The sequence below is a fragment of the Paraburkholderia acidisoli genome (assembly GCF_009789675.1).
GTDB classification, from domain to species: domain Bacteria; phylum Pseudomonadota; class Gammaproteobacteria; order Burkholderiales; family Burkholderiaceae; genus Paraburkholderia; species Paraburkholderia acidisoli.
In genome coordinates this window covers 2,181,556-2,236,807 of sequence record NZ_CP046913.1, presented here as the reverse complement: position 1 = coordinate 2,236,807, position 55,252 = coordinate 2,181,556, and the positions used below count along the sequence as shown (strand labels likewise).

Here is a 55,252-nt window from a genome sequence, read left to right as displayed (position 1 = left end):
GTCCGAGGCCTACATTCCCATCGAGGAATTCCTGAACGACCAGGGCGAAGTGGAGGTTCAATCGGGCGATTTCGTTTCCGTCGCGATCGACGCGCTGGAAAACGGCTATGGCGACACGATCCTGTCGCGCGACAAGGCGAAGCGTCTCGCTTCGTGGCTGTCGCTGGAAAAGGCGCTCGACAACAACGAACTCGTGACCGGCACGATCACGGGCAAGGTCAAGGGCGGCATGACCGTGATGGTCAACGGCATCCGCGCGTTCCTGCCGGGTTCGCTCGTCGACACGCGTCCGGTCAAGGACACGACGCCGTACGAAGGCAAGACGCTCGAATTCCGCGTCATCAAGCTCGACCGCAAGCGTAACAACGTCGTGCTGTCGCGCCGCGCAGTGATCGAAGCCACGCAAGGCGAAGAGCGCGCAAAGCTGCTCGAAACGCTGAAGGAAGGCGCGATCGTCAACGGCGTGGTCAAGAACATCACCGACTACGGCGCGTTCGTGGACCTCGGCGGCATCGACGGCCTGCTGCACATCACCGACATCGCATGGCGTCGCGTGCGTCACCCGTCGGAAGTGCTGTCGGTCGGCCAGGAAGTCACGGCCAAGATCCTTAAGTTCGACCAGGAAAAGAACCGCGTTTCGCTCGGTATCAAGCAACTGGGCGACGATCCGTGGGAAGGCATCTCGCGCCGTTACCCGTCGGGCACGCGCCTGTTCGGTAAGGTCACGAATATCACCGACTACGGCGCGTTCGTCGAAGTCGAGTCGGGTATCGAAGGCCTCGTCCACGTTTCGGAAATGGACTGGACGAACAAGAACGTTGCACCGTCGAAGGTTGTGCAACTGGGCGACGAAGTCGAAGTCATGGTCCTCGAGATCGACGAAGACCGCCGCCGCATCTCGCTCGGCATGAAGCAGTGCAAGCCGAATCCGTGGGATGACTTCAGCCGCAACTACAAGAAGGGCGACAAGCTGCAAGGCGCGATCAAGTCGATCACCGACTTCGGCGTGTTCATCGGTCTGCCCGGCGGTATCGACGGTCTGGTTCACCTTTCGGACCTGTCGTGGTCGGAAACCGGCGAAGAAGCCGTCCGCAAGTACAAGAAGGGCGACGAAGTCGAAGCCGTGGTTCTGGGCATCGACGTCGAGAAGGAACGCATTTCGCTCGGCATCAAGCAGCTCGAAGGCGACCCGTTCAGCAACTTCGTGGCGATCAACGACAAGGGCGCAACGGTTGACGGCGTCGTGAAGTCGGTGGACGCGAAGGGTGCTGTCATCACGCTGACGGCCGACGTCGAAGGCTACCTGCGTGCTTCGGAAATCGCGCAAGACCGCGTGGAAGATGCTCGCAACGTGCTGAAGGAAGGCGACAAGGTCAACGCGATGATCATCAACATCGATCGCAAGTCGCGCGGCATCAACCTGTCGATCAAGGCCAAGGATTCGGCCGAGACGCAGGAAGCACTCCGCAGCATGTCGTCGGATAACGGTTCGGCTGCCACCGGCACGACCAACCTGGGCGCGCTGCTGAAGGCCAAGCTCGACGGCCAGAACCAGTAAGGCCTCAAACGGGGGCAAGCTGAAGTATGACCAAATCTGAATTGGTCGCGCAGCTGGCTACGCGATTTCCGCAACTTGTTCTCAAGGACGCGGATTTCGCGGTCAAAACGATGCTCGACGCGATGTCCGAGGCGCTTGCCAAGGGTCATCGCATCGAAATTCGTGGTTTTGGCAGCTTCGGCCTGAATCGCCGGCCGTCGCGCGTTGGGCGCAATCCCAAGTCGGGCGAAAAGGTGTTGGTGCCTGAGAAGTTCGTACCGCACTTCAAGCCTGGCAAGGAACTGCGCGAACGCGTGGACCGTCGATCGGGCGAGCCGCTCAAGGCCGAAGAGCCGGACGACGACCTGTAAGCGCTCGCTGTAATGGGCGATTGCGGTCGTCGGCGGTCAATGCCAGATGGCCAGAATGTATGGACCGGAAGAAAGCGCCGGGGTCTCGCGACCCCGGCGTTTTTCGTTCGCGGCTTTCGCGCCGCGGCGGGTGCGGCCGATGCGACGGCTGGCACGTGCCGGTGGGCGGGGCCTTCATTTACAATACGGGGCACTTCGCGGGACACATCGCAAAGCGCGCCGTACGCGCTGCGAAGGCGTGCAACGCCAGTCCCGCCCGTGCTTTTCGAAACTGCCAAGAGAATCCTTCATGAGATTGATCGCCTGGGTGATCCGTGTGCTGGTGTTCGTGCTGCTGCTCGTGCTCGCGCTCGCCAACACGCAAACCGCGACGCTTAACTTCCTGGCCGGATATTCGTGGCAGGCTCCGCTGATCCTGATCGGCCTCGCGTTCTTCGTGGTCGGCTTGCTGGCGGGGCTGCTGTCGGCGCTGCCGGCCGTGTTCCGGCTGCGCATGGAAAACGCGCGCCTGAAGCGCGAGCTGCGCGTGGCGCGTGAAACGCCCATCGCGCCGGTGGAGCCGCCGCTGCCGCCGCTCATCTGATTCCGCTTTGCCGCGCGCGCCTCGCGCGTGCGGTCCACAACTGCCCAACCCATCGCTCGCATGGATCTCGATTTTTGGTGGCTCCTCGTCATTCCGGTCGCGTTCGCGCTCGGCTGGATGGCGTCGCGCTACGACCTGAAGGCGCTGCTGTCCGAAAGCGCCAACCTGCCGCGCTCGTATTTCCGCGGTCTCAATTTCCTCTTGAACGAGCAGCCCGACAAGGCCATCGACGCGTTCATCGAGGTCGCCAAGCTCGACCCCGAAACGGTCGAGCTGCACTTCGCGCTCGGCAACCTGTTCCGCCGCCGCGGCGAAACCGACCGCGCGATCCGCGTGCATCAGAACCTGCTCTCGCGTTCCGACCTGCCCGTGAACGAGCGCGATCACGCGCTCTTCGAACTCGGCCAGGACTTCCTCAAGGCGGGCCTGCTCGACCGCGCGGAAGAAACCTTCGGCAAGCTCAAGTCGGGCGACTACGCGCTCGGCGCGCAGCGCGCGCTGCTCACGATCTACGAGATCGAGAAGGACTGGAACCGGTGTATCGATACGGCGCGCTCGCTCGAGACCATGGGCGCCGCGCCGCTCGGCCTCGAAATCGCGCAGTTCCATTGCGAGCTGGCGCAGGAAGCGCTGCAACAAAAGCAGGCCGATGAAGCGCGCCGCCAGTTGTCGCTCGCGCTCAAGGCGAACCCGCAGAACGTGCGCGCGACGATCCTCGCGGGCGACGTGGACGCGGCGAGCGGCGCGTCGGAGTCGGCGCTCGCGCATTGGCGCGAGGTCGAGGCGCAAAATCCCGCGTATCTGCCCCTTGTCGCCGAAAAGGTGATGAAGGCGTACGAAACGCTCGGCCGCGCCGACGAGGGCGCGCAGCTGCTCACGACCTGGGTGGATACGTATCCGTCCAACGATCTGCTCGATGTGGCCTATAAATATGTGGCGGCCCTGCGCGGCGCGGAGGCGGCGCACACGCTCGCCCGCACGCAGATGCAGAAGTCGCCGAATCTCGCGGGCATGTCGCGGCTGCTCGAAGCGCAGCACGCCACCGCCGAGGAGCCGCGCCGCAGCGAGCTGGAGCTCATGCGCAAGCTGTTGCAGCAGCGCACCAAGAATCTGCCGCGCTACACGTGCCAGAACTGCGGCTTCCGCGCGCGGCTTTTCTACTGGCAATGTCCGGGCTGCAGCGGCTGGGAAACCTATGCGCCGCGCCGCGTCGAACCGATTCCCGCTTCGAGCTGAGCCTGAACCCGCAGCACCACCAGGCCAGCGCGTTGCCCGAAGCAAGCCGGTAGTCCCGCGCGCGAAGCGCGGGCAACCGGGCGCCCCAACGTCTTTTCATCATCTGCTTCAGTCATCGGAGCGCCTATGAAGATCACCATTATCGGCACCGGCTATGTCGGCCTCGTCACGGGGGCGTGTCTGGCCGAAATCGGCCACGACGTGTTCTGCCTCGACGTCGATCCGCGCAAGATCGACATCCTCAACGGCGGCGGCGTGCCGATCCACGAACCGGGACTGCTCGAACTGATCGCGCGCAATCGCGCGGCCGGGCGCATCACGTTTTCCACCGATATCGCGGCAAGCGTCGCGCACGGCGAGGTGCAGTTCATCGCCGTCGGCACGCCGCCCGACGAAGACGGTTCGGCGGATCTCCAATACGTGCTCGAAGCCGCGCGCAGCATCGGCCGTTACATGGACGGCTTCAAGGTGATCGTCGACAAATCGACGGTGCCCGTGGGCACGGCGCAGCGCGTGCAGGCCGTGGTCGCCGAAGAACTCGCGAAGCGCGGTTTGGGCGCGAGCGCGCCGCATCGCTTCTCGGTGGTTTCGAACCCCGAGTTCCTCAAGGAAGGCGCGGCCGTCGACGACTTCATGCGGCCCGACCGCATCATCATCGGTATCGACGAAGACGAGAACGGCAAGCTCGCGCGCGAGAAGATGAAGCGCCTCTACGCGCCGTTCAACCGCAATCACGAACGCACGATCTACATGGACGTGCGTTCGGCCGAGTTCACGAAATACGCGGCCAACGCGATGCTGGCCACGCGCATCTCGTTCATGAACGAGATGGCGAATCTCGCCGATCGCGTGGGCGCCGACATCGAGGCGGTGCGCCGCGGCATCGGTTCCGATCCGCGCATCGGCTATCACTTTCTCTACGCGGGCTGCGGCTACGGCGGCTCGTGCTTCCCGAAGGACGTGCAGGCGCTGATCCGCACGGCCGCCGAGTCGGGCCAGAACCTGCGCATTCTCGAGGCGGTCGAGGACGTCAATCACGGGCAGAAGGAAGTGCTCGTGAAGAAGATCGTGAGCGCGTGCGGCGAGGATCTGACGGGCCAGCACTTCGCGGTCTGGGGTCTCGCGTTCAAGCCGAATACCGACGACATGCGCGAGGCGCCGAGCCGCCGCTTGATCGCCGATCTGCTCGCGCGCGGCGCGACCGTGGCGGCCTACGACCCCGTTGCGACCGAGGAAGCCAGGCGCGTGTTCGCGCTCGATCTCGCCGACGCGCCCGGGCAGCACGAACGTTTGACCTTCGCGACGAGCCAGGACGACGCGCTCGCGGGCGCCCACGCGCTGGTGATCGTCACCGAATGGACGGCGTTCAAGGCGCCCGACTTCGCGTATCTGAAGTCGGTGCTCAAGGCGCCGCGCATTTTCGACGGACGCAATCTCTACGAGCCGGACGCGATGGCCGAGCTCGGCATTGACTATTACTCGATTGGGCGACCCCATGCCAAACATGCAAACTCCACAGTCTGACACCGTGCCCAGCGTGAAGATCGTGCCACGCGAGACGCTGGCGAAATCGCGCGTGCTCGTGGTCGGCGACGTGATGCTCGACCGCTACTGGTTCGGCGACGTCAACCGCATCTCGCCGGAAGCGCCCGTGCCGGTCGTGCACGTGCAGCGTCAGGAAGACCGTCTGGGCGGCGCCGCGAACGTCGCGCGCAACGCGGTCGCGATCGGTGCGCAGGCGGGGCTGCTGTGCGTCGTGGGTCACGACGAGCCGGGCGAGCGTATCGTCGGGCTGCTCGGCGAGAGCAACGTGCAGGCGTATCTCGAGCGCGATCCCGCGCTGCCGACCACCATCAAGCTGCGCGTGCTGTCGCGCCAGCAGCAGTTGCTGCGTGTCGACTTCGAGAACACGCCCGCGCACGAAGTGCTGCTCGCGGGCCTCGCGCGCTTCGACGCGCTGCTGCCCAGCCACGATGTGATCCTCATGTCGGACTACGCGAAAGGCGGCCTCACGCACGTCACGCAGATGATCTCGAAGGCGCGCGCCGCCGGTAAAGCCGTGCTCGTCGATCCGAAGGGCGACGACTGGGAGCGTTATCGCGGCGCGAGCGTGATCACGCCGAATCGCGCGGAACTGCGCGAGGTGATCGGCACGTGGAAATCCGAGGAAGATCTGCTCGCGCGCGTGACGAAGCTGCGCCGCGACCTGCAGATCGACGCGCTGCTGCTCACGCGCTCGGAAGAGGGTATGACGCTCTTTTCCGACGAGGGCGTGAGGCACGCGGCCGCCGATGCACGCGAAGTGTATGATGTCTCGGGCGCCGGCGACACGGTCATCGCGACCGTGGCGGCCATGCTGGGCGCGGGCCTCCCGCTCGCCGAAGGCGTCGCGCTCGCGAACCGCGCGGCCGGCATTGTGGTCGGCAAGCTCGGTACGGCCACCGTCGACTACGACGAACTGTTTGCATGACGTTCCGCGCGCGGCGCGCGAGTTGCGCGCGGCCGTCAACGAAATCACGCCGGCCGGGACTTCTGGAGAGTGGTCCCGGCGGCGCATCAACCTCCTGTCAACCCGGCGTCAAGCGCGCTTCATCGCACAGCAATCATGACCCTCATCGTCACCGGCGCGGCCGGCTTCATCGGCAGCAATATCGTCAAGGCGCTCAACGAACGCGGCGAAGACCGCATCATCGCCGTCGACAATCTCACCCGCGCGGATAAATTCCGTAATCTCGTCGATTGCGAGATCGACGATTACATCGACAAGACCGAGTTCGTCGAACGCTTCGCGCGCGGCGACTTCGGCAAGGTCCGCGCGATCTTTCATGAAGGCGCCTGCTCGGACACGATGGAGACCGACGGCCGCTACATGATGGACAACAACTTCCGCTATAGCCGCGCCGTGCTCGACACGTGCCTCGCGCAAGGCGTGCAGTTTCTCTACGCGTCGTCGGCGGCGATCTATGGCGGCTCGAGCCGCTTTGTCGAAGACCGCGAAGTGGAAGCGCCGCTCAATGTGTACGGCTATTCGAAGTTCCTGTTCGACCAGGTGATCCGCCGCGTGCTGCCCACGGCGAAGAGCCAGATCGCGGGCTTTCGCTACTTCAACGTGTACGGCCAGCGCGAGACGCACAAGGCGCGCATGGCTTCGGTGGCGTTCCACAACTTCAACCAGTTCCGCGCCGAAGGCAAGGTCAAGCTGTTCGGCGAGTACAACGGCTATGCGCCGGGCGAGCAGACGCGCGACTTTGTTTCGGTCGAGGACGTGGTGAAGGTCAACCTGTTCTTCTTCGATCATCCGGAGAAGAGCGGCATCTTCAATCTGGGCAGCGGCCGCGCCCAGCCGTTCAACGACATTGCCACGAGCGTGGTCAACACGCTGCGCGCGATGGAAGGCAAGGGCGCGCTTTCGCTCGAGGAGCAGGTGAAGGAAGGCCTGATCGAGTACATCCCGTTCCCGGACGCGCTGCGCGGCAAGTACCAGTGCTTCACGCAGGCGGACCAGAGCAAGCTGCGCGCGGCGGGCTACGACGCGCCGTTCCTGACGGTTCAGGAAGGCGTGGATCGTTACGTACGTTGGCTGTCTGGCCAGGTGTAACGCGAAGCCGCGACTTCATAAACTGGACTCTCCTCGCCGGCGATGGTCGCCGGCGGGTGCTAACGGAGATCCAGCATGAAGATCAAGCAGTGGTTCGCAGCGGCGGCGTTGCTCGCCGCATTCGGCCAGGCGTTCGCGGCCGTGGACGTCAATAGCGCCAACGAAGACGCGCTGCGCGGCATCAAGGGCATCGGCCCCGCGCGCGCCAAAGCCATTCTCGACGAGCGGGGCGCGCACGGTCCGTTCAAGGACGCGTCCGATCTCGGCAAGCGCGTGAAGGGCCTGGGCGGCCACACCGTCGAGCGCTTGCAGGCCGAAGGGCTGGCGGTCGGGCCCGCGAACGCACAACCGGCGCAGGGGGCGCAGGCGGCTCAAAAGGTCGCGCAGGCGTCGCCTGCCAAACCGGGCGCGCAGACCACGCCCGCCGTGACGGTCAAGAAGTAGCCCGGCTCCAGTACTGAATCTTTTCGGGCGAGGCCGCCGGTGCGCAACGGCGGCATCGCCCAGGCAGTCTCCTTCAGGTGTCGCACAGGCGCAGCGCAAACGTAGCTGCGCCGCGACGTTGACCCGCAGCCCGCGCTGCGGGCTTTTTGCATCGGTGTTCGCGTTGCTGCCTTGAGTGGCTGTTCGGCTTGCCATACGAGCGCCACGTCCCCACGCGCAGCAGGGCTAAAGGTGCCCCTCAGCGGTGCATCCCCGCGTGGTTTAGAATCGATAGATCCAGTTAATCGCGCCTTACTGTCATCCCATGCCCTACAAGACCATCGAAGACACGATCGGCAACACGCCGCTCGTGCAACTCGTCCGCCTCGCCGACGAAGACATCCGCTCCCGCAACAACGTCATTCTCGCGAAGCTCGAGGGCAACAATCCGGCGGGTTCGGTGAAGGACCGTCCGGCGCTTTCGATGATCCGCAAGGCCGAAGAGCGTGGCCGCATCAAGCCGGGCGACACGCTGATCGAAGCGACCAGCGGCAACACGGGCATCGCGCTGGCCATGGCCGCGGCCATTCGCGGCTACAAGATGGTGCTGATCATGCCGGAAGACCTGTCGGTCGAGCGCCGTCAGAGCATGGCCGCCTATGGCGCGGAAATCCTGCTCACGCCCGTGAAGGGCGGCATGGAATACGCGCGCGATCTCGCCGACCAGATGCAGCGCGACGGCAAGGGCATCATCCTCGACCAGTTCGCGAACCCCGACAATCCGCTCGCGCACTACGAAACCACCGGCCCCGAGATCTGGCGCGAAACGGAAGGGCGCATCACGCACTTCGTTTCGTCGATGGGCACGACGGGCACGATCATGGGCACCTCGCAGTATCTGAAGGAAAAGAATCCCGCGATCGAGATCGTGGGGGCGCAGCCGGAAGACGGCTCGCGCATTCCCGGCATCCGCAAGTGGCCCGAAGCCTATTTGCCGAAGATCTTCGATCGCAGCCGCGTGGATCGCGTGGAAAACGTGAGCCAGGCCGCCGCCGAGAACATGGCGCGCCGTCTCGCCTCGGTCGAAGGCATCTTCGCCGGTATTTCCTCGGGCGGCGCGGGCGAAGTGGCGTTGCGCCTCGCGCGCCAGCTCGAAAACGCGACGATCGTGTTCATCGTCTGCGATCGCGGCGACCGTTATCTGTCGACGGGCGTGTTCCCGGCTTGATCGGCACGGCGGTAAACGCAAACGGCCTTCGGGGTTTCCGAAGGCCGTTTTGCTTTGAGGCGCGGCGTTGCCGGTTATGGCTGCGGCTGCGCGGGCAACTGGGCAGGCGGCATCGCGGCCGGATTCGTCGTGTTGCCGTTGTAGCGGGGATAGCCGCTGGCGGGCGAGGGCGCGGCGACGCCGGTGTTTGCGCCGTTGCTCAGGCCAGGGTTGAGACCGTTCGCCGCGCGGCTGGAAGGCATTGCCGGGGGAATGTTCGAAGCCGGCGCGCTCGAAGGCGCGCCTGAAGGCACATTCGAAGGCGCATTCGAAGGCATATTGGCGGGCGCATTCATGGGCGCCGTCGTCGTACTCTTCGTGGTGCTGATCCCCACGCCCGGCGCCGTTGCCAGCATCTGCGCCTTCACGCGCTGGCCGAGCTGATACACCGAAAGCGCGTAGAAGAAGCTGCGGTTATAGCGCGTGAGCACGTAGAAGTTCTTCAGGCCCAGCATGTATTCGGTGGCGCGGCCAGGCGTGGGCAGGTCGACGACCGTGACGGGCGTGCTCGCTTCCGCCGCGATGTCCACGTCGGGTTGATCGAGCGCGAGGCCCGAGCGCAGCAACTGGTCGAGCGGCCAGCGCGGTTCCGGCTTGCCGTCGGCGGCGGCCTGCGCGATGCCCAGGCTGCCCGCGTCGCTCGCGATGCGCCACACCACGGGGCGGCCCGTTTCCCAGCCGTTCTGCTTCAGATAGTTCGCGACGCTGCCGATCGCGTCGGCGGTGCTGTTGCGCAGATCGATATGGTGATCGCCTTGATAGTCGACGGCGTATTGCACGATGCTGCTCGGCAGGAACTGCGGAATGCCGATCGCGCCCGTGTACGAACCCAGCACCGACGACGGATCGATCTGCGCGTCGCGCGTCCACACCAGGTAGTCTTCGAGATTCTTGCGGAACGTTGCCATACGATCCGCGCGATTGGGCGTGTTCGGGTAATCGAACGCGAGCGTGGTGAGCGCGTCCAGCACGCGGAAGTTGCCCATGTAGCGGCCGTAGATCGTCTCCACGCCGATGATGCCGACGATCACTTCCGGCGGTACGCCGAACTCGTCCGACGCGCGTTGCAAGGTGGCCTGATTCGCGCGCCAGAACTTCACGCCCGCGTTGATGCGCACCGTGTCGAGAAAGCGCGCCTGATACGCGCGCCAGTTCTTGATGCCGGGCGTGGTCGAGGGCGTGACGAGCTTGACCGCCGTGGCCGAATAGCTCGCGCTCGCGAACAGCGCGTGCAGCGCGCCCGGGTCGAAGTCGTAACGCGCGACCATGTCGTTGATGAAACCGTCCACGTCGGGATTGTTCGCGTAGCGTTGCGGGACGATTTCCTCCTCGAACGTCTGGCCCTGCGACGCCGGCGCTTGCGGTTGAGCCTGCGCGGGCGTGACGGGTGCAGCGGGCGCAGCGGGTGCGACGGGGGCGCTGGGTACCGCGGGCGCGTTCGCCGGGGCACCCGTTTGCGCGCGCGCGGCCCCCGCGCTCAACGACGCCGCCACGCAGAGCGCGAGGGCGAGAGTCGTGCGATGCGTGCGGCCGGAGGCGGACGGGGCGGTCTTGAGCGTCATGTGCGGGGGGATCGAAGCGGTGGAGAATATCCGGGCCAGTATACCCGAGGGTCTGTTACGAACCGCCTCACTGTGCGCGGGCCCACACAGGGCGCGCGAAGTCGCTGTGGTAACGTGGTGGCTCGTTGCGGCGCGTTGTGAATGGATTGCGCGCGCCGCACGCAATCCATCAGCACATGGGGCGGGAGTCACTCCCGCCAACATTAAGGAGACCCGCGGCGTCGTGCAGGTGGCGAGCCGCGGCAAGCGCGACTCATGACGACCGGTTTCTTCACGCATCCCGACTTTTTGCGGCACGAGATGGGCGAGTGGCATCCCGAATGCCCCGCGCGTCTGCAGGCTATCGAAGATCAGCTGATCGCGGGCCGCATCGACACGTTGATCGAGCGCGACGAATCCGCGCCGCTCGCCAGCGAGGCCGATCTCCTGCGCGTGCACACGCAGGCGCACATCGACACGTTGCGCAAGATGGCGCCGCGGGAAGGCTACGCGGAACTCGACCCCGACACGCTGATGAACCCGCACACGTGGCAGGCCGCGCTGCGCGCCGCGGGCGCGGCGATCGCGGCCACCGACGCCGTGCTCGCGGGCCGTTACGAAAACGCGTTCTGCAGCGTGCGGCCGCCCGGCCATCACGCGGAACCGGCGCGCGCCATGGGCTTCTGCTTCTTCAACAACGTCGCGATCGCGGCGCGCCACGCGCTGGAGGTGCACGGGCTCGAGCGCGTGGCCATCGTCGACTTCGACGTGCATCACGGCAACGGCACCGAGGCCGCGTTCGCCAACGACTCGCGCGTGCTCATGTGCAGCTTCTTCCAGCATCCGTTCTATCCGTATTCGGGCGCCGAAGATCCCGCGCCGAACATGGTGAATCTGCCGATCGCCGCGCGCACCAAAGGCATGGACGTGCGCGAGGCCATCGACATCATGTGGCTGCCGCGCCTGCACGAATTCAAGCCGCAGATGCTGTTCGTCTCCGCGGGCTTCGACGCGCATCGCGAGGACGATCTCGGCAATCTCGGTCTCGTCGAGGACGACTTCGCGTGGATCACGGAGCAGGTGCGCGCGATCGCGAATCGCTACGCCAAAGGGCGCATCGTGAGCTGCCTCGAAGGCGGCTACAACCTTTCCGCGCTCGGGCGCAGCGTGGTCGCGCATTTGCGCGCGCTCGCCGATATCTGAGCGCTGCAACCGCACGCCGCCTGCGCGGCATCGATCGAAGGAGAAACGCGTCATGAATGCCGCTTCGCCGTCTTCCGCTGATTCCGCAGGACAAGTCGATACCGCGCCGCTCGTCGAAGTCACGCACGATGCGTACGGCGTACCCGGCGTCGCGCGCCTCACGCTCAACCGGCCCGACGCGTTCAACGCGCTCTCCGAAGCGCTCATCGACGCGCTGCAAGCCGAGCTACTGGCGCTCGCGAAGTCCGCGGCGCGCGTGGTCGTGATCGCGGCGGCGGGGCGCGCGTTCTGCGCGGGCCACGATCTCAAGGAAATGCGCGCGGCGCCCTCGCACGGCTATTACGCGAAGCTGTTCGAGCGCTGCTCGAAGATGATGCTGACGATCCAGAAGATGCCGCAGCCCGTGATCGCGCGCGTGCAGGGCGTGGCCACGGCCGCCGGTTGCCAGCTGGTGGCGATGTGCGATCTCGCGGTGGCCGCCGATAGCGCGCGCTTCGCCGTATCGGGTATCAATCTGGGCTTGTTCTGCTCGACGCCGGCCGTGCCGCTCACGCGCAACGTGTCGCGCAAGGCCGCGTTCGAGATGCTGATGACAGGCGACTTCATCGACGCGCCCACGGCATTGCGCGAAGGTCTCGTGAACCGCGTGGTGGCCGCCGGCGAACTCGATGCCGCCGTCACGGCCCTCGCCGCGAGTATCTGCGCGAAGCCGCGCGCGACGGTCGCGGCGGGCAAGGGCCTGTTCTACCGGCAGCTCGAAATGGGCGTGGAGGCCGCGTACCAGCTCGCCGGGCAGACCATGGCGTGCAACATGATGGACGACGCCGCGCTCGACGGCGTGCAGGCGTTCATCGACAAACGCGGCGTGAAATAACCGCGCCTGGCGCGACGGCGGACGTCACGCGAGATCGGTCGGCCAGGAGTGGCGGTCGATCCAGTCCATCATGGTGGCGATCACGCGCTCGCGATCGAGATCGTTGAGCGTCTCGTGATAACTCCCTTCGTAAAACGTGAGCGTGCGATCGGGCGAGCCCACGTGCTCGCCGAACGCGCGGCTGCCTTCGGGTTCCGTGAGCTTGTCCTCGGTGCCGTGCCACACCAGCACGGGCAGTCGTAACTGCGCGCGGCCCGCGGCGATGCGCTGCATCGCGCCGAGCAGTTCGGCGCCCGTGCGCGCGGGAATCGCGCCGTGATGCACGAGCGTGTCGGCGCGATTGGCGGCGACCACGGCGGGGTCGCGCGAGAGCAGCGCGGCGTCGATCTTCAGTGCGGGAAAGCGCGGCCACACGGCGCTCATCACGCGGCTCGCGGCGATCATCCACGCGGGCACGTCGCGGCCCGGCGCGAGCGCGGCGCTCGACAGCAGCAGTCCCGCGAGCGGCACGCGCGTGCGCGGCAGGCGTTCGACCGCATAGAGCGCCGCGATCGCGCCGCCCATGCTGTGGCCCATCAGAAAGAGCGGCGTGGCGCGCGGCGCGCATTCGGCGCTCGCATGGTCGATGAGCGCCGCGGCGTCGTCGAGATAATCGTCGAAGCGCGTGACCCAGGCGCGGCGGCCCGGCGCGTGGCCGTGCCCGCGCAAGTCGATGGCATAAACGTCGATGCCGGCGGCGCGTAACCGGGCGGCGAGGGCGGCGTAACGCGCCGCGTGCTCGGCGAGGCCGTGCAGCAGGGCGATGGCGGCACGCCGCGGCGGCTTCGCGCGCCAGACATAGAGCGGTAATTCGGTGCCGTCGCGCGTGCGCAGCGTCGAGCGTTGCGGCACTTCGGCAAAAGCGCCGGGCGTCGTGCGCGAAGTGGCGGCCAAAGGGGGCACGTCGGGCGCGCCCGCAGATGTCTCCGTCATTGTTGTTCCCGGTTAGAACGATTGTTGTCGGTGCCGGACTGTCGGAGGAGTGTAGCGGCCCGCGCCGGCCGACGAGTCGCGGCAATCCTCTAATGCTCTATCGTTATGAAAACATCAAAAACGATTATTAAAAGGAATGTGGGCGGCTGAGGTAAAATGCCGGGCTACATCCAGTCCACAACGGCGGCTGTCTGCCGGCGCGACGCGACTTCCCCGCGATGTTTTCATCGCCCGGAACCGCAAGCGGCGCGCGGCGCACCCGCCGTTTCGTTTTTTCCATGATCGAAATTCGAAACGTGTCCCAGCGCTTCGCCGGCCCACAAGGCTGGATCGAGGCGCTGCACAACGTCAATCTGACGGTTCCGCCGGGCGAAGTGTTCGGCATCATCGGGCGCAGCGGAGCGGGCAAGAGCACGCTCGTGCGCACCATCAATCTGCTCACGCGGCCCACCGAAGGCGATATCGTCGTCAACGGCCGCACGCTCACGTCGCTCTCCAGCGCGGACCTGCGCGAGGCGCGCCGCGAGATCGGCATGATCTTCCAGCATTTCAATCTGCTCTCGTCGCGTACGGTGTTCGACAACGTCGCGCTGCCGCTCGAACTCGCGGGCGTGAAGCGCGCCGAGATCGAGGCGACGGTGCTGCCGCTGCTCGAGCTCGTGGGCCTCACGGCGCAGAAGGACCGCTATCCCTCGCAGATCAGCGGCGGCCAGAAGCAGCGCGTGGGTATCGCGCGCGCGCTCGCGAGCAAGCCGAAGGTGCTGCTCTCGGACGAAGCGACTTCCGCGCTCGACCCCGAAACCACGCGCGCGATTCTCGATCTGCTGCGCAAGATCAATCGCGAGCTGAATCTGACGATCGTGATGATCACGCACCAGATGGAAGTGATCAAACAGGTCTGCGACCGCGTGGCCGTGCTCGACGCGGGCCGCGTGGTGGAAAGCGGTCCCGTGCTCGACGTGTTCCTGCAACCGCGCCACGAAGTCACGCGCGCGCTGCTCGGCGACGTGATCGCGCAGGAACTGCCGCCCGCGCTCAAGGCGCGCGTGGCCGAGCATCTCGCGAAGGGCAGCGGCCATTTGCTGCGCCTGGCGTTCAAGGGCACGGGCGTCGACCAGCCGGTGCTTTCGGAAACCATTCGCCGCTTCGAACTCGATTTCAACATCCTGCACGGCCAGATCGACGAGATCCAGGGTCAGGCGTTCGGTTCGCTCGCGGTGCTCGCGGGCGGCGATCCGGTCAAGGTGGCGCAGGCGATCGCCTGGCTGCGCGAACAAGGCGTGGTGGTGGAGGAACTGTCCCATGTGGAGTGAAATGTTCGACATGTTCGTCCAGTCGTTCTGGGAAACGCTCGTCATGGTGGGCATCTCGGGACTCGTGGGCGCGGCCATCGGCTTGCCGCTCGGCGTGCTGCTCTATCTCACCGACCGCAACGGCGTGCTGCAGAACATCGCCGCCAATCGCGTGATGGGTGTGATCGTCAATGCGGTGCGCTCGACGCCGTTCATCATCCTGCTCGTGGCCGTGATTCCGTTCACGCGCCTCGTGGTGGGGTCGTCGATCGGCACGGCCGCGGCCGTCGTGCCGCTCACCATCGCGGCGGCGCCGTTCATCGCGCGGCTCGTGGAAACGGCGTTGCGCGAGGTCGATCGCGGCCTGATCGAAGCGGCGCAGGCCATGGGCGCGAGCACGAGCCAGATCGTCTTCAAGGTGCTGTTGCCCGAGTCGCTGCCCGGCGTGGTGGCCGGTCTGACGATCACGTTCATCTCGCTCGTCGGCTATTCGGCGATGGCGGGCGCGATTGGCGGCGGCGGTCTCGGCGACCTCGGCATTCGCTACGGGTATCAGCGTTTCGAGCCCGAGGTCATGCTGATCGTGGTCGTGATCCTGATCGTGTTCGTGCAGCTCGTGCAGTCGTTCGGCGACTGGCTCGTGCGGCGCCTCAGTCACAAATGAGCCTTAAAACCAGCCGTAAATAATCACCATTACTCTTCGAGACAAAGGTTCGGTATGCAACGTCGCTTCATGATTCGTCTGGCCGCCGCGTTCGGCGCGGCTTCGCTCTTCGCCACGCTCGCACCGCTCGCGCACGCGGACGACACCATCAAGGTCGGCGTGACGGGCGGCCCGCACGAGCAGGTGATGGAAGTCGTGAAGCGCGTGGCCGCGAAGAATGGCCTCGCCATCAAGATCGTCGAATTTTCCGACTACGTGCAGCCGAACGCGGCGCTCGCGGGCGGCGATCTCGACGCGAACAGCTACCAGCACGGCCCGTATCTCGACGCGCAGGTGAAGGATCGCGGCTACAAGCTCATCAAGATCGCGGACACCATCACGTTCCCGATGGGCATCTACTCGAAGAAGATCAAGTCGCTCGCGGAACTGAAGCCGGGCGCGCGCATTGCGGTACCGAACGACCCGACCAATGGCGGGCGTGCGTTGCTGTTGCTGCAGAAGCAGGGCCTCATCAAGCTGCGCGCCGAAGCGGGCCTGAAGGCCACGCCGCTCGATATCGTCGATAACCCGCGCAAGCTGAAGATCGTCGAACTGGACGCCGCGCAGATTCCGCGTTCGCTCGACGACGTGGACGCCGCCGCCATCAACACGAATTTCGCGATGCAGGCGGGGCTGAAGCCGAGGCAGGACGCGATCGCGATCGAAGACCCGAAGGGCCCGTATGTGAACGTGCTGGTTATTCGCGAAGCCGACCGCAACAAGCCGTGGGTGGCGAAGCTGGTGGCCGCGTATCACTCGCCCGAGGTCAAGCAGTACGTGGAAGCGACGTTCGGCGGCGCGGTCATCACGTCCTGGTGAGCGCGTTTGCGCGTGATCGGGCATCGCTTGGCCGGGCCGATTAGAGATACCCGTCGGGTCCCGGGCTTGAGGCCCGGGTTTTTTCCGACTTAAAATCGCACGATCGTTCGCCCTTGCGTGCCCGCTTCAACGGCGCGTGGATCGGGCGGCTGGCGGCCCCGCCGCGAAGGCGCGGCGGCGGCAGTGCGGGAAAATGCTGGCGGCGCGGGCGCCCCGAAGGCCTCTCGCTATAATGTCCGCCAGGTTGACGTATTCGTAACTTTGGAGCGTGTGAATGAAAGTCCTTGTGCCAGTCAAACGCGTAGTGGATTACAACGTGAAGGTCCGTGTGAAGTCGGATGGCACGGGTGTGGATATCGCCAACGTGAAGATGTCGATGAATCCGTTCGACGAGATCGCCGTTGAAGAGGCGGTGCGTTTGAAGGAAGCGGGCGTGGCGACCGAAGTGATCGCCGTGTCGTGCGGCGTGACGCAAGCGCAGGAAACGCTGCGCACGGCGCTCGCGATTGGCGCGGACCGTGCGATTCTCGTGGAGTCGAGCGAGGATTTGCAGCCGCTGGCGGTGGCTAAATTGCTGAAGGCTTTGGTCGATAAAGAGCAACCTTCGTTGATTATTCTCGGCAAGCAAGCCATCGACGACGATTCGAACCAGACCGGCCAGATGCTCGCCGCGCTCGCGAATCTGCCGCAAGCGACGTTCGCCTCGAAAGTGACGGTTGCCGATGGCAAGGCCACGGTCGCGCGTGAAGTCGATGGCGGCGCGGAAACGCTTTCGCTCACGCTGCCCGCTGTCGTGACCACGGATCTTCGTTTGAACGAGCCGCGCTACGTCACGCTGCCGAACATCATGAAGGCAAAGAAGAAGCCTCTGGAGACGATCAAGCCCGAAGACCTTGGCGTGGATGTCACGCCGCGTCTGAAGACGCTCAAGGTCGCTGAACCGCCCAAGCGCAGCGCGGGCGTGAAGGTGCCGGACGTGAAGACGCTGGTCGAGAAGCTGAAGACCGAAGCCAAGGTGCTGTAAGGGGAGCCGAAAAATGACAACGCTGGTTATTGCTGAACACGACAACGCTACGATCAAGGCCGCGACGCTGAACACGGTTGCCGCTGCGCAGAAGATTGGTGGCGACGTGCACGTGCTGGTCGCGGGCCACAACGCACAGGCCGCCGCCGATGCCGCCGCGAAGATCGCAGGCGTGGCGAAGGTGCTGCTCGCCGATGCGCCACAACTCGAACAAGGCCTCGCGGAAAACGTCGAAGCGACGGTTTTGAACATCGCGAAGAACTACTCGCACATTCTCGCGCCCGCTACGGCCGCAGGTAAAAACGTCGCGCCGCGCATCGCCGCGAAGCTCGACGTTGCGCAGATCAGCGACATCACCGCAGTGGATTCCGCCGATACGTTCGAGCGTCCGATCTACGCGGGCAATGCCATCGCCACGGTGCAATCGGCGGATCCGATCAAGGTCATCACGGTTCGCGCAACGGGCTTCGACCCGGTCGCGGCGGAAGGCGGCAGCGCCTCGGTGGAAAAGATCGAAGCGGCCGCAGACAGCGGTCTCTCGCAGTTCGTGAGCCGCGAAGTCACCAAGCTCGATCGCCCGGAACTCACGAGCGCGAAGATCATCGTTTCGGGTGGCCGCGGTCTGGGCAGCGGCGAGAACTACACGAAGGTGCTGGAACCGCTCGCCGACAAACTCGGCGCGGCACTCGGCGCCTCGCGTGCCGCCGTGGACGCGGGCTACGTGCCGAACGACTTTCAGGTCGGCCAAACGGGCAAGATCGTCGCGCCGCAGCTTTATGTGGCCGTCGGTATCTCGGGCGCCATTCAGCATCTCGCGGGCATGAAGGACTCGAAGGTCATCGTCGCCATCAACAAGGACGAAGAAGCGCCGATCTTCAGCGTGGCCGATTACGGTCTCGTGGGCGACCTGTTCGCGGTCGTGCCGGAACTCGTGAAGGAACTCGGCTGATCGCCGAAGTCACACAGCAAAGCGCCGCCGTCATGACTCAGCACATTGACGCAGCGACGTAAGCGAAGCAACAAAGGGGCGCACAGGCGCCCCTTTGTCATTTGTGCATCAAGGTAAGCCCCGTCCACGCCAGCATCACCCAGCCACGGAGGAGACATGTACCAGGCGCCCACGAGCGACATGCTGTTCGTCATGAAGGAACTCGCCGGACTCGACGAGATCGCCGCGTTGCCGGGCTGCGAAGACGCCACGCCCGAAACCGTCGAAGCCGTGTTGCACGAAGCCGCGAAACTCTGCGGCGAAGTCATCGCGCCGTTGAACGAGGCGGGCGATCGCGATCCCAGCCGGTGGGTTGCCGAAAACGGCGGCACGGTCCACGCCACACCCGGTTTCGCCGAGGCCTTCCGGCAATACGTGGAAGGCGGCTGGCAGGGCGTGCAGCATCCTCAGGAATACGAAGGACAAGGCTTGCCGAAGCTGGTCGGCACGCCGTGCGTGGAGATGCTCAACGCGGCGAATCTCTCGTTCGCGCTGTGCCCCTTGCTCACCGACGGCGCCATCGAGGCCTTGCTCACCGCAGGCAGCGACGCGCAGAAGCAGCTATTCGTGCCGAAGCTGATTTCGGGCGAGTGGACCGGCACGATGAATCTCACGGAACCGCAGGCGGGCTCCGATCTCGCGGCTGTGCGCACGCGCGCCGAGCCGCAGGGCGACGGCACCTACAAGCTGTTCGGCACGAAAATCTTCATCACGTGGGGCGAGCACGACATGGCGGAGAACATCGTGCATCTCGTGCTCGCGCGTACGCCCGATGCGCCCGAAGGCGTCAAGGGCATTTCGCTCTTTATCGTGCCGAAGTTTCTCGTCGACGAAAACGGCGCGCTGGGCGCGCGCAACGACGTGCATTGCGTGTCGATCGAGCACAAGCTCGGCATCAAGGCGAGCCCGACGGCGGTGTTGCAGTACGGCGATCACGGCGGCGCGATCGGGCAGTTGATCGGCGAGGAAAACCGCGGGCTCGAATACATGTTCATCATGATGAACGCCGCGCGTTTCGCCGTGGGCATGCAAGGCGTGGCGATCGCCGACCGCGCGTACCAGAAGGCGCTCGCCTATGCGAAGGAACGCGTGCAGAGCCGCCCCGTGGACGGCTCCGCGAAAGCGGCGGCGACCATCATTCACCATCCCGACGTGCGCCGCATGCTCGGCACCATGCGCGCGCTCACCGAAGGCGCTCGCGCGCTCGCTTACGTGGCCGCGGGCGAGAGCGACCGCGCGCATCACGAGCCCGACGCCGAAGCGCGCGAACGTCACCGCGCGCGCTACGAATATCTCGTGCCGATCGTGAAGGGCTGGAGCACGGAACTCTCCGTCGACGTCACGAGCCTCGGTGTGCAGGTGCATGGCGGCATGGGTTTCATCGAGGAAACCGGCGCCGCGCAGTTCTATCGCGACGCGCGCATTCTGCCGATCTACGAAGGCACCACGGCGATCCAGGCGAACGACCTGATCGGGCGCAAGACGTTGCGCGACGGCGGGGCGGCCGCGAAGGCGCTGATCGACGACATGGGCGCAACGGTGCAGGCGCTCGGCGCACAAGACGGCGCCGCGTTCGAGTGGATGCAGCGGCATCTCGCGGCGGGGGCGAAGGCGTTCGCGTCGGCGGTGGACTTCGTGCTCGCGAATGCGAAGAACGATCCGAACGCGGTGTTCGCGGGCAGCGTGCCGTATCTGAAGCTCGCGGGCATCGTGTTGTGCGGCTGGCAAATGGCGCGCGCGATGCTCGCCTCGCAGCGCCTCATGAACGACGACCCGAAGTTCCACGGTGCGAAGATCGCGACGGCGCAGTGCTACGCGCAACAAGTGCTGCCGCAGGCCGTGGCGCTCGAGGCGGCCATCGTGAGCGCGAAGGGCGGCGAGGGCGTGCTCGCGCTGAGCGAAGATCAGTTCTGAGATCGGTGCGCATATCGGTGCAAATGCGCGGCGGGAAATGCAACACGGCGCCTCGCGAGGCGCCGTGTTGTTGTGTGCCGATAACGACCAACGACCGCGAAAGCGGCCCGCGCGTTACGCGTAAGCCGGACGATGCGCGCCGTGCGTGTCGCCGAGATAGCGATGCACCGAAAGATCGTCGGCCTTGATCGCGGGCTGCTTGCCCGAGATGAGGTCGGCCAGGAGCTGACCCGAGCCGCACGACATGGTCCAGCCGAGCGTGCCGTGGCCCGTGTTCAGGAACAGGTTCGAGAGCGGCGTGCGGCCGACCACGGGCGTGCCGTCCGGCGTCATCGGGCGCAGGCCGGTCCAGAAGGTGGCCTGGCTCGTGTCGCCGCCGCCGGGGAACAGATCGTTCACGCACATTTCCAGCGTTTCGCGGCGCGCCTGCTTGAGCGTCTTGTCGTAGCCGACGATCTCGGCCATGCCGCCCACGCGAATGCGATCGTCGAAACGCGTTATCGCGATCTTGTAGGTTTCGTCGAGCACGGTGGAAACCGGCGCGGCGCTCGCATTCACGATGGGCGCCGTGATCGAATACCCCTTGAGCGGATACACGGGAATCTTCACGAGGCCCGCGAGCATTTGCGTCGAGAACGAGCCGAGCGCGACCACGTAGGCGTCGGCGCGCACGACTTCCGCGCCGCACTGCACGCCGTTGATCTTGTCGCCGGAAACGATCAGGCCGTCGATGGGCGTGTTGTAGCGGAACTTCACGCCAAGCTCGGCCGCCATGGCCGCGAGGCGCGTGGTGAAGAGCTGGCAGTCGCCGGTTTCGTCGCCGGGCAGACGCAGGCCGCCCGTGAGCTTGCCCGCAACCGCGGCGAGCGCGGGTTCGGCGCGGCCCAGTTCGCTGGCGGTGAGCAGTTCGTAGGGCACGTTGGCGTCCTTGAGCACCGCGATGTCCTTCGCCGCGCCCTCGAATTGCTGCTGCGTGCGGAACACCTGGAGCGTGCCGCCGGTGCGGCCTTCGTACTGGATGCCGGTGTCGGCGCGCAGTGCTTGCAGGCAATCGCGGCTGTATTCGGCGAGACGCACCATGCGGCCCTTGTTGAGCGCATAGCGTTCGGCCGTGCAGTTCTGCAGCATCTGCCACATCCACTGCAGCTGAAACTTCGTGCCGTCGAGACGGATGGCGAGCGGCGCGTGCTTTTCGAACATCCACTTGATGGCCTTGAGCGGCACACCCGGAGCCGCCCACGGCGCCGCGTAGCCCGGCGAGATCTGGCCGGCGTTCGCAAAGCTGGTCTCGAGTGCGGGACCGGTTTCGCGGTCGATCACGGTCACTTCGTGGCCCGCGCGGGCAAGATACCAGGCGCTGGCCACCCCGACCACACCACTGCCCAACACGACGACTCGCATAGCTGCTCCTGAGGATTTGTTGACGCTACGCCGCGCTGCCTCGGGGCGCTCGGTGCTCGTTGTGGCACGCATAGCGGGGAAGGCACGAAAATTCGGGTGTAGCCAGTAATAACAGCTATGCTATTGTTCAACGTCCAGATTTTGTTATTGTATTTTTCTGATTTTCAGGAATAAATCATGAGAACGCAGCGTCAACCGGTTCGCGCGCTGGACCGTCTCGATCATCGCATCCTGAAACTGCTGCAACAGGACGGCCGCATGGCGATGAAAGACCTCGCGGAACAGGTCGGGCTGTCGGTCACGCCGTGCATCGAGCGTGTGAAGCGCATGGAGCGCGACGGCGTCATCACCGGCTATTACGCGCGTGTGAATCCCACGGTGCTGGGCGCGGCGCTGCTGGTGTTCGTGGAGATCACGCTCGACCACAAGAGCGGCAACATGTTCGACCAGTTTCGCCGCGAGGTGCAGAAGATTCCCGAGGTGCTCGAATGCCATCTGGTTTCGGGCGACTTCGACTATCTGATCAAGGCGCGTATTGGCGAAATGGCCGACTACCGCAAGCTGCTGGGCGACATCCTGCTGCAACTGCCGGGCGCGGTGCAGTCGAAGAGCTATGTGGTGATGGAAGAGATCAAGGAGACGCTGACGATCGCCGTGGGCGATTGAGCGCGACATGGGCGGAACGTAAGGGGAACGCGAGCGGAACGGCTGCATCGATCTTCCCATTCGCCGGGCAACAGTTCCCCGTTTTTACGGCTCGACAAAGCGGCTGAGTACTGTATATTCGTACAGTACCCAGCCGCTTTTGTTTTGTATTCCCGTGCCCGATTCCAAACCCCGTCCCGCTGTCGACCCCGACTCCGACTGGCAACCGCTGTTGCCGGCCAAACCGCTCGCGCCGCGCAAGGGGCGGGGCGCGGTCACGAATCTGCAGGGGCGCTACGAAATCGATCAGCGTGAAGCATTCGACGACGGCTGGCAGCACGTGAGCGAGCCGCAGGCAGGTGAAGAAGACGGCGAGCCCGCGTTGCGCACGCAGGTATTCGAGGAACGCGCGAAGAGCATCCTCACGCGCAACCAGTCGCCCGACATTCCGTTCAGCGTCTCGCTCAATCCGTATCGCGGTTGTGAGCACGGCTGCATCTACTGCTTCGCGCGGCCCACGCACAGTTATCTGGGCTTGTCGCCGGGGCTCGACTTCGAAAGCCGCATCTACGCCAAGATCAACGCGCGCGAGTTGCTGCTGCGCGAACTCGCGAAACCGTCTTACGAGCCGGAGCCCATCGCGCTGGGCGTGAACACCGACGCCTGGCAGCCGGTCGAGCGCGATCTGCGTCTCACGCGCGGCGTGGTCGAGGTGCTCGCCGAGCGTCAGCATCCGTTCGCGGCCATCACCAAGTCGTCGCTGATCGAGCGCGATCTCGACCTGCTCGTGCCCATGGCGCAGCGTCGGCAGTTCATGGCCGCCATCACCATCACCACGCTCGACGCCAATATCGCGCGCACGCTGGAGCCGCGCGCGGCCACGCCGTCGCGGCGGCTGCGCACCATCCGCACGCTGGCCGAGGCGGGCATTCCGGTGGGCGTGAGCATCGCGCCGGTGATCCCGTTCGTCACCGAGCCGGACATGGAGCGCGTGCTCGAAGCGTGCGCCGAGGCGGGCGCGACGAGCGCGAGCTATATCGTGCTGCGCTTGCCGTGGGAAGTCGCGCCGCTCTTTCACGACTGGCTCGCCGCGCATTTTCCGCAGCGCGCGGATCGCGTGATGAGCCGCGTGCGCGACATGCGCGGCGGCAAGGATTACAACTCGGATTTCGCGCAGCGCATGAAGGGCACGGGCTTGTGGGCCGACCTGCTCAAGCAGCGCTTTCACAATGCCGTGAAGCGCCTCGGTCTCAACGAGCGGCGCCACGGCATTCTCGACATGTCGGCGTTCATGCGCGACAAGACCGTGCGCGAGAAGCCGCAGCTCGATCTGTTTTGAGCGCCCAAAGCCGCGTCGTTCGAGCGTCGTTATTGCGAGATTGCCTTGGCCGCCTCGACCTGCGATTCGAAGTACGTCTGGAACGAGAGCGCGAGACCCGTCATCAGCAGAAACGCGCCAATCAATAACGAGAAGATGACGACGAAGATCACGGTCCAGCCCGAGCGGCTCGCGCGCCCGGCCTGCGCGAAGGCGGCGTTGAACTGCGCGTCCCATTTCGCGTCGGGGCGCAGACCGTAGACGATGGCCGCGAGAAACGCCGAGAGCACCGAAACCGCGCCGATCACGGCCAGCACCCAGCCGAAAATCGAAGCGCGTTCGGTCGCCGCGAGCAGCATCACGCCCGGAATACCGAGCAGTGTGCCGATCACGTGCGCCCAACCCCACACGTCGCGCGGGCCATATAAATAGAAGCGATGCGCGCCGAGGCTGCCGAACAGGAAGGCGAGCGCGGCGGTGAGCGTCTTGGAGCGAAAGCGTGCGGCGTTGTTCTCGTTGGGCATGGGCTCGGGCGGTCGTGGACGTCGGCTGGCATTGTATGTCGCGCGCGAGCGTCCCAACACCAGCGCGCGCTTATGCCAGCAACCAGAGCGCACAACGCGCGAACGCGAACCGAGGCCGAAGCGCGACGCTTACGGCTTGCTGTACGTCACGCGATAAATCGCGCCCGCATAGTCGTCGCTGATGAGCAGCGACCCGTCGGGCAGCGGCAGCACGTCGGCGGGGCGGCCCCACTGGCTTTCGTCGCCATCGAGCCAGCCTTGCGCGAACACGTCCTGGCGCGCGTTCGCGCCGTTCGCGTCCACGCTCACGCGCACCACGCGATAGCCCGCTTTCTTGCTGCGATTCCACGAGCCGTGTTCGGCGATGAAGATGCTGTTCGCGTACCCGGCCGGGAACATCGTGCCGGTGTAGAAGCGCATGCCGAGCGCCGCGACGTGCGCGCCGAGTTTCGCCACGGGCGGCGTGAAGCCGCTGCACGGGTGGCCCGCGCCGAACTCGGGGTCGGGCACGTTGCCGCCGTGGCAATACGGAAAGCCGAAGTCTTCGCCCACGTGCGCGAGACGGTTGAGCTTGTCGTCGGGGATGTCGTCGCCCAGCATGTCGCGGCCGTTGTCGGTGAACCAGAGTTCGTGCGTCTGCGGATGCCACGCGAAGCCCACGGTGTTGCGCACACCGCGCGCGATGGTTTCGTAGTGCGAGCCGTCCGGGTCCATGCGGCCGAGCATGGCGAAGTGCGTGCGCTGCGGATCGTTCGGCGGCAGGCAGACGTTGCAGGGCGCGCCTTGCGGCACGTAGAGCTTGCCGTCGGGGCCGAAGGCGATGAACTTCCAGCCGTGGTGGCGCTCCTTCGGCAGGGCATCGGTGACCATGACCGGCCTGGGCGGCGAGTCGAGATGCCGGTCGATATCGGGCAGGCGCACGATCGACGAAACGGCGGAAACATAGAGCGAGCCGTCGTGCCATGCCACGCCCACCGGCATGGTGAGCCCCGAGGCCACCACGTGGCGCTTCGCGAGCTTGCCGTCCTTGAGTTCGAGCGCGTAGACATCGCCGGTCATGCTGCCCACATACAGAATGCCGCTGTCGGACAGCGTCATTTCGCGCGCGCCCGGCACCTCGGCGGAAAGCACTTCTATATGGAAGCCGGGCGGCAGCTTGATCCGGTCGATGGGCAGCGCCGCGCGCGCGAACGGCGCCGCGAGCAGCAGGAGGAGGGCGAGCGCGAGCCATGCCGTGCGCAACCGCGCCGTCGCACCGGCTGACGCGCGCGCGAAAAACGGCACCGTATCGCGCGAGCAACGGGGCTGCGGGCGTTTTCCGGGGCTTGCCAGATTGGTCGTCACATTCCGCTCCAGGGCCCGCCCGCCGTGGATCATAGTGGGGCGCGAGCCGGTTGATTGAAGGTCGCGTAGCGCCGCTTTCGGCGCGGCCTGCGGGGCTGCTGGCGGCGGGCTTTGCCGGGATTCTTTGTCGCTTGACGCGCAAATTCCCGTTAAGTGTTTGTTATGCCTCTGGTTTCCAGCTATAATCGCGTGTTTCAGTAGTCCCGAACCCCCGGTTTTCAAGGATTTTAGTATGGTCATCATCCGTCTGGCACGCGGCGGCTCGAAGAAGCGCCCGTTCTACAACATCGTCGCAACCGATTCGCGCAACCGTCGCGACGGCCGTTTCATCGAGCGCGTGGGCTTCTACAACCCGGTCGCTACCAAGGGTGAAACGCTGCGTATCGCTCAAGATCGCGTGACGTACTGGAAGGAAAACGGCGCGCAAATGTCGCCGGCCGTCGAGCGTCTCGTGAAGGAATCGCAAAAGGCTGCTGCCGCTACGCCGGCTGCTTAAGTCTTTTCGACAGTTGTACGTGTTTCATCTTCGTGCGCACATGAGGGTTGGTATGGCGTGCGCGTACGAGTTCAAGCTGGCCGCGAGGGTTGCCGATGTCTGCGCATGACGACGCCAAATCTGCCGTAACGGCAAACACAGCGTCGAGCGACGAAGCAACCGGCGGCGCGAATCGCCGTAACGCTCCGTCGTTTGGCGCATTCGTCCGCAAGCCGGCGCGCGACAGCGCGGCGAAAGCCGCGCCTGCGGCAGAGCCGCTGCGCGCCGAATCCACGGCAAGCTGGCCGGCCGACGCGGTCGAAGTCGGCGCGGTGGTCGACGCCTACGGCCTCAAAGGCTGGGTCAAGGTGGCGCCGCACGCACAGGACGGCCGCGCGCTGCTGTCGGCCACGCGCTGGTGGCTCATCAAGGGCCGCGAAGGTCAGTCGCATCGCGAGTTCCATTCCGCAGGGCGCGTGAGCGCCAAGGTGCACGGCGACAGCGTCGTCGCGCAGCTGGCGGGCGTGGACGACCGCGAGGCGGCGCTGCGCCTGCGCGGTGCGCGCGTCTACGTGACGCGTGCCGAATTCCCCGCGCCCGAAGCCGACGAGTATTACTGGGTCGACCTGATCGGGCTCGACGTCGCCAACGAGGCGGGCGTGGAGCTGGGCAAGGTTGCCGACCTGATCGACAACGGCGCGCAGTCGGTATTGCGCATCACGTATCCGTCCACGGACAAGGAAGGCAAGCCGGTCACCGGCGAGCGCCTGATTCCGTTCGTCGGCGTATTCGTGAAGACGGTGGACCTGGCGGCGAAGCGTATCGTCGTCGACTGGGACGCCGATTATTGATCCTGGGTTCGACCCTTCGGGTTGAGCCTCTGGGTTTGTCCCTGATTCGCTGACGGAGAGAGCGATGCAGTTCGATGTCGTAACGCTCTTTCCCGAGATGTTCCGCGCGCTGACCGACTGGGGTATCACCAGCCGGGCGGTGAAGCAGGAGCGCTACGCGTTGCGTACGTGGAATCCGCGCGATTTCACGACCGACAACTACCGTACGATCGACGATCGCCCGTATGGCGGCGGCCCCGGCATGGTCATGCTGGCCAAGCCGCTCGAAGCGGCGATCGGTGCGGCGAAAGCGGCCCAGGCGCAAGCCGGTGTCGCGGCGCCGCGCGTGCTGCTGATGTCGCCCCAAGGCAAGCCGCTCACGCACGAACGCGTGATGGGCTTCGCGCAGGAGCCCGGTCTGGTGCTGCTGTGCGGCCGCTACGAGGCGATCGACCAGCGGCTCGTCGACCGTCACGTCGACGAAGAAGTCAGCCTCGGCGACTTCGTGCTGTCGGGCGGCGAACTGCCCGCGATGGCGTTGATGGACGCGGTGGTGCGGCATCTGCCGGGCGTGCTCAACGACGCGCTTTCGGCGGTGCAGGACAGCTTCGTCGACGGTTTGCTCGATTGCGCGCACTATACGCGTCCGGAAGAATACGACGGCGTGCGGGTGCCCGATGTGCTGCTCGGCGGCCATCACAAGGAAATCGAGCAGTGGCGTCGCCGCGAGGCGTTGCGCAACACGTGGAACAAACGGCCCGATCTGATCGAGCGGGCCAGAAAGAACAAGATGCTGAGCCGTGCCGACGAGGCATGGCTCGCAAGTCTCGCGAAGGAATCGAACGGAGCGTAAGGCTGCGGTCGAGGGCGCGCGGGGCGCCATAGGCGGTGCCGCTTCATGCGTGAACGGTGCCAGTTGTGAATCCATCCTCTATCGGGGCCGTCGTTGCTGAGCGTGCGAACGCCAGCGCAGGTACGAACGCCGACAAGATGGCTTTAGGAGTCAGTCATGAATCTGATTGCAAAACTCGAACAGGAAGAAATCCAGCGCGTGCTGGGCGAGAAGACCATCCCCGAATTCGCTCCCGGCGATACGGTGATCGTCAACGTGAACGTGGTTGAAGGTAACCGCAAGCGCGTTCAGGCATACGAAGGCGTCGTGATCGCGAAGCGTAACCGCGGCCTGAACTCGTCGTTCATCGTGCGCAAGATCTCGTCGGGTGAAGGCGTCGAGCGTACGTTCCAGACGTACTCGCCGCTGCTCGCCAGCATCGTGGTGAAGCGTCGTGGCGACGTGCGTCGCGCGAAGCTGTACTACCTGCGCAACCTCTCGGGCAAGAAGGCACGTATCAAGGAAAAGCTGGTGTCGAAAGACCGCGCAGCTGCTCCGGCCGCCGAGCAGGCGTAAAAGCTGTAAGAAAAAGCACCCTTCGGGGTGCTTTTTTCTTTTTGGCCTCAAACTATTCGTCGATGCGAATAATCCGAGATAGCCGTTGATCCGTCCTGTATTTGAACCCGAAAGCCTGCCGATCGAATCGACGGGCGCCGACCTGCCTCCCGTCGATCCCGCGCGGCTCACGCCCGAGGGCTTGCGCGCGCGCTTCGCGCAGCGCCTGCCGTGGGACCCGGAGCCGCAGGAAGCCCGCAAAGCCGATATTCGCGATCCGCGCGAAGCCGCCGTGCTCGTGCCGCTGGTGGTGCGCGCGGCGGGCCTGAGCGTGATGCTCACGCAGCGCGCCGACAATCTCAGCAATCACGCGGGCCAGGTGAGCTTTCCGGGCGGCAGCCGCGAACCCGCCGACGCCACGCCCGCGGCGGCCGCGTTGCGCGAGGCACAGGAGGAGGTCGATCTCGATCCCGCACGCGTCGAGGTGCTGGGCGCGCTGCCCGACTATCTCACCGGCACGGGCTTTCGCGTGACGCCCGTGATCGGCCTCGTGCACGAGCCCTTCACGGTGACCGCCGACTCGCTCGAAGTGGCGAGCATCTTCGAAGTGCCGCTCGCGTTTCTGATGAACCCGGCCAATCACGAAGTGCGCGTCTTCCGCTGGGAAGGCGGCGAGCGCCGTTTCTTCGCGATGCCGTATCCGCAGCAGGGCGCGGCCGTGGGCGCCGATCACTTCATCTGGGGCGCGACGGCGGGCATGTTGCGCAACTTCTACCGGTTCCTGCGCGCCTAGCACGCGGCGTGGCGCGGCGCGCGCACGCCGCGTGCGACGGCGCAGGACTGTTGCGTGTTTGCAGCCGGGTTCGCTGCCGCATGTCAGGCACATCTGGCCCTGTGATATCGTTGCAAAATTCCAAAAACCCCGAAATTGCACGGCGTTTCGCATGACCTTCTTCTCCGTATTGCTGGCCCTCGTCATCGAGCAGGTGCGGGCGCTGTCGCCCAATAATCCCGTCATGGCGCTCGTGCGCCTCAATGCGGAATGGGCCGCGCACGGCTTCGACGCCGGCAAGCAGAAGCACGGTGTGCTGGCGTGGCTCGTGGTGGTGCTGCCGTGGACGCTCGCCACCGCGCTCGTCTACTACGTGCTGTTCCACATCAGCTTCGTGCTGGCGTTCCTGTGGAACGTGGTGGTGGTGTATTTCACGCTGGGCTTCCGCCAGTTCAGCCACTATTTCACCGACATTCACCTCGCGCTCAACAACGACGACGTGCCGCGCGCCCGCGAAATCCTCAGCGAATGGACCGGCATCGACGCCGTGGACATGCCCGTGAGCGAGATCGTGCGCCACACGCTCATCCACGCCGTGGTGGCCTCCCACCGCCACGTGTTCGGCGTGTTCTTCTGGTTTCTCGTGCCGATCGGGCCGGCCGGCGCGGTGCTGTACCGTATCGCCGAATATCTGGCGCGCGAATGGTCGCGTCCCGCCGACGACCGCACCGAGGCGTTTTCGAATTTCGCGCAGCAGGTGTTCTTCGTGATCGACTGGATTCCGGCGCGCCTCACGTCGCTTGGCTTCGCCATCGTCGGTAATTTCGAGGACGCGATCTACGCGTGGCGCAATCACACCAACACGTGGCCCGACACCAACGAAGGCGTGCTGCTCGCCACGGGCAGCGGCGCGCTGGGCGCGCGTCTTTCCGGGCCGCTCGCCGAGGCGCCGAGCGTGGAGGTCATCGCGCAGCAGCCGGGCGAGGGCGGCCCGTACACCGTGGGCGACGACTGCACGCCGCGCACGCTGCAATCGGCCGTGGGCCTCGTGTGGCGCGCCGTGATCCTGTGGATGATCCTGCTGCTCATGCTGACGATCGCGGTCTGGCTGTAACGCCAGCCGCGCGTCGTAAAAAGGGCCGCTAATCAGCGGCCCTTGTTGTTTTTACGTCGATGCGCGGCGATGTCATTCGTCCAGCAGGTCGCGCACGTCGCGGTCGCGCCCGCAATTCCAGCACACGGTGAACTGCGCTTCGAGCGTCTCGCCGCACTGCGCGCAGCGCCATGACGGCGCACCCGCGGGCGGCCCTTGCGTGGCTTCGTCGATCAGGCGCCGCGCGAGCTTTTCGTCGCGCTCGTCGGTGAGCCAGATTTCGGGCGCGCATTGCTCGGCTGGAATCTCGCCCATCGCGCCGCTCAGGTAGCGGTTGTGCAACTCGCACGGCACGCCGGCGGTGGCCAGGATGTTCATCCAGTGCTGGGCGATCAGCAGATTCGGCGCGCGCACGAGCTTGAGCATAGGCGGCGCCGTTAGCGCACGATCTGGCTGATCTCGTGCACGAGCTGCGCGTAGAGCGCGTGACGCTCGGGCGCGATGCGGCCGTCCTGCACCGCCTCGAGAATCGCGCAGCCCGGCTCGTGCAGGTGATGGCAGTTGTAGAAGCGGCAATTTGGCAGCAACGGGCGAAACTCGGGGAACGCGCGTTCCAGCGTGCCTTCGGTGAGGTGATAGAGGCCGAATTCCTGGAAGCCCGGCGAATCGATCAGCGCGCCGCCGCTTTGCGAGTCCATGGCGGGCAGTTTGTACAGCCGCGTGAACGTGGTGGTGTGGCGGCCGCTGTTGAGCGCCGTCGAGATCTCGCGCGTGGCGGCTTCGGCGTCGGGAATCAGCAGGTTCACGAGCGTCGATTTGCCCATACCCGACTGCCCGAGCAGGATGGTCTGATGACCGTGCAGATGGTCGGCGAGCGCGGCGCGCGCCGCTTCGGGCCGGCCCTTCACGGAAAGCTCCAGCACCGTATAACCCAACGCGCGATAGCGTTCGAGCCGCTGGCGCGCGAGCGGCAACGCGGCTTCCACGTCGATCTTGTTGAGCACGATGAGCGGCGTGAGGCCGTTGGCTTCCGCCGCCACGAGCGCGCGTCCGAGCAGGTCTTCGCTGAAATGCGGCTCTGTGGCGAGCACGATCAGCAGTTGATCGAGATTCGCCGCGAAGAGCTTGGACTTGTACTGGTCCGAGCGATAGAGCAGATTGCGCCGCTCGCCGATCGCGACGATCACGCCCTGGTCGGCGGAGGTCGACTGATACTCGACGCGATCGCCCACGGCCACCTCGCTTTTCTTGCCGCGCGGGAAGCATTGCAGGTTCGCGCCGCCGCTGTCGGGCGCAACGAGATAGTGGCGCCCGTGCGCGGCGATCACCACGCCGTGCAGCGTGTCGCCCGTGGCTTTGCCGCCGCCGCCGGCCTTCGATGCGCGCCGGTTCATGCGTGCGCGAGCAGGCGGTCGATCCGCTGCGACGCCGGCGGATGCGAGTAATAGAACGCGGTGTAGAGCGGGTCGGGCGTGAGCGTGGACGCGTTGTCTTCGTAGAGCTTCACGAGCGCGTTGACGAGGTGCTGCGCGTCGGTTTGCGTGGCGGCGAAGGCGTCGGCTTCGAACTCGTGCTTGCGCGACGAGAGGCTGCCGAGCGGCGTGACGAAGAACAGGAACACGGGCACCGCGAGGAAGAACAGCACGAGCGCGAGGCCTTCGTTGCCGCCGAGCAGCGAGGGCCGCACGCCGAGGCCTTCGAAGAACCACACGCGCTGCGAGAGCCAGCCGAGCAGCGCGAGCAGCACGAGGCTGATCGCGAACGTGACGACCATGCGCTTGATGACGTGGCGGCGCTTGAAGTGGCCGAGTTCGTGCGCGAGCACGGCTTCGATCTCGCTGCCCGAGAGACGCGCGAGCAGGGTGTCGAAGAACACGATGCGCTTGGCCGCGCCGAAGCCCGTGAAATAGGCGTTGCCGTGCGCCGAGCGGCGGCTGCCGTCCATCACGAACAAGCCCTTGGCCGCAAAGCCGCAGCGTTGCATGAGCGCCTCGATACGCGAGCGCAGCGCTTCGTCGCGCAGCGGTTCGAACTTGTTGAAGAGCGGCGCGATGAAGCTCGGGTAGAGCACCAGCACGAGCATCTGGAACGCGACCCACACGGCCCACGTCCACAGCCACCAGTAGCTGCCGGCCTGCTTCATCAGCCAGAGCACGACGAACAGCAGCGGAATGCCGAACGCCGCGCCGATCACCAGACCCTTGATGCGGTCCATGAAGAAAATGCGCTTCGTCATGCGATTGAAGCCGAAACGCTCCTCGACCACGAACTGGCGGTAGTAATCGAGCGGCAGCTCGACCACGCCCGAAATGGCCAGCACGGCGGCGATCAACGCGATCTGGCCGACATAGTCGCGGCCGAGCGCGTCCGACATGCCGAGATCGACCGCCTGCACGCCGCCGAGCAGCGTGAGCGCGATCAGCACCACGGCGCTCAGCACGATTTCGATCATGCCGAGGCGTGTGCGCGCGATGGTGTAATCGGCGGCGCGCTGGTGCGCCGTGAGCGCGATGGTGGAGGCGAATTGCGCGGGCACGGCCTCGCGGTGCGCCGCGACGAAGCGAACCTGGCGCGAAGCGAGCCAAAGCTTGGTCGCGACCATGCCGAGCACGGCCACGACGAACAGTGCGCTGAAGTACAGCGCCGGGGAGGGGGACAGATTAGGCATCCAGGAAGTCCGTGGTATCTATGCGACAATTATATGTTCTTGCCGGCCCGGCATCGCATCCTCGCTGTGTCGACGCGCGTGTGCGGCCCGCTTGCCGCGCTTCCCCCGTTTCCAGGTTGCCTCTCATGACTGACATCACCTCCGACCAGACCGCGTCGATCGAACGCACCGACATGAACCTGATCTGGCTCGACATGGAAATGACGGGCCTCGATCCCGACAACGACCGCATCATCGAGATCGCGGTCGTGGTCACGAACTCGACGCTCGACAAGCTCATTGAAGGCCCGGTGATCGCGATACATCAGCCGGAGTCGGTGCTCGACCGCATGGACGAGTGGAACCGCAACACGCACGGCCGCTCGGGCCTCACCGAGCGCGTGCGCGCCTCGACTATCGACGAAGAAACGGCCACCGAACAGATCATGGCGTTTCTCGCGCAATACGTGCCGCCGGGCAAGTCGCCGATGTGCGGCAATTCCATTTGCCAGGACCGCCGCTTCATGGCGCGCTGGATGCCCACGCTGGAGCGCTTCTTCCACTATCGCAATCTCGACGTGAGCACGCTCAAGGAACTGTGCCGCCGCTGGCAACCGGCCATCTACAAGGGCTTCCAGAAGCGCGCGATGCACACGGCGCTCGCCGACATCCACGAGTCGATCGACGAACTCAAGTACTACCGCGAGCATTTCCTGATTCCGGGCAGCGGCATCGCGCCCGACGCGGCTTCCGGCGCGGCGGGGCCGGCGCTGTAAGGCTGGCTGGCGGCGCCTGGTGCCGTACTCAATGCCGTAACAAAGCAGCGCTGAAAACAAAAAACGCGCGGTCCGTTCAGGCGGGCCGCGCGTTTTTCATAGTGACGCGGAGAGGCGTCATTCCGCGCGCGGCGCGCGCTGCGCGCTTTTCGGGCGGAACGCGGCCACCACGTTCGGATCGGTTTCGATATACGGGCCGCCGATCAGGTCGATGCAATACGGCACCGCCGCGAAGATACCCGGCACCTTCACGGCGCCATGCTCGTCGCGCAGGCCTTCGAGCGTTTCCTTGATCGACTTCGGCTGACCGGGCAGGTTGATGATGAGCGCGGCGTGAGCGGCGGTTTCGCGAATCACGGCCACCTGGCGCGAAAGGATCGCCGTCGGCACGAAATTCAGGCTGATCTGGCGCATCTGCTCGCCGAAGCCGGGCATTGCCTTCGTGGCGACCGCGAGCGTGGCTTCGGGCGTGACGTCGCGGCGCGCGGGGCCGGTGCCGCCGGTGGTGAGCACGAGATCGCAGCCGAGGCCGTCTACTAGCGCCGTGAGCGTGGCCGAGATCGTGGCCGCGTCGTCGTGGATCAGGCGGGTTTCGGCGCGCCACGGCGTCTTGAAGGCGCTGCCGAGCCAAGCCATGAGAGCGGGAATGCCCTTGTCCTCGTAGACGCCCGCGGTCGCGCGGTCGCTGACCGACACGAGGCCGATCACGAGTTCGTCAGGGTGGTTGCGCTCAGGTCTCACGTCAGGTTTCGTCATCGTCGTGATCGCCTTCTTCCGCCGTGTCGTCGCTCTCGTTGCCTTGCGCGCTCACGTCCTTGATCCACTGGAACAGTTCGCGGAAGTACTTGGGCGGTTTCGACTGCTCGTGCTCGCGGCGGGCGTTGCGGATCAGCGTGCGGCCTTCCTGCGGGTCGGCGGCCGGGTGCTGGCGCACGAATTCGGTGAGCGCGGCGTCGTCGGCGAGCAGCTTTTCGCGGGTGCGCTCGATCCAGTGCAGGCGCGCCGTGGCGGCCTTGTTCACGCCGCGATGTTCTTCGAACTTGGTGCGCAGCGCGGCCACTTCGGCCTCCGTCAGGCCGCGCATCATGCGGCCCACGTACTGGAGCTGGCGGCGCTTGCCTTCGTGGTCGGTGATGCGGCGGCACTCGTGGACGGCGTCCGCGAGGTCTTCCGTCATGGGCATGCGCTTGAGCGCGTCCTTCGGCAGTTCCACGAGGGCCTGGCCGAGTTCCTGGAGCGCTTCCATTTCGCGCTTGAGCTGCGATTTGCTCGGGCGATCGTAACCGTTGTCGTCGGGTTCGGCGACAGCGTCGTTCATCGGTTGAATGCGGGTTTTGCGTTTCATGGCGCGTATTGTAACGCGCGCGTGCGCGAGGGCCGTTGCGCGCGGCGTTCGTTGGGCGATGCAGCGGCGTGGCGCCGGGCGAGCGCGACGCGGGGACGGCGCGCGAACCCGGCGTGAACCCAGCGCGAACCCAGCGTGAACCCGGCATGAAAGAAGCGCCCTCGATGCGGGTTCGCATACCTTGCTATGATCGCGGGATGCGTTTGCCGAACGCGGCGCGCGCATTTCAGCGCGATGCCGCGACCGCGCGCAGCGCAACACGACATCAGCGGGCCACGGCAACGCGTGGCCCAGAACCGGACCGTAACGACAATGGCAGCAGACATCGAAGCCCGGCAGCGCTTTTTCCCGCACACCCAGGACGAACTCAGAGAGATCGCCTCGGAGATCCTTCGCCATGCGAAGACGCTCGGCGCGAGCGACGCGGCGACCGAAATCTCCGAGGGCGACGGCTTGTCCGTCTCGGTGCGGCGCGGCGAAGTCGAAACCATCGAGCATAACCGCGACAAGATGGTCGGCGTGACCGTCTATATCGGCCAGAAACGCGGCAACGCGAGCACCTCGGACTTTTCGCCGCAGGCGCTCAAGGACACCGTGGCGGCCGCGTACAACATCGCGCGCTTCACCGCCGACGACGACTGCGCGGGCCTCGCCGAGCCCGACCTGCTCGAAACCGCGCCGCGCGACCTCGACCTCTATCACCCGTGGAATCTCTCGGCGGAAGAAGCCGTGGAGATCGCGCGCCGCGCCGAAGACGCCGCGTTCGCCGTCGATCCGCGCGTGAAGAACTCGGAAGGCGCGAGCGTCTCCGCGCAGCACTCGCAGTTCGTGCTCGCCACCAGCGGCGGCTTCGTGGGCGGCTATCCGTACTCGCGCCACTACGTCTCGTGCGCGCCCATCGCGGGCACGGGCCGCCACATGCAGCGCGACGACTGGTACACCTCGCGCCGCAGCGCGGCCGAACTCGCCTCGCCCGAAGCCGTGGGCCGCTATGCCGCGGAGCGCGCGCTCGCGCGTCTGAACGCGCGCAGCCTCGACACGCGCAAGGTGCCGGTGCTGTTCGAGGCGCCGCTCGCGGCGGGCCTGCTCGGCGCGTTCGTGCAGGCCGTGAGCGGCGGCGCGCTGTATCGCAAGACCTCGTTCCTCGTGGATAGCCTCGGCAAGCCGGTGTTCGCGCCGCATATCCAGGTGGTGGAAGATCCGCACGTGCCGCGCGCGGCCGGCAGCGCGCCGTTCGACGAAGAAGGCGTGCGCACGCAGCGCCGCGAAGTCGTCAAGGACGGCATCGTGCAGGGCTATTTCCTCTCGTCGTATTCGGCGCGCAAGCTCGGCATGCAGACCACCGGCAACGCGGGCGGCTCGCACAACCTGCAACTGCAAAGCTCGCTCACGCAGGCCGAGGACGACTTCGAGGCCATGCTCAAGAAGCTCGGCACGGGTCTCCTGCTGACCGAACTGATGGGGCAGGGCGTGAACTTCGTGACGGGCGATTATTCGCGCGGCGCGTCGGGTTTCTGGGTCGAGAACGGCGTGATCCAGTATCCGGTGGAAGAAATCACGGTCGCGTCCACGCTGCAGGAGATGTTCCACAACATCGTCGCGGTGGGCGCGGACACGCTCGCGCGCGGCACGCGCCAGACCGGCTCGGTGCTGATCGAACGCATGACGATCGCGGGGCAGTAAGGGGTTTTTTTCTGCGGCTCGATCCGCGAATGGAAAGAAAAACGGCACGCCTTGGCGTGCCGTTTTGCGTTGGGGCGGGGTGAGGGCCTTGCTCAGCACCCGCCGATCAGTACTTCGGCTGGAATGTGCAGCCCCGCGTGCAGCCGCCGAATCATCGCGAGGCTTAGAGCGCGTTTGCCGGCCAGTACCTCGTAGACCCGGTTGGCGTTACCGATATACGGTTGCATGTCCGGTACCGACAAACCTTGCTGCTCCATCCGGAACTTGATGGCTTCGATGGGGTCGGGCGCCGCCATCGAAAAATGCTCGGTTTCGTAGCGCTCGACGAGGATCGAGAGAATTTCCAGCTCATCGCCTTCAGGCGTGCCTTGCGCTGGATCGATGTCGACGAGCGTTGCCACGGTGGCGAGCGCGTGGCGGTAATCTGCCTCAGTGTGCAGCGGACGAATATTCATCGCTTTACTCCAGTTCCACAGTAGCTGCGTCGATCCGGTCATAGTCGGCATGCGTCCCGACGAACTTGATGTAGACCACACCAATTTGATAGGCAACCGCGACGATCAGCCGAAAGTCGTTGCCTTTGATGTTGAACACCACCCGATTTCTGCCGACGAAGCTGGCCGATGCATAGTATGCCTTGATGTCTTGCGGGCTGCGCCAAACGGCTTTGGCTGCTTCGGCATACCACGCGAGCAGCGGCTGTCGCGTTTGCGCGTGTTTCTCGATGAAATCCAGCAGCGTTTTTCGGGCAACAATTCGCATGACGTCAAGTTTAGTCCCAATTTGGGACTTCGTAAAGCAAGGCGTCTCGGCCCACCTCTGTCAACCTTCAATCCCGCCGCGCATACCGCACGAACGCGAAGTCGAAGTTGTTCGGCGCATGCGCGTGCAGCGTCTCGCGCGAGGTTTCCTGCCACACGTCGAGGTCGGGCGCGGGGAACGTGGCGTCGCCGTCGAAGTCCGCCGAAATTTCGGTGACAACGAGTTCGTGCGCGAGCGCGAGGCCTTCCGCATACAACTGCGCGCCGCCGATCAGAAACGCCTCCGGTGCCGAATCCTGCGCGGCGAGCGTGAGCGCCTCGGCGAGGCTCGTGGCCGTGTCGCAGCCGGGAAAGCGCTTGCCGGCGTCGCGCGTGACGACGATGTTGCGGCGGCCCGGCAGCGCGCGGCCGATCGATTCGTGCGTCTTGCGGCCCATGATGATGGGCGCGCCCATCGTGGTGCGTTTGAAAAACGCGAGGTCTTCGGGGAGTCGCCACGGCAGCGCGTTGTCGCGGCCGATCACGCCGTTGCGGGCGCGCGCGACGATAAGGGTGAGGGTTGTCATCGGGTGAGAGAAAGTGCCAAGGGATCGCACCGATTCTACCCGAGCGGGGTGACGCGGCTGACGCGTGCTCAGTCCTGCGTTTGCGTGGACGATTCCGGGGCGGTATCGGCGTGATCCTCGGACTGGTTTTCCGCATCGGCGCCAAAGATCGATTTTTCGTCGCGCAAGCCGTGCGTGCCCATCAGCCGGTACAGCGTCACGCGCGAGATGCCGAGATCGGCGGCCGCCTCGGACAGCCGGTGCCGGTGGCGCAGCAGCGCCGCCTCGATCGTGCGCTTTTCGGCGGCTTCGCGCGCCTGCGCGAGCGTGACCGTCTGCTGCTCCGTGAACTGCGCGAGGTCGAGGTCTTCGGCCGAAATCAGCTTGCTCTCGGCCATGACGATGGCGCGCCGCACGCGGTTGATCATCTCGCGCACGTTGCCGGGCCAGTTGTAGTTGTACATGGCTTCGATCGCGTCGGGCGTGAAACCGCGAATGCGTCGCGCGCTGTCGCCCTTGAACTTGTGCAGCATGTGATGCGCGATGATCTCGATGTCCTTGCCGCGCGCGCGCAGCGGCGGTTCGTCCACGCGCAGCACGCACAGGCGATGGAACAGGTCCGCGCGAAAGCGTCCGTCGCGCATGGCCGCTTCGAGATCGACGTGGGTGGCCGAGATGATGCGCACGTCCACGCTGATCTGCTCGTGACCGCCGAGCCGCTCGATCTTGCCTTCCTGCAGGAAGCGCAGCAGGCTCGCCTGGCTTTCGAGCGGCAGGTCGCCGATTTCGTCGAGAAAGAGCGTGCCGCCGTTGGCCGACTCCACGCGCCCGATCTTGCGCTGGTTCGCGCCCGTGAACGCGCCGCGCTCGTAGCCGAATAGTTCGGATTGCAGAAGATGATTGGGAATCGCGCCGCAGTTGATCGGCACGAACGGGGCCTTGCGCCGCGACGAGCGTTCGTGGATCGCGAGCGCCGTGAGTTCCTTGCCCGTGCCCGATTCGCCCGAGATGAAGATGGAGGCGTCGTTGTTGGCGACCTTGCGGATGGTGCGAAAGAGCTGCTGCATGGCGTCGCAGGTGCCCACCATCTCGTCTTCGTCCGGCGCGCCGGAGGCGCCGGGTGAAGCCGCCGCGTCGAGATCGCAGAGCGCGACCATGCCGAACGCGTGGCCGACGAGATAGTCGAGCGTCGCGTGCGCGACCGGCATGTGCACGTAGTCGAAGCAGTAGTGGCGGATCATGCGGCGCACGTCGGCGTCGGCGATACGGGTGCCGTCGGTGAGCGCGATCCAGCCCACCTGCTGCAGCCGCAGGATCGCCTCGAGCCCGGCGAATTCGCGCGGCGCGAAGCCCGTGAGATCGACGATGCCCGCGCACGGCGCGTCGGGTTTCACGAGCCGCGACGCTTCGTGCGCGGTGCGCGCGGTCGCGAGTTCCCAGCCGCGGCTCTTCAGATACGCGCCGAGCAGCGGATCGGGCGAGCGCGCCACGTAGAGCAGGGTGCGTTCGAGCGCCGCGGCGGGCTGCGCGCTCGCGGCTTGCCGCGCCTCGCGTGCGCTGCGCACGACGCCCGCGTCCACCGGGCGTTGGCTCGAACCGGCAAGCGGTGTCACGGTGGCGCTCAGGTGAGAGGTTTCGCGCACGATCTGCCTCATGTCGTCAGAAGGTGTAAGGGAAGCGCACGCCGACGACGAAGTTCGGCGCGTCGGGCGTGAGGCCCACCGACACCGCGCCGTTGATCGTCAGGTGCTTGTTGACCACGTGATTCAGGCCGAAGTTGAGCACCGAGGCGGTGGTTTCGCTGCCCGGCACGCCGGTCCAGCCGCCGCCCGGCGACTTCGTCTTCGACTGCGGCTCGATCGCCATGGTGTAGGAGATGCTCGCGGAATCCTTGTCGGAGAACGCGAGCGCGACACCGCCGCCGAACTGCACGACGTCGCCGAGCTTCACCTGGGCTGGCTGCGTCTGGCCGACCACCGAGGAGATGTCGGCGAACGAGCGCGCGATGTTATAGGTGTACGAGAGGCTGCCGAACAGCACGACCGGGTCGTACGTCTTCAGCACCGAAACGCCCGCCGTGACGTTCCAGAAGCCCGTGCCCGTGGGCAGCTTGCTCGGTGCGACGAGGTTGGTGTTGTCGGGCGCGAGCTGCTGCACCTTGATGCCGAAGGGCGACGTGCCCGTGGGCGTTTTCACGCGCAGGCTGCCGACCACGTCGGGCAGATTGTTGGTTTCCTTCAGGAACTGGTAGTAGATCCCGAAGTTCACGTCGCCGATGGCGTTCGAGTTCACCGAAGCGTCCGACAGCGTGCTCGCCGAGCCGCCCGCGCCACCCACGATGAAGCTGCTGTGGCGGTAGACGTAGGGCACGTCCACGTCGATGCTCATGCGGTCGGTGAGACCGTAGCGCGTGTCCAGATCGGCGGTCACCTGGTGGGACTTGGTCTGCCCCAGGTTGATGTTGCCGAGGAAGATCGCGTCGAGCGCGAGGAAGCCCGAGAGCTGAAGCTGGCGGCGGTCGTAGTAGGTGTCGCTGATACCCCAGTCGAGCGTGAGCTTGTGGTCGAACAGCGGCGCGTGCTCGCGCTGCACCACGGCTTCTTCGGCCTGGGTGCGCGAGGGCTCGGCGTTTTTCTGCGTTTCGCCGATGGTGCCGGTCGTGCCGTTCGTGGCGCCCGTGCCCGCCACCGCGCCGGGCGCGTTCGGATTCACGCCCACGGGCGCGCCTTGCTGCGGACCGCTCGACGCCGAGGCGCCCGTGGCGCCCGACGTCGTCCCCGCATCGGGCGAAGGCGGGTTGACCGGCACGCCGGTCGCGGTGCCCGTGAGCGCGCCCGGCGCGTTGGCGCCCGGCAGCGCCTGGGCGAGCGGCGGCAGGGGCACGGGCAGGCCGTCGGCGCCCGGCTGGTCGGCGACCGCGGCGTCGGGACTCGCGGCGAGCGCCGCTGCGCCCGGCATGCCGCGCCCGCGTTGCGTCATCTCCAGGTTCGTCACCTGGCGTTCGAGCGACTGGATCTGGCGCTGCTGCTCGTCCACCACGCGCATGAGCATGTTCAGACGGTCTTCGAGCGACTGGTTCGACAGCGCCTGCGCCTGGGCGGATTGCGCAAGCGCGAACAACATGACTGCGGCTGGAATGGCGGCCAGCGTCAACCGCGGCGCCGCCGTTCTCGACATCGTGTTCATTTTTTCTTCCCCCGGATCGAATGCGGGCGCACGGAGGAACCCCCTGGTTCCGCGCCCGCGCACGTCGATGCTCCTTCTTCAAGTGCCTGCTGCTGGTGCGGGTGCGTGGCCCGCGTGGTGGTCTCCTCGTTGTTCCGCTCGGGGCGGCTCTGTGGTTAGTGAAGGTTGCGCAGGGCCTGGAGTACGCCGGTCTGCCGGATCATTTGCGACGTCATCTGCTGCGTCTGCAGACTCAGTTGCAACTGGTTGGCGACCTGCTGGTTATTGCCTGCGACCTGGAGCAGCTGGGCGATCGCGCCGGCCTGCTGCGCGGTGCCCGGCACGATGTTTTGCGTGGCGATGCCGGCCGGCGTCTGCAGCGTCACGTTCACGCCGTTGCTGCCGAACGAGATGCCCGCCTTGATGTTGCCGCTCGCGTTCGAGGCCGAGGCGCTCGACTGATTGGCACCGGCACCGGGTACGCTCGCCACCGGTTGCGCGTTGTTGTCCCAGGCGATGGTCGCGGCGTTGGAGCCCGCGTTGCCGTTGCCGGCCACCTGGGTGATCTGCGAAACGCCGTTGACCGACACGCTCTGGCCACCGGTGGCCGTCGCGCTGGGGTTGGCGCCGCTCGTCTGTGTCGTGGTGCCGCCCGCGTTCGTGCCTTGCGTCGGGTCGATCACCTGCGCATACGTCTTGACCTGCGCACTCATCTGGTTCGCCGCGTTCTGGGCGACGGAGAGCGCGCCTTGCGCGACCGCCGTCGCGCCGTTGGGCAACTGCCATTGCGAAAGCAGGTTCAGGACGAACCCGGAAATCATCTCGCTGCCGGCGTATTTGCCGGACTGATGCGCGAGCACGTCGTCGCCGACGGCTTCGCAGTGGATGCGCTGCTCCTGCTGGCCAGCACCCGAAAGAAACGCCGGCACGGGTTGCAGCACCTGCGCTGCGGCCGGCGGTGACGCGGCGATGCTTTCGGCGGCTGACGCACCGCTCGCAAAAGCGCAAGCGAAAGCGCAGACACCTGCCGCGATGCCACACTGTGAGAGGTTGCGGTTCATGACTCTGGACTTTCAGAACATGACGGCCTTGTCGAGGCCGTACTCGAAAAAGGGTGTCGCGGCGGTGCCGTTGTGCAATGCCCCTTCACGCAGCTTGAGCGCCAGCGACTCGTTGTTCTGCAACAGCGGAGAGTCCTCCAGAAACGGTTTGCCGAGCACCGCGAAGACGAGGCCGTTCCAGGTCTTCGTGAAATCGTCCTCGGCGACGATACGGTTGCCGAGCGCGGGGTCCGCAATGAAGATGCGGCCGTCCTCGGCGTGCTTGACGATCACGAAATGCTCGTAGCCCGAGATGTTCATGAGCACGAGCACGGGAATCTGCAGGTGGTAGAGCGCATCGACGTTGACGCGAAAACCCCGCCCGCGCAGGCCGATCGTTTCGACGAACTTCTTCATGTCGAGCATGGAGAAGCCGTTCTTGACGACCACCTCGGGCGTGGAGAACACCATCATCTGGCGGATCAGTTCCGGCTCGGGAATGTCGATGCCGTAGCCATACTTCAGCAGCGTCGCCAGTGCGGCGGCGCCGCAGCTGTAGTCGTATTGCTGATTGACGATGCTGCGATAGCGCAGGTCCCGCATGGAGTGGATCGGAAGCTTGATCGGCACGCCGGCGAGCCTGGTCGCATCGAGCGTCGACTGCGCATGGACTGGCGCGAACCCCGCACTGGCGGCGAACGCCAGCGCGACGGCGCAGATCCTTGACGCCGGGGACGAAACGGACCCGGACATGGTGGTCTCCTGTCGACCTGAGCCAGCGCATGCACGCCGGACTCCGGTCCTTGCACAGCTTGTGGATCACGCGCCGGCCGCGGTGTAGACGGCCCGTGCGTCGGGTTGGTGCGTCGTTGCTCGACTGCTTTTGCTGCGCGATGCGTGTTGCGATGCGGCTGCTACCGGAGCGGGTCCCGCGTGCGGCTGCGGGACCCGTTGCGCTACAGCGTGCCTTTCGGACCGGTCTGCCGACCGAACTCCGGCCGTGCTGCTCAGTGGCCGTTGTTCATGGCGGCGATCGCCATGCCGTTGTGCTGCAGGTTGCCGATACCGCCGGCGATGTTCACGCCGATGTTGCCGGTCGCGCCCGTGAGCGTGTTGGCGCCGAGCATCGCCGTGCCCTGGAACTGGCCGTTGGCGCTCATGTTGGCGTTTTGCACGTTGTTATCCGTGGCGACCATCGCGACCGTCGAGTACGAACCCGAGGCGGACGTCGTGACCGAGCCGGCGAGGCTGTTGTTCTGCGCGTTGCCGATACCCGATGCGACGTTCACGCCCACGTTGCCCGACACGCCCGCGAGCGAGCCGTCGCCGACCGACGCGTTCAGGTTGAAGTTCTTCACCGTGGCCGAACCGCTCGACGCCTGGGTGTTGAAGACCTGTGCGTTGCCGAAGACGTTGCCCATGTCGACGGAAGCGAGCGCGACGTCGTTGCTTTGCGCGTTGTTGATGCCTTCCGCGATATTCACGCCGAGATTGCCCGTCACGCCGGTCGCGGCGTTGTTGCCCGTGCCCGCGTTGAGCGTGCCGGCCTGTTGCGTGTCGATGTGCTGCGTGACCGAACCCGTCGTGTGTTCGTCGACGGTGTTCAGCGTGTCGTTCACGCTATAGCCCCAGCCGCTCGCCGAGTTCTTCGCATACGAAGCCGACTGGCTGTGCGAAGCCGAGTTGCTCGACGACGCGCTGTCCGTGTGGGCGTAGGCCGTCGACGAGGTCTTCTGCTTGCTGCTCGAGCCGTTCACGTTGGCCGTGAGCGAAGCGCTGCCGGCGCCGTCGGCGTAGGCGGTGTTGGCGCTCGTCGTGGTGTTGCTGGCGTTCTTCGTGTCGCTGTTGTTCCAGGCCGAAGCAATGCCCTTCGTGTCGCTGTCGTTATGCGAGTTCGTGTTCGTATGCGTGCTGCCTTCCGAACCCGTGGCTTGCAGCGAAGCGCCGCCGTTGTGCGAGTTGCCGCTGCTCGCCCACGACGCGCCCACCGTGAAGCCGCCGCTGCCGTTCTGCGACTTCGTCGACGTGTTGTTGCCCTGGCTCGCGTAGCTCTGGCCGTAGTTCTTGCTGCCGACGTCGCTCGAGGTGCTGTTCGCGGTCGTCTTGCTCGAGCCGCCGTTGTCCGTGGCCACGTGGTAGTCGGCGCTGACGCTGGCGTTCAGGCTCTTGCCGAAGCTCGAGCTGCTCGACGAGCTCTTCGTCGTGGAAGCGTTCGCCTGATGCGAATCCGACGCGCTGTTCGAAGCCGACCAGCTGCTCGACGAGCTGCCGTTCGAATACTTGTAGGACGAGTTCGTGCCCGTGCCGTTCACGCTTTGCGTGCTGTCGTTGAAGGTGGTTTTGATGTTGCCCGACAGGTAGCTTTGCGCTTGCGGCGTCAGCGTGCCGCCGCCGGTCGTTTGTGCGTTGTTGATGACGGCGCCGGCGGTGCTCGAGACATCGACGCAGCCGTACAGCGTGACCCAACCGTTGATACCCACGCCTTCGCTGACGCCCGTGGCGTTGAACAGATACGCCATGTTCGAGGGAACTGCGTAAGCGGAACCGGCCGCCGACGCGAACACTGCCGCTGCTATGAGGGTGCGCTTCATGATTTCGCTCCGATACTGAGTGGTCAGTTAGAAAAGAGTGCCCGCCGGGGGACGGAGCACAAAACTGTTTGCCGTGACGTTACCGGCACCGGCTGCCTGGTTCACCTGCACTAGACCCGTCGCATTCCTGAATGCCGCATTGTCGATGCGTACCTCACGAATACCCCCTGCCTGGGCTCTTTGCCCCTGGCTGCCGTTCGTTGCGGCGGCGGCGGACAGCTCCCCGTCCGATACCGCCACAACTCCCATCGCGCCACTGCTGATCAAGGCAGTGTTGCGCTGGACATTGCCCACGCCCGCCGACTGATTCACCATCATTGCGCCGGTCGTGTTCGCAAACGCGCCCGCACCGATCGTCGCGCTCGCGTTCTTCACGTGCGCCGTCACGGTGGCGAGCTGTTCGTCGCCGTTGACGCTGACCGCCACGCTGCCGCTCGTGACCGTCAGCTGGTTGGCCTGGGCGTTGTTCACGCCGGCCGTTTCGTTCACTGCGAGTGCGCCCGTCGACGAGGTGCCGGCGTTGGGCGCGATGACTGCCGTGGCGCCCACCGTGGCCTGCGCCTGGGCGTGCGCGGCAAACGCGCACAGACCGAAGGCGAGGGCGGCGCACACGGCGAGCGCGCGCGGCGCGCGCAGGTCGAACGAGTTGCGGATCAAGCGATTCATTTGATGGCCCCCATGGCGCCCGTGAGCGGCGCGAGCGCGCCGGTGATCGTCGAGGAAATCGTGCCGCCGAGTCCGCTCACCGCGCCGCCGCTGGCGCCGGGGCCGGCGGCCATGTTCGAACCGGTGGCGTTGCCCGAGAGGATGTGCGTGATGGCTTGCATGCCCGCGGACTGCGCGTTCATGGCGCCGTTCGCGTTCACGCCGCTGTTGCCGCGTGCGTTGGTGAGATCGGTGTCGGTGACGAGCGTCGCCATCGCCGGATCGAAGCTGTTCTTGGGGAACGTGGTGGCGCGCACGAGCACCGGGTCCTGGCTTTTCGGCACGCTGGCGAAGGCGCTGCGCGGCGTGACGTCGCGTTCGACGACGATATCGCCGGGATTGACGGTCTGCTGCGCCGCGGCCCCCGCCGTGACTCCCGCCGCCAGGACGCCGCATACGGCCACGGCCACCCGGAGCGAACGCCGGCTCGCGCCAGGCGTCGTCATGTTGCGTGCTCTCATTTCGGTCTCCTTGCCCGGACGGCGGGTCTTTCGCCTTGCGCCGTCCGATTCCGTGCGCTCGTAGCGACACGGTCTGCTATCTCGATCTGGTCTTGCCCACTGCCGGTGCTGCGTGTTCGGTACTGCGACCGCTCGATGCCTGATTCACGATGACGGCTCGGCCGCGGCGCCTTACTTGCGCGTGTAGCTCGCCACGTTGCCCTGCGCGTTCTGCGCGGCATCGACGGGAATCGGCAGCGGTGCGGGCGGCGCGATTTCGTCCCACAGCGTCACGCTGTTGCCGCCGCGCATGAGTTGCGGCGTCGCGGCCACCATCACCATGCCGACGGCGCCGCCGCGCTGGCGCGAGAGCGTCTGGTCGTCGAGCGCGCCCATGCCGGCGAGCATGCCGTCGTCGCCCGACGCGCCGGGGTCGGCGGCCGGGCGGAACGTCAGGACCGCGGACTCGACGCCGGCGCTGCGCGTGCTGCTATCGCTCGCGTTCGTATCGGCGGTGCCGGCCTGCTGCATGTCCGGCGCGGCCGTGGCGGCGCTGGCGGACGATTCCACTGCGGTTGCATCGCTGGGCGTCGGCGTCGTCGCCGGCGAGAGCGTCGCGGTTGTTACAGGAACGACATCCGCCGCGGCGTTCGTCACGCTGGCGACGCTTGCGGCTGGCACAGTCGACGGGTCGACCGATTGAGCCTGGGCGAGCGGCGCGAAGACGACGAGCGCGGCAGGCACGAGCGCGGCTGCACAGGCTAGGCTGCTGCTCATGACACTGCGGCGGACTTGCTGGAAGTTGAGTCGCATGGCGTATCTCCTGGTGCGGAGACATTTAGCGAAACGTGTGCCATCGGCCGCAATCCGTTGATACGCCTCGGTCCGGGTTTTTAGCTGCGGATTTTTATCAGCGGATATAGGCCAAAATGTTTCAGCCTTGAAACGCGAGGCGGCTTAAACCCGTCGGCATTGCAAAACGGTTTCAAGAGAGAACGTTTGCGTTCAGGTTTTTGAAGTGATTAAGCGAATGAAAACATACGTAATTATTTCTGAACTGACAAAATGCTCTCGGTAAGTGGAAGCCTTTCCATTTCAGTGGAAATGCTTCCATCGGTCCCTTATCGATTCCATTCGCATAAATCCTATCCAAGTGCCACGAGGCTATAGTAAGCTTCAGAAAAAGCCGTATAACGAGAAAAGAAAAGCCCGCCATCGGGCACGTTGACACACACGCCAACTCGGGGATTCACTGTCAGCAAAAGCCTGTCCGTTCGCCACATTCCGGGCGTCCGGCCAAGCGGGTGTTTGCTGCGTGTCTGGTCATTCAGGTGCGTGCCGTCATTCCAAACGATGTGTTGGCAAGAGGATCTGAATAATGGAACCTGCAACGCGGCAATTGGTGTACGTGACGCGCAATCCCATTGCGGCGCTGAACGATCGCTTCCACGAACGTGGCTGGCAGGTCGAGGTCGTCGGCAACGCGCGCGACGCGCGTCGGGCATTGCGCTCAGGTACGCCGGCAGGGGGGCTGATCGACTTGTCGAGCGACTTTCATCTGAATGAAATCGGTTCGTTCGAGCCTTGTCTCACCTTGCCCAACGTCGGCTGGGTGGCCGCCACGACCACGGGGCAATTGCAGGACGCGACGCTGCGCCGTCTGGTGCGCGATTACTGTTTCGATTACGTAACGGTGCCGTGGAACGGCGACCGTATCGTCGATTCCGTGGGCCATGCGTACGGCATGGTTTCGCTCGGCGAAGCCTCGGCCAACGACACCACGGGCGGCACCGAAGGCGAGATGGTGGGCTCCTGCGAGGCGATGCTCGCGTTGTTCCGCTCGATCCGCAAGGTCGCCATGACCGACGCGCCCGTTTTCATTTCGGGCGAATCGGGCACCGGCAAGGAACTCACGGCGGTGGCGATCCACGAGCGCTCGTCGCGCCGCAATGCGCCGTTCGTGCCGATCAACTGCGGCGCGATCCCGCCGCATCTGCTGCAATCCGAGCTGTTCGGCTACGAGCGCGGCGCCTTCACGGGCGCGAACCAGCGCAAGGTCGGCCGGGTGGAATCGGCGCATGGCGGCACGCTGTTCCTCGACGAAATCGGCGACTTGCCGATGGAAAGCCAGGCGAGCCTGCTGCGCTTTCTCCAGGAAGGCAAGATCGAACGCCTAGGCGGCCATCAGTCGATTCCCGTCGACGTGCGCATCATCTCGGCCACCCACGTCGACATGCGCGCGGCCATGGTGGAAGGGCGCTTCCGCCAGGATTTGTATCACCGCCTGTGCGTGCTGCAGATCGACGAGCCGCCGCTGCGCGCGCGCGGCAAAGACATTGAGCTGCTCGCGCGCCACATGCTCGAACGGTTCAAGAAGGACGGCACGCGGCGTCTGCGCGGCTTCTCGCCCGACGCCATCGCTGCGCTGCACAACTACAGCTGGCCCGGCAACGTGCGCGAGCTGATCAACCGCGTGCGTCGCGCGATCGTCATGTCGGAAGGCCGCGCGATCACGGCGCGTGATCTCGAACTCGGCGATTACGTGGAAGTCGTGCCGGTGTCGCTCTCGCAGGCGCGCGAGGCGGCCGAGCGACAGGCGATCGAACTCGCCTTGCTGCGTCATCGTGGCCGTCTCGGCGACGCCGCGCGCGAGCTGGGCATTTCGCGTGTCACGCTGTATCGGCTGCTGTGCGCGCACGGCATGCGGCATCTGGAAAGCGAACCGCTGGCGCCGCATCCCGGCGGTCTGGCTTCGAGCGGCAACGCATAAGCGTTTCTTCTCTGCAATTCCATTCGAATCAGCAAAACGGGCAGCGCAATCGCGTTGCCCGTTTTTTTTGTTGGTTGCGGCCGCAACTAGCTTTACACGTTTTAGCTTTTCAAAAACGCGATTTTTTCTTGTTCAATATCGATTTCAGCGCGAGGTATTTGAATCGCTTCCTGCTGGAATGCCGGGAGCGATACACGCCGCGATCGCGCTCGTGATTCCCGCCACGATTCCCGCGCGCAGGCGGGGGCGCAGGTGGGGGCGCAGGTGGAGTTATTGGCCGCGCCGGGCGGCCGCGCGCTGCACTTGCTAAAATCGCGGTTTTGACTCCGCCCCGGCGCCGCATCCACGCCGAGCCGCCCGCCGAAGGAACCCGCATGAAACAGTATCTCGAGCTTGTCCGCTCGATTCTCGACACCGGCACGTGGCAGGAAAACCGCACCGGCATCCGCACCATCAGCCAGCCGGGCGCGATGCTGCGCTTCGACCTCCAGCAAGGCTTTCCGGCCGTGACGACCAAAAAGCTCGCGTTCAAGTCGGCCGTGGGCGAGCTGATCGGGTTCCTGCGCGCCTCGCGCAACGCGGCGGAGTTCCGCGCGCTCGGCTGCAAGGTCTGGGACGCGAACGCCAACGCCAACGAGCAATGGCTCGCCAACCCGTACCGCGAGGGCACCGACGATCTCGGCGATGTCTACGGCGTGCAATGGCGCAAATGGCCCGCCTACAAGGTGCTCGAGGCCGGCGCGGCCGCGCAGATCGCCGACGCGCAGGCGCGCGGCTACGCTCAGGTCGCGCAGTTCAGCGAAGACGGCCAGCCCAAGGTGCTGCTCTACAAGGCCATCGACCAGTTGCGCCAGTGCCTCGACACCATCATGAACAACCCCACGGACCGGCGCATTTTGTTTCATGCCTGGAACCCGGCGGTGCTCGAGGAAATCGCGCTGCCCGCGTGCCACCTGCTGTACCAGTTCCTGCCGAATCCGACGAAGCGCGAAATCTCGCTGTGTCTCTACATCCGCAGCAACGACGTGGGCCTCGGCACGCCGTTCAACCTGACCGAAGGCGCGGTGCTGCTGCACCTGGTCGGCCGCCTGACGGGCTACACGCCGCGCTGGTTCACGTATTTCATCGGCGACGCGCACATCTACGAAAACCAGCTCGACATGCTCAACGAACAGTTGCGCCGCGAGCCGTTCCCGAGCCCGCAACTCGCCATTTCGGAGCGCGTGCCCGAGTACGCGAAAACCGGCGTCTACGCGCCCGAGTGGCTCGACCAGGTCGAACCGTCCGACTTTTCGCTCGTCGGTTACCAGCATCACCAGCCGCTTACGGCGCCGATGGCGGTTTGAGCGTCGGCAGGAGAATGGTTCGTTTGCGTCGATGAGCGTTCGATGAGCGTCGATGAAAAAAGCCCGCGAGATTCGCGGGCTTTTTTGTTTCCGGGCGAGACCGGAGTGGTGCTCGCGCCGATCAGCCGTGGTGATGCTCGTCATGATTGCCGCCGCCGGCCGCGCGTTCCTGCGGATGCGGCTGGGGTTGCGGTTGGGGATGCGGCTGCGGTTGCGGCCGCGGCGCCTCGGCGTGCTGCTGGGGTTGCGGCTGCGGATGGAACTCCGGACGCGCTTGCGCTTGCGGCTGCGGGTGAAATTCCGCGCGCGGCGGCTGCTGAGGCTGCGGACGAGACTCGGCGCGCGGTTGCTGCTGAGGCTGCGGATGGAACTCGGCACGCGGTTGCTGCTGCGGTTGCGGTTGCGCCTGAGCTTGCGGATGAACCTCCGCGCGCGGCTGGGCTGGCGCTTGCGGATGCGCTTCCGGACGGGCCTGCGGCTGCTGCGCCATCTGCGGGGCGTGCTGTTCCGCGCCCGGTTGCGGCACATGCGGCGCGTTGGCTTCGCGACCGGCTACGTTTTCGGCGCCGTGCGGCTGTTGCATCGCCATCGCCGGAGCGTGGGCCGCCTGTTGACCCGCTGGATGGCCCGCTTCGTTGCCGCCCGGCTGGCCGCGCATGGCCATCGGCGTGTGCTGCTGCGTCCACACCGGCTGATGCTGGGCGCCTTCCGCCGCACGCGCGGCGTTTAGGGCGTTCGGTGCGCCCGGCGCGGGTTGCGCCCCGGGTTGCCCCGCGTGCGGATTCGCCGGCATGCCACCCTCCGGACGGCCCGCGAACTGCGGCGGACGCGGCACGCCGTGCTCCCCGGCTTGCGCTCCAGCCTGCGCTCCCGCTTGCACGGCGGCCGGCGCGCCCGGCTGGCCGTGTTCCGCGCCGCGCTGCATGGCGTTCATGGCGGGCGCGCCGCCATTCGGCCCATTGCCCGGCGCGCCCGGCCGTCCGGCCTGCGCTTCGCCCGGCCGACCCGCCGCGCTCATGACGGGCGTGTGCGGCCCGACCACGCGCACGTTCTGCGCGCTCCAGCCGCCGCGATTGGCCGGCGAGAACGGCGAAAACGACGCGTGCGCCGGAGCCGCCGTGCGGATCACGGGGGCGCCCGCGCCCGGCACCGTGCCACCCGCATGCGCATAACGCTGCGCGAGACTGTCGTGGAAGGCGGGCGGGGCGACCGGTGCGCGCGTGGCGACCACCTGACGCTGATTCAGCGCGGCGGGCGGACGGTAATCGGCGCGCCGCTGGTTCGGCCCGAAGCTGCCCTTGACCGGCGCGATGCCCGGCGTGCCCGACTCGGGCCGCGCGTTGCGCCACTGCTGCGGATCCACGTGCTGCGCGAACCGCGACGCCGACTGCCCGTGCACGAACGCCGTTGCGGGCACGGCCGTCACGGCGCCCGGCACGCGGTAATTGACGAACGTGTTGTGCACGTTGATGTTCACGTTCTGCCGGTAATTGTTGATGACGACGGGACGATTCACGCGGTCGTAGTAGTGCGGGCTCCAGTCGGCCCAGCGCGGATGCCACGCCTCGCCCGGCCCGAGCGCGAACCACGCGACGCCCGCCGCGGCCACGCCGCCCACCGCCAGATTCACGCCCCAGTCGGCGCCGCCGCCGCCGCCGCCCACGAACGCGACCAGCGCGGGCGCATACACGGGCGGCGCGCTCTCGACGAGCGGCCCCGGCACCCACGCCCACGAATCGTCGACATGCGCCCAGCGGCCATAGTGATAAGGCGCGAAGCCCCACGGCGCGTCGTCGACCCAGGTCCAGCCCCAAGGCGCCTGCCAGACCCAGTGGCCGTCGTGATAGGGCGCCCAGCCCGCGGGCTCCGCGTTCGGAATCCAGACCGCGCCGTACTGCGGGTCGTTGCGCCACGTGCCGTTGGCGTCGAGATCCTGATACCCCGGCATGTCGCGCGACACGTAACGCGCCGAAACCGAGCGGTCCTCGGCGGCGTCGCGCGAGAGCGCCCACTGGTCGAAGGCGTCGGCGGGCGGCGCGGCGTTGCTGGCCGTCTGCTGCAAACCGGTGCCCGCGAAGCGGATCTGCTGGCCCGCCGTCATCGGCACCTGGCCGTTCTCCCCGTATACGGTCACATTGCCGCTGCGCACGGTCACGGTGGTGGCGCTGCCGTCGGGCGCGACATCGACACGGTAATCGCCGGGGCTCGTCACGCCGAGCGCGAGATTGGGCGTGTCGATTTCATACGAGGTGCCCGCGGGAATCTCGCGCACGCGCGTGGAGAGCGTGCCTTGCGCGACCTTGAGCTGCGTGCTCTGGTCGTCGAGATCGAGCACGTCGAGGCTCGTTTGCGGCCCCATGCGCACGGCCGTCGAGCCGATGTGCAGTTCCGAGCGCGCGTTGGCGTCGTTCCAGAGCTGGTCGCCGGTTGTGAGCGGGCGGTTGAGCTGCGCGTAGGACCAGTCGCTCGCGCCGGCCGGCTCGGTCGTCACGGCGCCGGCCATGTAGTCGAGACGCGCGATACGGCCGGGCGGATCGCCGGCCGCGTTCTGTGCCTGGGGCGCGGCGACCGGCGCGGGCGGCGCTTCGGCGGTCTGCGCGAACGCGACCGGCGCGGCGGCGAGATTCAGCGCGGCGAGCGCGGCACAGGCGAGCAGCGTGAGCGAGGCGGCGGGTCGGCGGGAAATCGGTCGGCGGGACATCGGTCGCTGGGACATCGGCCAGGCGGCATGGTTGCGCCGCGAAAGTTGCGGGGACGGTGTGTTCTCGGGCGTGGGCTTGCGCGTTGTCATGTTCGTTCTCCAGGGCGCCAGCGTGCTTGCGGCGCTCCATGACGGCCACTCTATCCGGCGCGCCTGTTTCCAGGCTGTCGGAATTGTTAGGGCTTATGCAGGAGATGTAACAGAACGTGTGACCGCGCGGAAAGCGGCCATGATCGGCGCCGAACGCCACGGGTTAGGGGCACGTAATCGTTCTTTACGCGTCCCTCGCCGTGCATGGGTCAGTCTTTTTCCGCCGATGCCGGTCACCGCGCGCCGGAGTTCATCAGCGCGTCGAATTCGCGTTGCCCCGGCGGCGTGATGCGCAGCACGCGCGGGCGGCTCGCGCGCTCCACCCAGCCGCGCTGCGTCCACGAGTCGAGCAGCGCCGCGCCCAGCGCGCCGCCCAGATGCGGCCGCCGTTCGCTCCAGTCCAGGCAGGTGCACGCGAAGCGCCGCCGCCGCGCGCGCAGCGCCGGCACGTCGACGCCCCAGCCCGCGAGGCGCGCGGTGCCCGCGGGCGTCACGTCGAGCGTGTCGCCGTTACGCGTGAGCAGACCGCCATCGACGAGACGCTCGAACATCTGCACCGCGACTTCGCCTGCCATGTGGTCGTAGCAGGTGCGCGCGTGGCGCATGTCCAGCGGCACGGTGCGGGCGGGCCGCGTGGCCGGGCGCGATCCCGTGTGCGACCCGCCGGGAGCATCGGCAACCGCGTGGCTGATCGGGCCGGCGTCCGGATCGGCACGCGCGCCGGCCTGCGTCCCGGGCCGCACGGGCGTGGCAGTTTGCGCGACGTTCATCAGCGCTTCGATCGCGGCGGCGATCTCGGGCGTGGCGATCCGGTAATAGCGATGCCGGCCGCGCGCGTCGAGCGCGAGCAGGCCGCCTTCGGTGAGGCGCGCGAGATGGCCGCTCGCCGCCGAGGGCGACAGACCGGCGACCAGCGTGAGTTCGCCCGCCGGGCGCGCGCTGCCGTCCATGAGCGCCCAGAGCATGGCGGCGCGGCCCGGGTCGGCGAGCAGCGCGGCGACCCGCGCAAGACCGGGGAAATGGCTCGATTCGGGAGCGGGGAGGGGCATGGCGAGTCCTCGGATGGCCGGAAACTGACGGGCGGCAAACGTGTCGATTTCGTTACTCTAACGAAACGCCGCATGCGACGTTTCAGTGCGGCGTGAAATGTCGATGCACGAACGCCGGCGTACGAGACGAGCGCGTTCTGCGGCCGCGCGGGGCGCCGCGCTAAAATTGGCTTCTCTTCAGCCCGTGGTTTTCCGCTCATGACACGCTTTCTCGCTTCGCTTGCCGCCCTCGCGCTCACGCTATCGTGCGTTGCCTGCGCGGGCGGCGGTTCGGGTTCCGGCTCCGGGTCGTCCAGCGGCGCGAGCGGCATCACGATGTACGGCACGATCGACGAAGGCGTCACGTTTCATAAGTGACGCGCGCGGTGTTGGCGTGGGTGTCGAAGCGCCTGTTGGCAGAAATTGATGTCGATATGACCTGACTGCCATTGGCGCGCATGCGATGATCGGCCCATCGTCGTCATGATTGCCGTCGCCATGCCTCCTTGTTTCGACTCGCTCCCCTCGGCGCCCGCCGCGAACACCGCCGCGCGCCACGTCGTCTTTGCCGTCGCGCCCGCCCTCGTGCTGCTGGACGCGTGCGGCCCCGTCGAGGCTTTCTGGCGCGCCGAACTGGCGATGCGCGCCGCACGGGGCGTGTCGGCACCTCACGCCGCAACGCACGGCGATTCGCGCGATGGCGCCACGCGTCGGCCGCGCATCGAACCTGCCGCAACGGCTTACCGCACGACGCTCGCCTCGATCGACGGCGGCGTGCTGCCCACGTTCGCGGGCCTGCCCATCGTCACCGAGCGGCTCGACACGCTCGATCCCGCCACCATCGACACGCTGATCGTGCCGGGCGTGCCCATCGACGAGACTTCGCCGCTGCAGCCCGCCCTCGTCGACTGGATCGCCGCCGCGGCGCCGCACGCGCGGCGGCTGGCGTCGGTGTGCACGGGAGCGTTTTATCTCGCGGCGGCCGGTTTGCTCGACGGTCGCCGTGCCGCCACGCACTGGCGCAACGCGGCGCAGCTCGCGCGCCGTTTTCCGCGCGTCGACGTCGATCCCGAGCCGATCTTCGTGCGCGACGAGCGCGACGGGCGCGTCGTCTGGACTTCGGCGGGCGTGACCGCGGGCATCGACCTCGCGCTCGCGCTGATCGAGGAGGACTGCGGCCACGCGGTCGCGATGCAGGCCGCGCGCCGCCTCGTCGTGTTCATGAAGCGGCCGGGCGGCCAGGCGCAGTTCAGCGAGATGCTGGCGGCGCAGGCGTCGGCGGGCGGCGAATTCGACACGTTGCACACGTGGATGGCGGGCAATCTGCAAGGCGAACTGAGCATCGAACGGCTCGCCGAGGCCGCCTGCATGAGCCCGCGCACCTTCGCGCGCCGCTACGTGGAGGCGGTCGGGCGCACGCCCGCGCGCACCGTCGCGGCCATGCGCGTGGAAGCGGCCGCGCAGGCGCTCTCGGCGTCGCGGCGG

The 55,252-nt window shown here is 66.2% G+C and carries 54 protein-coding genes (2 of these 54 running past the window's edge); 31 read left to right on the top strand and 23 right to left on the bottom strand.

What is annotated here, in order from left to right; translation table 11 throughout:
* The 9 genes from rpsA to cysM all read left to right on the top strand — a co-directional run.
* Positions 1-1,558, top strand: partial view of a 30S ribosomal protein S1 gene (gene rpsA, locus FAZ98_RS09795; RefSeq protein ID WP_158951032.1) — the 3' portion only. It extends 173 nt beyond the left edge of the window; the window shows 1,558 of its 1,731 coding nt (coding positions 174-1,731); its start codon lies off the left edge, out of view; the stop codon is at positions 1,556-1,558.
* A 26-nt stretch (positions 1,559-1,584) separates the two neighbouring features.
* Entirely contained in the window at positions 1,585-1,908 is a 324-nt protein-coding gene (locus FAZ98_RS09790; RefSeq protein WP_103707056.1) for an integration host factor subunit beta, read from the top strand.
* A 289-nt stretch (positions 1,909-2,197) separates the two neighbouring features.
* On the top strand, positions 2,198-2,491 hold the full coding sequence (locus tag FAZ98_RS09785) for a lipopolysaccharide assembly protein LapA domain-containing protein (RefSeq protein WP_158951031.1): 294 nt from the start codon (positions 2,198-2,200) through the stop codon (positions 2,489-2,491).
* A 60-nt stretch (positions 2,492-2,551) separates the two neighbouring features.
* Positions 2,552-3,727: a lipopolysaccharide assembly protein LapB gene (gene lapB, locus FAZ98_RS09780; protein WP_158951030.1), complete on the top strand. Its 1,176-nt coding sequence runs from the start codon at positions 2,552-2,554 to the stop codon at positions 3,725-3,727.
* A gap of 126 nt (positions 3,728-3,853) precedes the next feature.
* Positions 3,854-5,251: a UDP-glucose dehydrogenase family protein gene (locus tag FAZ98_RS09775; RefSeq protein ID WP_158951029.1), complete on the top strand. Its 1,398-nt coding sequence runs from the start codon at positions 3,854-3,856 to the stop codon at positions 5,249-5,251.
* Positions 5,232-6,197, top strand: a complete 966-nt coding sequence (rfaE1, locus tag FAZ98_RS09770) for a D-glycero-beta-D-manno-heptose-7-phosphate kinase (protein ID WP_158951028.1) — start codon at positions 5,232-5,234, stop codon at positions 6,195-6,197. Before FAZ98_RS09775 ends, rfaE1 begins: the two co-directional genes overlap by 20 nt.
* A gap of 135 nt (positions 6,198-6,332) precedes the next feature.
* Positions 6,333-7,325, top strand: coding sequence for an ADP-glyceromanno-heptose 6-epimerase (gene rfaD / locus FAZ98_RS09765; protein WP_158951027.1), 993 nt, complete (start codon positions 6,333-6,335; stop codon positions 7,323-7,325).
* A gap of 75 nt (positions 7,326-7,400) precedes the next feature.
* The gene (locus FAZ98_RS09760; RefSeq protein ID WP_158951026.1) at positions 7,401-7,769 is read left to right on the top strand and encodes a ComEA family DNA-binding protein; all 369 of its coding nucleotides are present in this window, start codon (positions 7,401-7,403) and stop codon (positions 7,767-7,769) included.
* Between the two features lie 304 nt (positions 7,770-8,073).
* Positions 8,074-8,976, top strand: a complete 903-nt coding sequence (cysM, locus tag FAZ98_RS09755) for a cysteine synthase CysM (RefSeq protein WP_158951025.1) — start codon at positions 8,074-8,076, stop codon at positions 8,974-8,976.
* Between the two features lie 74 nt (positions 8,977-9,050).
* Here the strand turns inward: cysM and mltB are convergent, their stop codons facing one another.
* A complete protein-coding gene (gene mltB, locus FAZ98_RS09750; RefSeq protein ID WP_158951024.1) occupies positions 9,051-10,577 on the bottom strand; it encodes a lytic murein transglycosylase B in 1,527 nt (508 codons plus the stop codon).
* A gap of 255 nt (positions 10,578-10,832) precedes the next feature.
* Here mltB and FAZ98_RS09745 point away from each other — a divergent pair, with 255 nt between their 5' ends.
* Together FAZ98_RS09745 and FAZ98_RS09740 are read left to right on the top strand one after the other, a co-directional pair.
* Positions 10,833-11,759, top strand: a complete 927-nt coding sequence (locus FAZ98_RS09745; RefSeq protein ID WP_158951023.1) for a histone deacetylase family protein — start codon at positions 10,833-10,835, stop codon at positions 11,757-11,759.
* Positions 11,760-11,811: 52 nt separating this feature from the next.
* A complete protein-coding gene (locus FAZ98_RS09740; RefSeq protein WP_158951022.1) occupies positions 11,812-12,633 on the top strand; it encodes an enoyl-CoA hydratase in 822 nt (273 codons plus the stop codon).
* 24 nt (positions 12,634-12,657) lie between these two features.
* Here the strand turns inward: FAZ98_RS09740 and FAZ98_RS09735 are convergent, their stop codons facing one another.
* A complete protein-coding gene (locus tag FAZ98_RS09735; RefSeq protein ID WP_158951021.1) occupies positions 12,658-13,605 on the bottom strand; it encodes an alpha/beta hydrolase in 948 nt (315 codons plus the stop codon).
* A 278-nt stretch (positions 13,606-13,883) separates the two neighbouring features.
* Between FAZ98_RS09735 and FAZ98_RS09730 the strand changes: the two genes are divergently transcribed.
* The 6 genes from FAZ98_RS09730 (at position 13,884) to FAZ98_RS09705 (ending at position 20,345) form a co-directional block, all read left to right on the top strand.
* A complete protein-coding gene (locus FAZ98_RS09730) occupies positions 13,884-14,918 on the top strand; it encodes a methionine ABC transporter ATP-binding protein (RefSeq protein WP_158951020.1) in 1,035 nt (344 codons plus the stop codon).
* Complete coding sequence (locus FAZ98_RS09725; RefSeq protein WP_069262628.1) at positions 14,908-15,561, top strand: methionine ABC transporter permease; 654 nt, start codon at positions 14,908-14,910, stop codon at positions 15,559-15,561. The genes FAZ98_RS09730 and FAZ98_RS09725 overlap by 11 nt, the downstream gene beginning before the upstream one ends.
* Before the next feature lie 54 nt (positions 15,562-15,615).
* The gene (locus FAZ98_RS09720; protein WP_158951019.1) at positions 15,616-16,419 is read left to right on the top strand and encodes a MetQ/NlpA family ABC transporter substrate-binding protein; all 804 of its coding nucleotides are present in this window, start codon (positions 15,616-15,618) and stop codon (positions 16,417-16,419) included.
* A gap of 274 nt (positions 16,420-16,693) precedes the next feature.
* Positions 16,694-17,443, top strand: a complete 750-nt coding sequence (locus FAZ98_RS09715; RefSeq protein ID WP_158951018.1) for an electron transfer flavoprotein subunit beta/FixA family protein — start codon at positions 16,694-16,696, stop codon at positions 17,441-17,443.
* 13 nt (positions 17,444-17,456) lie between these two features.
* Positions 17,457-18,392: an electron transfer flavoprotein subunit alpha/FixB family protein gene (locus tag FAZ98_RS09710; RefSeq protein ID WP_158951017.1), complete on the top strand. Its 936-nt coding sequence runs from the start codon at positions 17,457-17,459 to the stop codon at positions 18,390-18,392.
* Positions 18,393-18,548: 156 nt separating this feature from the next.
* Positions 18,549-20,345, top strand: a complete 1,797-nt coding sequence (locus tag FAZ98_RS09705) for an acyl-CoA dehydrogenase (protein WP_158951016.1) — start codon at positions 18,549-18,551, stop codon at positions 20,343-20,345.
* 114 nt (positions 20,346-20,459) lie between these two features.
* Here FAZ98_RS09705 and FAZ98_RS09700 read toward each other — a convergent pair whose 3' ends face one another.
* Positions 20,460-21,746 carry a D-amino acid dehydrogenase gene (locus tag FAZ98_RS09700; RefSeq protein ID WP_158951015.1) on the bottom strand — a complete coding sequence of 429 codons (1,287 nt, stop codon included), beginning with the start codon at positions 21,744-21,746 and terminating at the stop codon, positions 20,460-20,462.
* 177 nt (positions 21,747-21,923) lie between these two features.
* Here FAZ98_RS09700 and FAZ98_RS09695 point away from each other — a divergent pair, with 177 nt between their 5' ends.
* Together FAZ98_RS09695 and FAZ98_RS09690 are read left to right on the top strand one after the other, a co-directional pair.
* Positions 21,924-22,412 carry an Lrp/AsnC ligand binding domain-containing protein gene (locus FAZ98_RS09695; RefSeq protein ID WP_158951014.1) on the top strand — a complete coding sequence of 163 codons (489 nt, stop codon included), beginning with the start codon at positions 21,924-21,926 and terminating at the stop codon, positions 22,410-22,412.
* A 208-nt stretch (positions 22,413-22,620) separates the two neighbouring features.
* Complete coding sequence (locus FAZ98_RS09690; protein WP_158951938.1) at positions 22,621-23,730, top strand: PA0069 family radical SAM protein; 1,110 nt, start codon at positions 22,621-22,623, stop codon at positions 23,728-23,730.
* Positions 23,731-23,759: 29 nt separating this feature from the next.
* On the opposite strand, the gene FAZ98_RS09685 is transcribed toward FAZ98_RS09690, so the two are convergent.
* Together FAZ98_RS09685 and FAZ98_RS09680 are read right to left on the bottom strand one after the other, a co-directional pair.
* Complete coding sequence (locus tag FAZ98_RS09685) at positions 23,760-24,233, bottom strand: NINE protein (RefSeq protein ID WP_158951013.1); 474 nt, start codon at positions 24,231-24,233, stop codon at positions 23,760-23,762.
* Between the two features lie 129 nt (positions 24,234-24,362).
* Complete coding sequence (locus tag FAZ98_RS09680; RefSeq protein ID WP_407672005.1) at positions 24,363-25,577, bottom strand: PQQ-dependent sugar dehydrogenase; 1,215 nt, start codon at positions 25,575-25,577, stop codon at positions 24,363-24,365.
* 232 nt (positions 25,578-25,809) lie between these two features.
* On the opposite strand from FAZ98_RS09680, the gene rpsP reads away from it, so the two are divergent.
* The 6 genes from rpsP (at position 25,810) to FAZ98_RS09650 (ending at position 30,155) form a co-directional block, all read left to right on the top strand.
* Complete coding sequence (gene rpsP / locus FAZ98_RS09675; protein ID WP_158951010.1) at positions 25,810-26,073, top strand: 30S ribosomal protein S16; 264 nt, start codon at positions 25,810-25,812, stop codon at positions 26,071-26,073.
* Between the two features lie 95 nt (positions 26,074-26,168).
* The gene (gene rimM, locus FAZ98_RS09670) at positions 26,169-26,903 is read left to right on the top strand and encodes a ribosome maturation factor RimM (protein ID WP_158951008.1); all 735 of its coding nucleotides are present in this window, start codon (positions 26,169-26,171) and stop codon (positions 26,901-26,903) included.
* Positions 26,904-26,967: 64 nt separating this feature from the next.
* The gene (gene trmD / locus FAZ98_RS09665; RefSeq protein ID WP_158951006.1) at positions 26,968-27,735 is read left to right on the top strand and encodes a tRNA (guanosine(37)-N1)-methyltransferase TrmD; all 768 of its coding nucleotides are present in this window, start codon (positions 26,968-26,970) and stop codon (positions 27,733-27,735) included.
* A gap of 156 nt (positions 27,736-27,891) precedes the next feature.
* Positions 27,892-28,290, top strand: coding sequence for a 50S ribosomal protein L19 (rplS, locus tag FAZ98_RS09660; RefSeq protein WP_158951004.1), 399 nt, complete (start codon positions 27,892-27,894; stop codon positions 28,288-28,290).
* 85 nt (positions 28,291-28,375) lie between these two features.
* Positions 28,376-29,062, top strand: coding sequence for a CoA pyrophosphatase (locus tag FAZ98_RS09655; protein WP_158951002.1), 687 nt, complete (start codon positions 28,376-28,378; stop codon positions 29,060-29,062).
* A 151-nt stretch (positions 29,063-29,213) separates the two neighbouring features.
* Positions 29,214-30,155 (top strand): CobD/CbiB family protein, encoded by a 942-nt coding sequence (locus FAZ98_RS09650; RefSeq protein ID WP_158951000.1) that lies wholly within the window; start codon positions 29,214-29,216, stop codon positions 30,153-30,155.
* A gap of 72 nt (positions 30,156-30,227) precedes the next feature.
* Here the strand turns inward: FAZ98_RS09650 and FAZ98_RS09645 are convergent, their stop codons facing one another.
* From FAZ98_RS09645 to FAZ98_RS09635, 3 genes are read right to left on the bottom strand one after another with little or no spacing between them, the layout of a single operon-like run.
* Positions 30,228-30,560, bottom strand: a complete 333-nt coding sequence (locus FAZ98_RS09645; RefSeq protein ID WP_158950998.1) for a putative signal transducing protein — start codon at positions 30,558-30,560, stop codon at positions 30,228-30,230.
* Between the two features lie 11 nt (positions 30,561-30,571).
* Entirely contained in the window at positions 30,572-31,528 is a 957-nt protein-coding gene (rsgA, locus tag FAZ98_RS09640; RefSeq protein WP_158950996.1) for a ribosome small subunit-dependent GTPase A, read from the bottom strand.
* Positions 31,525-32,802 (bottom strand): M48 family metallopeptidase, encoded by a 1,278-nt coding sequence (locus tag FAZ98_RS09635; RefSeq protein ID WP_158950994.1) that lies wholly within the window; start codon positions 32,800-32,802, stop codon positions 31,525-31,527. The genes rsgA and FAZ98_RS09635 overlap by 4 nt, the downstream gene beginning before the upstream one ends.
* A gap of 125 nt (positions 32,803-32,927) precedes the next feature.
* Between FAZ98_RS09635 and orn the strand changes: the two genes are divergently transcribed.
* Complete coding sequence (gene orn, locus FAZ98_RS09630; RefSeq protein WP_158950992.1) at positions 32,928-33,557, top strand: oligoribonuclease; 630 nt, start codon at positions 32,928-32,930, stop codon at positions 33,555-33,557.
* A 117-nt stretch (positions 33,558-33,674) separates the two neighbouring features.
* Here orn and mog read toward each other — a convergent pair whose 3' ends face one another.
* The gene (gene mog / locus FAZ98_RS09625; protein ID WP_158950990.1) at positions 33,675-34,313 is read right to left on the bottom strand and encodes a molybdopterin adenylyltransferase; all 639 of its coding nucleotides are present in this window, start codon (positions 34,311-34,313) and stop codon (positions 33,675-33,677) included.
* Positions 34,300-34,902, bottom strand: a complete 603-nt coding sequence (yjgA, locus tag FAZ98_RS09620) for a ribosome biogenesis factor YjgA (RefSeq protein ID WP_158950988.1) — start codon at positions 34,900-34,902, stop codon at positions 34,300-34,302. Before yjgA ends, mog begins: the two co-directional genes overlap by 14 nt.
* Positions 34,903-35,214: 312 nt before the next feature.
* On the opposite strand from yjgA, the gene pmbA reads away from it, so the two are divergent.
* Entirely contained in the window at positions 35,215-36,585 is a 1,371-nt protein-coding gene (pmbA, locus tag FAZ98_RS09615; RefSeq protein ID WP_158950986.1) for a metalloprotease PmbA, read from the top strand.
* 92 nt (positions 36,586-36,677) lie between these two features.
* Here pmbA and FAZ98_RS09610 read toward each other — a convergent pair whose 3' ends face one another.
* The 11 genes from FAZ98_RS09610 to FAZ98_RS35575 form a co-directional block, all read right to left on the bottom strand.
* On the bottom strand, positions 36,678-37,040 hold the full coding sequence (locus FAZ98_RS09610; protein ID WP_158950984.1) for a helix-turn-helix domain-containing protein: 363 nt from the start codon (positions 37,038-37,040) through the stop codon (positions 36,678-36,680).
* A gap of 4 nt (positions 37,041-37,044) precedes the next feature.
* Complete coding sequence (locus FAZ98_RS09605; RefSeq protein WP_158950982.1) at positions 37,045-37,347, bottom strand: type II toxin-antitoxin system HigB family toxin; 303 nt, start codon at positions 37,345-37,347, stop codon at positions 37,045-37,047.
* A gap of 67 nt (positions 37,348-37,414) precedes the next feature.
* A complete protein-coding gene (locus FAZ98_RS09600; RefSeq protein WP_158950980.1) occupies positions 37,415-37,912 on the bottom strand; it encodes a dihydrofolate reductase in 498 nt (165 codons plus the stop codon).
* Positions 37,913-37,980: 68 nt separating this feature from the next.
* Positions 37,981-39,456, bottom strand: a complete 1,476-nt coding sequence (locus FAZ98_RS09595; protein ID WP_407672061.1) for a sigma 54-interacting transcriptional regulator — start codon at positions 39,454-39,456, stop codon at positions 37,981-37,983.
* Positions 39,457-39,550: 94 nt separating this feature from the next.
* Positions 39,551-41,014 (bottom strand): hypothetical protein, encoded by a 1,464-nt coding sequence (locus tag FAZ98_RS09590; protein ID WP_407672004.1) that lies wholly within the window; start codon positions 41,012-41,014, stop codon positions 39,551-39,553.
* A 218-nt stretch (positions 41,015-41,232) separates the two neighbouring features.
* Positions 41,233-42,117 carry a peptidase C39 gene (locus FAZ98_RS09585; RefSeq protein ID WP_158950974.1) on the bottom strand — a complete coding sequence of 295 codons (885 nt, stop codon included), beginning with the start codon at positions 42,115-42,117 and terminating at the stop codon, positions 41,233-41,235.
* A gap of 12 nt (positions 42,118-42,129) precedes the next feature.
* Positions 42,130-42,849: a C39 family peptidase gene (locus FAZ98_RS09580; RefSeq protein ID WP_158950972.1), complete on the bottom strand. Its 720-nt coding sequence runs from the start codon at positions 42,847-42,849 to the stop codon at positions 42,130-42,132.
* A 254-nt stretch (positions 42,850-43,103) separates the two neighbouring features.
* A complete protein-coding gene (locus tag FAZ98_RS09575; protein ID WP_158950970.1) occupies positions 43,104-44,687 on the bottom strand; it encodes a beta strand repeat-containing protein in 1,584 nt (527 codons plus the stop codon).
* A 27-nt stretch (positions 44,688-44,714) separates the two neighbouring features.
* Complete coding sequence (locus tag FAZ98_RS09570; RefSeq protein WP_158950968.1) at positions 44,715-45,353, bottom strand: hypothetical protein; 639 nt, start codon at positions 45,351-45,353, stop codon at positions 44,715-44,717.
* Positions 45,350-45,853, bottom strand: coding sequence for a hypothetical protein (locus FAZ98_RS09565; RefSeq protein WP_158950966.1), 504 nt, complete (start codon positions 45,851-45,853; stop codon positions 45,350-45,352). Before FAZ98_RS09565 ends, FAZ98_RS09570 begins: the two co-directional genes overlap by 4 nt.
* A 171-nt stretch (positions 45,854-46,024) precedes the next feature.
* Complete coding sequence (locus FAZ98_RS35575; protein ID WP_233272593.1) at positions 46,025-46,645, bottom strand: hypothetical protein; 621 nt, start codon at positions 46,643-46,645, stop codon at positions 46,025-46,027.
* 565 nt (positions 46,646-47,210) lie between these two features.
* Between FAZ98_RS35575 and FAZ98_RS09555 the strand changes: the two genes are divergently transcribed.
* Positions 47,211-48,602, top strand: a complete 1,392-nt coding sequence (locus tag FAZ98_RS09555) for a sigma-54 dependent transcriptional regulator (protein ID WP_158950964.1) — start codon at positions 47,211-47,213, stop codon at positions 48,600-48,602.
* 374 nt (positions 48,603-48,976) lie between these two features.
* The gene (locus FAZ98_RS09550) at positions 48,977-49,948 is read left to right on the top strand and encodes a thymidylate synthase (protein WP_158950962.1); all 972 of its coding nucleotides are present in this window, start codon (positions 48,977-48,979) and stop codon (positions 49,946-49,948) included.
* A 121-nt stretch (positions 49,949-50,069) separates the two neighbouring features.
* Here the strand turns inward: FAZ98_RS09550 and FAZ98_RS09545 are convergent, their stop codons facing one another.
* Entirely contained in the window at positions 50,070-52,649 is a 2,580-nt protein-coding gene (locus FAZ98_RS09545; protein WP_158950960.1) for a DUF6600 domain-containing protein, read from the bottom strand.
* A 323-nt stretch (positions 52,650-52,972) separates the two neighbouring features.
* Positions 52,973-53,788, bottom strand: coding sequence for an ArsR/SmtB family transcription factor (locus FAZ98_RS09540; RefSeq protein WP_158950958.1), 816 nt, complete (start codon positions 53,786-53,788; stop codon positions 52,973-52,975).
* Between the two features lie 198 nt (positions 53,789-53,986).
* On the opposite strand from FAZ98_RS09540, the gene FAZ98_RS35345 reads away from it, so the two are divergent.
* Both FAZ98_RS35345 and FAZ98_RS09535 read left to right on the top strand, forming a co-directional pair.
* Complete coding sequence (locus FAZ98_RS35345) at positions 53,987-54,145, top strand: hypothetical protein (RefSeq protein ID WP_199272255.1); 159 nt, start codon at positions 53,987-53,989, stop codon at positions 54,143-54,145.
* Between the two features lie 120 nt (positions 54,146-54,265).
* Positions 54,266-55,252: the 5' portion of a GlxA family transcriptional regulator gene (locus tag FAZ98_RS09535; RefSeq protein ID WP_158950956.1), read on the top strand. 120 nt of this gene lie beyond the right edge of the window; only the first 987 of its 1,107 coding nucleotides appear in the window; the start codon lies at positions 54,266-54,268; its stop codon lies off the right edge, out of view.

What these genes read in the sequence shown, in the direction of transcription:
- FAZ98_RS09600 (WP_158950980.1), bottom strand. Translation starts at nt 37,912, where the DNA reads ATGACAACCCTCACCCTTATCGTCGCGCGCGCCCGCAACGGCGTGATC.
- FAZ98_RS09745 (WP_158951023.1), top strand. Translation starts at nt 10,833, where the DNA reads ATGACGACCGGTTTCTTCACGCATCCCGACTTTTTGCGGCACGAGATG.
- FAZ98_RS09715 (WP_158951018.1), top strand. Translation starts at nt 16,694, where the DNA reads ATGAAAGTCCTTGTGCCAGTCAAACGCGTAGTGGATTACAACGTGAAG.
- FAZ98_RS09720 (WP_158951019.1), top strand. Translation starts at nt 15,616, where the DNA reads ATGCAACGTCGCTTCATGATTCGTCTGGCCGCCGCGTTCGGCGCGGCT.
- FAZ98_RS09725 (WP_069262628.1), top strand. Translation starts at nt 14,908, where the DNA reads ATGTGGAGTGAAATGTTCGACATGTTCGTCCAGTCGTTCTGGGAAACG.
- FAZ98_RS09685 (WP_158951013.1), bottom strand. Translation starts at nt 24,233, where the DNA reads ATGCCCAACGAGAACAACGCCGCACGCTTTCGCTCCAAGACGCTCACC.
- rpsP (WP_158951010.1), top strand. Translation starts at nt 25,810, where the DNA reads ATGGTCATCATCCGTCTGGCACGCGGCGGCTCGAAGAAGCGCCCGTTC.
- rplS (WP_158951004.1), top strand. Translation starts at nt 27,892, where the DNA reads ATGAATCTGATTGCAAAACTCGAACAGGAAGAAATCCAGCGCGTGCTG.
- FAZ98_RS09585 (WP_158950974.1), bottom strand. Translation starts at nt 42,117, where the DNA reads ATGAACCGCAACCTCTCACAGTGTGGCATCGCGGCAGGTGTCTGCGCT.
- FAZ98_RS09760 (WP_158951026.1), top strand. Translation starts at nt 7,401, where the DNA reads ATGAAGATCAAGCAGTGGTTCGCAGCGGCGGCGTTGCTCGCCGCATTC.
- FAZ98_RS09540 (WP_158950958.1), bottom strand. Translation starts at nt 53,788, where the DNA reads ATGCCCCTCCCCGCTCCCGAATCGAGCCATTTCCCCGGTCTTGCGCGG.
- FAZ98_RS09580 (WP_158950972.1), bottom strand. Translation starts at nt 42,849, where the DNA reads ATGTCCGGGTCCGTTTCGTCCCCGGCGTCAAGGATCTGCGCCGTCGCG.
- FAZ98_RS09545 (WP_158950960.1), bottom strand. Translation starts at nt 52,649, where the DNA reads ATGTCCCGCCGACCGATTTCCCGCCGACCCGCCGCCTCGCTCACGCTG.
- FAZ98_RS09645 (WP_158950998.1), bottom strand. Translation starts at nt 30,560, where the DNA reads ATGCTCAAGCTCGTGCGCGCGCCGAATCTGCTGATCGCCCAGCACTGG.
- FAZ98_RS09790 (WP_103707056.1), top strand. Translation starts at nt 1,585, where the DNA reads ATGACCAAATCTGAATTGGTCGCGCAGCTGGCTACGCGATTTCCGCAA.
- rsgA (WP_158950996.1), bottom strand. Translation starts at nt 31,528, where the DNA reads ATGAACCGGCGCGCATCGAAGGCCGGCGGCGGCGGCAAAGCCACGGGC.
- FAZ98_RS09570 (WP_158950968.1), bottom strand. Translation starts at nt 45,353, where the DNA reads ATGAATCGCTTGATCCGCAACTCGTTCGACCTGCGCGCGCCGCGCGCG.
- FAZ98_RS09700 (WP_158951015.1), bottom strand. Translation starts at nt 21,746, where the DNA reads ATGCGAGTCGTCGTGTTGGGCAGTGGTGTGGTCGGGGTGGCCAGCGCC.
- FAZ98_RS35345 (WP_199272255.1), top strand. Translation starts at nt 53,987, where the DNA reads ATGACACGCTTTCTCGCTTCGCTTGCCGCCCTCGCGCTCACGCTATCG.
- FAZ98_RS09705 (WP_158951016.1), top strand. Translation starts at nt 18,549, where the DNA reads ATGTACCAGGCGCCCACGAGCGACATGCTGTTCGTCATGAAGGAACTC.
- rfaE1 (WP_158951028.1), top strand. Translation starts at nt 5,232, where the DNA reads ATGCAAACTCCACAGTCTGACACCGTGCCCAGCGTGAAGATCGTGCCA.
- FAZ98_RS09735 (WP_158951021.1), bottom strand. Translation starts at nt 13,605, where the DNA reads ATGACGGAGACATCTGCGGGCGCGCCCGACGTGCCCCCTTTGGCCGCC.
- mog (WP_158950990.1), bottom strand. Translation starts at nt 34,313, where the DNA reads ATGACGAAACCTGACGTGAGACCTGAGCGCAACCACCCTGACGAACTC.
- cysM (WP_158951025.1), top strand. Translation starts at nt 8,074, where the DNA reads ATGCCCTACAAGACCATCGAAGACACGATCGGCAACACGCCGCTCGTG.
- FAZ98_RS09555 (WP_158950964.1), top strand. Translation starts at nt 47,211, where the DNA reads ATGGAACCTGCAACGCGGCAATTGGTGTACGTGACGCGCAATCCCATT.
- FAZ98_RS09565 (WP_158950966.1), bottom strand. Translation starts at nt 45,853, where the DNA reads ATGAGAGCACGCAACATGACGACGCCTGGCGCGAGCCGGCGTTCGCTC.
- FAZ98_RS09550 (WP_158950962.1), top strand. Translation starts at nt 48,977, where the DNA reads ATGAAACAGTATCTCGAGCTTGTCCGCTCGATTCTCGACACCGGCACG.
- FAZ98_RS09650 (WP_158951000.1), top strand. Translation starts at nt 29,214, where the DNA reads ATGACCTTCTTCTCCGTATTGCTGGCCCTCGTCATCGAGCAGGTGCGG.
- orn (WP_158950992.1), top strand. Translation starts at nt 32,928, where the DNA reads ATGACTGACATCACCTCCGACCAGACCGCGTCGATCGAACGCACCGAC.
- FAZ98_RS09575 (WP_158950970.1), bottom strand. Translation starts at nt 44,687, where the DNA reads ATGAAGCGCACCCTCATAGCAGCGGCAGTGTTCGCGTCGGCGGCCGGT.
- mltB (WP_158951024.1), bottom strand. Translation starts at nt 10,577, where the DNA reads ATGACGCTCAAGACCGCCCCGTCCGCCTCCGGCCGCACGCATCGCACG.
- FAZ98_RS09775 (WP_158951029.1), top strand. Translation starts at nt 3,854, where the DNA reads ATGAAGATCACCATTATCGGCACCGGCTATGTCGGCCTCGTCACGGGG.
- pmbA (WP_158950986.1), top strand. Translation starts at nt 35,215, where the DNA reads ATGGCAGCAGACATCGAAGCCCGGCAGCGCTTTTTCCCGCACACCCAG.
- lapB (WP_158951030.1), top strand. Translation starts at nt 2,552, where the DNA reads ATGGATCTCGATTTTTGGTGGCTCCTCGTCATTCCGGTCGCGTTCGCG.
- FAZ98_RS09695 (WP_158951014.1), top strand. Translation starts at nt 21,924, where the DNA reads ATGAGAACGCAGCGTCAACCGGTTCGCGCGCTGGACCGTCTCGATCAT.
- FAZ98_RS09610 (WP_158950984.1), bottom strand. Translation starts at nt 37,040, where the DNA reads ATGAATATTCGTCCGCTGCACACTGAGGCAGATTACCGCCACGCGCTC.
- FAZ98_RS35575 (WP_233272593.1), bottom strand. Translation starts at nt 46,645, where the DNA reads ATGCGACTCAACTTCCAGCAAGTCCGCCGCAGTGTCATGAGCAGCAGC.
- FAZ98_RS09710 (WP_158951017.1), top strand. Translation starts at nt 17,457, where the DNA reads ATGACAACGCTGGTTATTGCTGAACACGACAACGCTACGATCAAGGCC.
- FAZ98_RS09740 (WP_158951022.1), top strand. Translation starts at nt 11,812, where the DNA reads ATGAATGCCGCTTCGCCGTCTTCCGCTGATTCCGCAGGACAAGTCGAT.
- trmD (WP_158951006.1), top strand. Translation starts at nt 26,968, where the DNA reads ATGCAGTTCGATGTCGTAACGCTCTTTCCCGAGATGTTCCGCGCGCTG.
- rimM (WP_158951008.1), top strand. Translation starts at nt 26,169, where the DNA reads ATGTCTGCGCATGACGACGCCAAATCTGCCGTAACGGCAAACACAGCG.
- FAZ98_RS09605 (WP_158950982.1), bottom strand. Translation starts at nt 37,347, where the DNA reads ATGCGAATTGTTGCCCGAAAAACGCTGCTGGATTTCATCGAGAAACAC.
- FAZ98_RS09590 (WP_407672004.1), bottom strand. Translation starts at nt 41,014, where the DNA reads ATGTTGTTCGCGCTTGCGCAATCCGCCCAGGCGCAGGCGCTGTCGAAC.
- FAZ98_RS09785 (WP_158951031.1), top strand. Translation starts at nt 2,198, where the DNA reads ATGAGATTGATCGCCTGGGTGATCCGTGTGCTGGTGTTCGTGCTGCTG.
- yjgA (WP_158950988.1), bottom strand. Translation starts at nt 34,902, where the DNA reads ATGAAACGCAAAACCCGCATTCAACCGATGAACGACGCTGTCGCCGAA.
- FAZ98_RS09730 (WP_158951020.1), top strand. Translation starts at nt 13,884, where the DNA reads ATGATCGAAATTCGAAACGTGTCCCAGCGCTTCGCCGGCCCACAAGGC.
- rfaD (WP_158951027.1), top strand. Translation starts at nt 6,333, where the DNA reads ATGACCCTCATCGTCACCGGCGCGGCCGGCTTCATCGGCAGCAATATC.
- FAZ98_RS09635 (WP_158950994.1), bottom strand. Translation starts at nt 32,802, where the DNA reads ATGCCTAATCTGTCCCCCTCCCCGGCGCTGTACTTCAGCGCACTGTTC.